Source organism: uncultured Bifidobacterium sp., assembly GCF_945269915.1.
Taxonomy (GTDB): Bacteria; Actinomycetota; Actinomycetes; order Actinomycetales; family Bifidobacteriaceae; genus Bombiscardovia; species Bombiscardovia indica.
The window spans coordinates 1-48,886 of the sequence record NZ_CALYOY010000015.1 but is presented as its reverse complement, the minus strand read 5'-3'; the positions used below and the strand labels follow the sequence as shown (position 1 = coordinate 48,886).

30 protein-coding genes are annotated in these 48,886 nt (G+C 61.2%); 17 read left to right on the top strand and 13 right to left on the bottom strand.

The window, feature by feature from the left end:
- The 9 genes from Q0K62_RS07995 to gndA form a co-directional block, all read left to right on the top strand.
- The coding region (locus Q0K62_RS07995; protein ID WP_366515883.1) for a glycosyl hydrolase family 65 protein at positions 1 to 146 on the top strand (146 nt) is incomplete at its 5' end.
- Between the two features lie 69 nt (positions 147 to 215).
- A complete protein-coding gene (locus Q0K62_RS04210) occupies positions 216 to 1,256 on the top strand; it encodes a LacI family DNA-binding transcriptional regulator (protein ID WP_297316732.1) in 1,041 nt (346 codons plus the stop codon).
- Positions 1,257 to 1,502: 246 nt separating this feature from the next.
- Positions 1,503 to 3,575, top strand: coding sequence for a TIM-barrel domain-containing protein (locus Q0K62_RS04205; RefSeq protein WP_297316731.1), 2,073 nt, complete (start codon positions 1,503 to 1,505; stop codon positions 3,573 to 3,575).
- Between the two features lie 93 nt (positions 3,576 to 3,668).
- Positions 3,669 to 4,523 (top strand): sugar ABC transporter permease, encoded by an 855-nt coding sequence (locus Q0K62_RS04200; RefSeq protein ID WP_297316730.1) that lies wholly within the window; start codon positions 3,669 to 3,671, stop codon positions 4,521 to 4,523.
- Positions 4,520 to 5,359, top strand: a complete 840-nt coding sequence (locus tag Q0K62_RS04195) for a carbohydrate ABC transporter permease (protein ID WP_297316729.1) — start codon at positions 4,520 to 4,522, stop codon at positions 5,357 to 5,359. The genes Q0K62_RS04200 and Q0K62_RS04195 overlap by 4 nt, the downstream gene beginning before the upstream one ends.
- 90 nt (positions 5,360 to 5,449) lie before the next feature.
- Complete coding sequence (locus Q0K62_RS04190; protein WP_297316728.1) at positions 5,450 to 6,796, top strand: ABC transporter substrate-binding protein; 1,347 nt, start codon at positions 5,450 to 5,452, stop codon at positions 6,794 to 6,796.
- A 252-nt stretch (positions 6,797 to 7,048) separates the two neighbouring features.
- On the top strand, positions 7,049 to 8,005 hold the full coding sequence (locus Q0K62_RS04185) for a TatD family hydrolase (protein ID WP_297316727.1): 957 nt from the start codon (positions 7,049 to 7,051) through the stop codon (positions 8,003 to 8,005).
- Positions 8,006 to 8,296: 291 nt separating this feature from the next.
- Positions 8,297 to 10,735, top strand: coding sequence for a KUP/HAK/KT family potassium transporter (locus tag Q0K62_RS04180; RefSeq protein ID WP_297316726.1), 2,439 nt, complete (start codon positions 8,297 to 8,299; stop codon positions 10,733 to 10,735).
- Between the two features lie 246 nt (positions 10,736 to 10,981).
- On the top strand, positions 10,982 to 12,448 hold the full coding sequence (gene gndA, locus Q0K62_RS04175) for an NADP-dependent phosphogluconate dehydrogenase (protein ID WP_297316725.1): 1,467 nt from the start codon (positions 10,982 to 10,984) through the stop codon (positions 12,446 to 12,448).
- Between the two features lie 169 nt (positions 12,449 to 12,617).
- Here the strand turns inward: gndA and gnd are convergent, their stop codons facing one another.
- From gnd to Q0K62_RS04160, 3 genes are all read right to left on the bottom strand, one after another.
- Complete coding sequence (gene gnd, locus Q0K62_RS04170; RefSeq protein ID WP_297316724.1) at positions 12,618 to 13,496, bottom strand: phosphogluconate dehydrogenase (NAD(+)-dependent, decarboxylating); 879 nt, start codon at positions 13,494 to 13,496, stop codon at positions 12,618 to 12,620.
- A 104-nt stretch (positions 13,497 to 13,600) separates the two neighbouring features.
- Positions 13,601 to 14,275, bottom strand: a complete 675-nt coding sequence (locus Q0K62_RS04165) for a gluconokinase (RefSeq protein WP_297316723.1) — start codon at positions 14,273 to 14,275, stop codon at positions 13,601 to 13,603.
- Between the two features lie 36 nt (positions 14,276 to 14,311).
- Positions 14,312 to 15,757: a gluconate:H+ symporter gene (locus tag Q0K62_RS04160; protein ID WP_297316722.1), complete on the bottom strand. Its 1,446-nt coding sequence runs from the start codon at positions 15,755 to 15,757 to the stop codon at positions 14,312 to 14,314.
- A 271-nt stretch (positions 15,758 to 16,028) separates the two neighbouring features.
- Between Q0K62_RS04160 and Q0K62_RS04155 the strand changes: the two genes are divergently transcribed.
- Complete coding sequence (locus Q0K62_RS04155) at positions 16,029 to 16,685, top strand: FCD domain-containing protein (RefSeq protein ID WP_297316721.1); 657 nt, start codon at positions 16,029 to 16,031, stop codon at positions 16,683 to 16,685.
- Between the two features lie 488 nt (positions 16,686 to 17,173).
- On the opposite strand, the gene Q0K62_RS04150 is transcribed toward Q0K62_RS04155, so the two are convergent.
- The 4 genes from Q0K62_RS04150 to zwf form a co-directional block, all read right to left on the bottom strand.
- Complete coding sequence (locus Q0K62_RS04150; protein ID WP_297316720.1) at positions 17,174 to 24,067, bottom strand: InlB B-repeat-containing protein; 6,894 nt, start codon at positions 24,065 to 24,067, stop codon at positions 17,174 to 17,176.
- A 540-nt stretch (positions 24,068 to 24,607) separates the two neighbouring features.
- Complete coding sequence (pgl, locus tag Q0K62_RS04145; protein WP_297316719.1) at positions 24,608 to 25,399, bottom strand: 6-phosphogluconolactonase; 792 nt, start codon at positions 25,397 to 25,399, stop codon at positions 24,608 to 24,610.
- 78 nt (positions 25,400 to 25,477) lie between these two features.
- Positions 25,478 to 26,527: a glucose-6-phosphate dehydrogenase assembly protein OpcA gene (locus Q0K62_RS04140; protein WP_297316718.1), complete on the bottom strand. Its 1,050-nt coding sequence runs from the start codon at positions 26,525 to 26,527 to the stop codon at positions 25,478 to 25,480.
- Entirely contained in the window at positions 26,524 to 28,116 is a 1,593-nt protein-coding gene (zwf, locus tag Q0K62_RS04135; protein ID WP_297316717.1) for a glucose-6-phosphate dehydrogenase, read from the bottom strand. The genes Q0K62_RS04140 and zwf overlap by 4 nt, the downstream gene beginning before the upstream one ends.
- 130 nt (positions 28,117 to 28,246) lie before the next feature.
- On the opposite strand from zwf, the gene Q0K62_RS04130 reads away from it, so the two are divergent.
- Positions 28,247 to 28,939 (top strand): HD domain-containing protein, encoded by a 693-nt coding sequence (locus Q0K62_RS04130; RefSeq protein WP_297316716.1) that lies wholly within the window; start codon positions 28,247 to 28,249, stop codon positions 28,937 to 28,939.
- A gap of 130 nt (positions 28,940 to 29,069) precedes the next feature.
- On the opposite strand, the gene Q0K62_RS04125 is transcribed toward Q0K62_RS04130, so the two are convergent.
- The 5 genes from Q0K62_RS04125 to Q0K62_RS04105 form a co-directional block, all read right to left on the bottom strand.
- The gene (locus Q0K62_RS04125) at positions 29,070 to 30,110 is read right to left on the bottom strand and encodes an ATP-grasp domain-containing protein (RefSeq protein ID WP_297316715.1); all 1,041 of its coding nucleotides are present in this window, start codon (positions 30,108 to 30,110) and stop codon (positions 29,070 to 29,072) included.
- 4 nt (positions 30,111 to 30,114) lie between these two features.
- Positions 30,115 to 31,083: an ATP-binding cassette domain-containing protein gene (locus tag Q0K62_RS04120; RefSeq protein WP_297316714.1), complete on the bottom strand. Its 969-nt coding sequence runs from the start codon at positions 31,081 to 31,083 to the stop codon at positions 30,115 to 30,117.
- Positions 31,080 to 32,318: an ABC transporter permease gene (locus Q0K62_RS04115; protein ID WP_297316713.1), complete on the bottom strand. Its 1,239-nt coding sequence runs from the start codon at positions 32,316 to 32,318 to the stop codon at positions 31,080 to 31,082. The genes Q0K62_RS04120 and Q0K62_RS04115 overlap by 4 nt, the downstream gene beginning before the upstream one ends.
- A gap of 254 nt (positions 32,319 to 32,572) precedes the next feature.
- Positions 32,573 to 34,000 (bottom strand): DHA2 family efflux MFS transporter permease subunit, encoded by a 1,428-nt coding sequence (locus Q0K62_RS04110; RefSeq protein WP_297316712.1) that lies wholly within the window; start codon positions 33,998 to 34,000, stop codon positions 32,573 to 32,575.
- A 185-nt stretch (positions 34,001 to 34,185) separates the two neighbouring features.
- On the bottom strand, positions 34,186 to 36,558 hold the full coding sequence (locus tag Q0K62_RS04105) for a leucine-rich repeat protein (protein WP_297316711.1): 2,373 nt from the start codon (positions 36,556 to 36,558) through the stop codon (positions 34,186 to 34,188).
- A 557-nt stretch (positions 36,559 to 37,115) separates the two neighbouring features.
- Between Q0K62_RS04105 and Q0K62_RS04100 the strand changes: the two genes are divergently transcribed.
- From Q0K62_RS04100 to Q0K62_RS04075, 6 genes are all read left to right on the top strand, one after another.
- Positions 37,116 to 40,865: an SNF2-related protein gene (locus Q0K62_RS04100; RefSeq protein WP_297316710.1), complete on the top strand. Its 3,750-nt coding sequence runs from the start codon at positions 37,116 to 37,118 to the stop codon at positions 40,863 to 40,865.
- A gap of 166 nt (positions 40,866 to 41,031) precedes the next feature.
- Positions 41,032 to 42,897, top strand: coding sequence for a sialate O-acetylesterase (locus Q0K62_RS04095; protein WP_297316709.1), 1,866 nt, complete (start codon positions 41,032 to 41,034; stop codon positions 42,895 to 42,897).
- Between the two features lie 553 nt (positions 42,898 to 43,450).
- Positions 43,451 to 44,383, top strand: a complete 933-nt coding sequence (locus Q0K62_RS04090) for a sugar ABC transporter permease (protein ID WP_297316708.1) — start codon at positions 43,451 to 43,453, stop codon at positions 44,381 to 44,383.
- A gap of 13 nt (positions 44,384 to 44,396) precedes the next feature.
- A complete protein-coding gene (locus Q0K62_RS04085; RefSeq protein WP_297316707.1) occupies positions 44,397 to 45,287 on the top strand; it encodes a carbohydrate ABC transporter permease in 891 nt (296 codons plus the stop codon).
- A 57-nt stretch (positions 45,288 to 45,344) separates the two neighbouring features.
- Entirely contained in the window at positions 45,345 to 46,034 is a 690-nt protein-coding gene (locus Q0K62_RS04080; protein WP_297316706.1) for a hypothetical protein, read from the top strand.
- Between the two features lie 152 nt (positions 46,035 to 46,186).
- Complete coding sequence (locus Q0K62_RS04075) at positions 46,187 to 47,542, top strand: extracellular solute-binding protein (RefSeq protein WP_297316705.1); 1,356 nt, start codon at positions 46,187 to 46,189, stop codon at positions 47,540 to 47,542.
- Between the two features lie 59 nt (positions 47,543 to 47,601).
- Here Q0K62_RS04075 and Q0K62_RS04070 read toward each other — a convergent pair whose 3' ends face one another.
- A complete protein-coding gene (locus tag Q0K62_RS04070) occupies positions 47,602 to 48,615 on the bottom strand; it encodes a LacI family DNA-binding transcriptional regulator (RefSeq protein WP_297316704.1) in 1,014 nt (337 codons plus the stop codon).
- Positions 48,616 to 48,886 lie beyond the last annotated feature (271 nt).

Genomic DNA, 48,886 nt, shown 5'->3' with positions numbered 1-48,886 from the left:
CCAAGGAGTGGGATTCCCTGTCTTACCAGCTGACCGTGGGTGAGACCCGGTTCAGGGTGATGGTGACCCCCGATGCGGTCGGTACCGAGCATCTGGCCGGTCCGGAGATCACGGTCAAGGTCCAGGGGCATCCGCGACAGGTGTGAGGCCGGGATTACCGTCATGCCGGTGCTTGCGCTGGCTGTGGAGTGACTCGGACTCGGCTTCTGGTAGCAGTGGTTTTGCCCGGAAGTGTTGTATTTGGAGTGTATATGGTCAACATCCTTGATGTAGCCCGCGAGGCCGGTGTGTCGAAGACAACCGTTTCCTATGTGATATCCGGGAATCCGAAAATAACCAAGAAAACAGCCGACAAGGTCCATAAGGCCATGCAGAAACTTGGTTATACGGTGAATCATTCGGCCCGTGCCTTATCGACCTCCAGGACCATGACACTGGGTGTTGCCACTTCGGATATAGAGGACATCGCTTCGTCTCCCCTCCTGAAAGGGATTTACTTTTCGGGATTGTCCGATTATGCCCGCAAACGCGGATATGACATTCTCCTCATGGTTGATGAGGACGGGACTCGAGAAATCGAGGATGCTGCGCGAGCTCGGAAAATCGATGGATTGATTTTGATGGATATCGACAGTCATGATCCCAGGGTCGGTGTTGCCGTCGATTCAGGTGTGCCGACCGTCCTGTTCGGAATGCCCGAGAAGACCCAGGGCCTTGATGTCGTCGACACCAATTTTGAACAGGCCGCCCATAACCTGGTGAATCGATTCGCCCAAGGGGGTCATAAGGAGATTATTCTGGCGTCCAAGTGCAGCCGCTCCGATTCCAACCCGCTGAACTATACGCTCAGATTCATCAGAGCCGCCGAAGACGAGGCGGCACGCTGCAGTATACGGATTGAGCAGGAGTGCATCGATGCGGATGCGACAGAATGGTCCCTGCACGAAGCCCTGTCGCGGCACCCAAATGCGACCGGTGTCATAGTCGAGGACCAGGATACTGCCGTCAGTGCTCGTCTGGAGCTGGAACAGGCCCACGTGGCCGTTCCCGGTAACATATCATTGGCCGTATTGCTGGCGGATATTGTTTATGAACGGATGAGGATGCCCCCGACCTCCGCCTGCATCGATACTCGTACCATCACTTCTTCAGTGGTGGATGCCTTGCTGCGGCGAATCGACAATCCTGGTGCCGGGCCGGGGAAGAAACTGATTGACACTTCATGGCATGACGAAGGAACCATCTCGGTTGTTTGACTTGCTCCCCGCTGGTTTGCAACCGGACGGGAAAGTGATACCATCGACTTAGTTGAACCGGTTCACTAAGTGAAGTGCCGCCGTGGCCGTTCGGTAGGACGGTGCCGCGAGGTGCTTCGCTATAGAGTCTCCGCTGTGGAAGGCTTGCAGTCGAATACGACAACCCGATATGGAGACGGCCTGATATGTGAAGCTGCATGTACAGGTTGGGTCTCACAGAAATAGTGCGCAAAGAAAGGCGATGGGATGCTTTCAGCATTTTCGGTGATTGATGGTGTCATCAGATGGAAGGGAGACGGGGAGTGTCTGCAGGTCGAACCCTGGGGAAAAGACAGCGTCCGTGTTCGTGCTTCGAAGAATCGTCGGATGAGCGACTCGGATGGGGGACTGCTTCCCCGGCGGCAGCCAAGTGAGGATTCCGGGGCCACGATCAGCTTGCATGAGGACGGATCAGTGGCTGAACTCATCAACGGGCGGCTGACGGTTCGGTTGACCATCAGAGAAATTTTCAATGCCGGTGCAGGCGGTCTGGAAAGTAGGTGCTCTCTCGCCTTCATCAACGCCGATGGGAAGACCTTGTTTGAAGAGCTGTCCTCCGGGGGCTCTTTGAACAGGAAAGCCCGGAAATACACCCCCTTGGGAGGAGGGGCCATGTCGGTCACCGCCTCTTTCCTGGCCCCAAGGGATGAGCATCTTTATGGCATGGGCGAGTATCAGCAGGACTTCATGGATCTCAAAGGATGCAGCTTTGAATTGGCCCACCGCAATTCCCAGGCGTCCATCCCCTTCGTCGTATCCAGCGCCGGATATGGTTTCCTGTGGAACAATCCGTCTATAGGCTCTGCAACCTTTTCGTTGAACCGCACTGAGTGGTTTGCGCAATCGACCCCACAGATTGATTACTGGGTGACCGCGGGCGGTTCCCCCGCGGATATCATGCATAACTACGCAGATGCCACCGGTCATGCTCCTGTGATGCCTGACTGGGGTCTGGGATTCTGGCAGTGCAAGTTACGTTACTGGAATCAGCAGCAGGTTTTGGATGTGGCCCGTGAGTTCAAGCGTAGGGGCATCCCTCTGGACGTTATCGTGATTGATTTCTTCCATTGGCCACACATGGGGGATTTCCGTTTCGAGGACGAGTTCTGGCCCGATCCCAAGGCCATGTGCGACGAGTTGCATGCCATGGGAATCAAGGTCATGGTCTCTGTCTGGCCGCAGGTTTCTCTGAAGTCCGAGAATTACGCATATATGCATGCGAATAACCTTCTCGTTAATGCCGAATCGGGAATCGATGTCGGCATGATGTTCCTTGAGCCCAACCAGTTCTATGACGCGACCAATCCGGAAGCCCGTCGGTTCGTATGGGAGAAATGCAAGCACAATTACGTGGATAAGGGTGTTGACGCCTTCTGGCTGGACGAGGCGGAGCCTGAATACGGGACCTACGACTTCTCGAATTATCGTTATTATGCCGGCCCCAATCAGGAGATAGGCAACATTTATCCCCGCGACTACAACAAAGGGTTCTTCGAAGGGCAAATCAAGGACGGCCGGCAGGATCAGATCGTCAACCTGACGCGTTGCGCCTGGGTGGGGTCCCAGAGATATGCCTCCCTGGTCTGGTCGGGTGATGTGGGGTCCACATTCGAAGATTTGCGTGCGCAGATCACCTGCGCGATTCACATGGGCATGGCCGGTATCCCTTGGTTTACGACTGATATGGGCGGTTTCCATGATGGGCGGATTGATTCGCCTGAATTCAAGGAGCTCCTCATGCGCTGGTGTGCCTTCTCCTGCTTTTCTCCCGTTATGCGCAACCACGGTGACAGGAGTCTTGAGCGTCAGGAGGGAAGTTTCAAGGAGTCCATTTACGCAGCGGACGGCAGCCCCAGGCTTCCTTCCGGTGCAGAGAATGAGCCGTGGAGCTATGGAGACCAGGTCGAGGCGGTATTCAAGAAGTTCATTTCGGTCCGTGAGGCGCTCAGGCCATATCTGCATGAGCTGTTCCAAACCGCTCACGAGTCCGGCGATCCCGTTGTTCGCGGGCTGTTCTATGAATTCAACGAGGACGAGAAGAGTTACAACATCTCCGACGAGTATATGCTAGGGCCGGATTTGCTCGTCGCCCCGGTGACTGCAGCAGGAGCCAGGGAGCGCCAAGTGTATCTGCCCGGCGATTCCAGCGTCCATTGGACCTTCGTAAAGTCCGGTGCCTCCTATGAGGGGGGGACCCGCATCACCGTGGAGGCCCCCATCGACGAGATCCCGGTTTTTGCAGTGGAAGGCCGGGACCATGGATTAATCGGTCTGATGTAGACCCTCTGCAAGCCATCCCCATGCCTGCTGCATGGCTTGGGGAGACCTGAGTTTCAAAGGTGAACCGGTTCAATTATCGAAAGAAGGACAATCGTGATATCGATGATCGGTAAATCCATACGCCGATGGTGGGCGGTTTTCTTGCTTCCCACCTTGGTGGCTTTTCTTATCGGGTTCCTGATCCCATTCGTCATGGGCATATACCTGAGTTTTACCAGATTCACTACGGTGACCGATGCCCATTGGGTCGGTCTGAGCAACTACAGCGGGTTGCTTGCAGACAGGGAGTTCCAGCATTCACTGGTCTTCACCGTACTGTTCACCATAGTGACGACCCTGGTGGTCAATGTCGCCGGCTTCTTTGTGGCCTATATGTTTACCAAGGCGATGAAAGGAGCCAACCTCTTCAGGGCGGTTTTCTTCATGCCCAACCTAATCGGCGGCATTATCCTGGGCTACGTTTGGCAGTTGCTGCTCAATGGTGTCTTCGGACACTGGGGTCGGTCGTTGACCTACTCAGGCACATACGGCTTCTGGGGTCTTGTTATTCTCATGTGCTGGCAGCAAATCGGCTACATGATGGTCATCTACATAGCGGGCATGCAGTCCTTGCCTGACGATGTCATGGAAGCGGCATCGGTCGATGGTGCCTCACCCAGGCAGATTCTGTTCAGGATCACCATACCGTTGATGATGCCAAGCATCACTGTCTGCACATTCCTGACGGTCACGAACGGATTCAAGCTCTTCGATCAGAACCTGGCCTTGACCAATGGCGCCCCGTCCAATACCTCGGAAATGCTGGCGCTGAATATATACCGAACCTTCTATGGCCGGACCGGTTATGAGGGGGTCGGGCAGGCCAAGGCGGTCATCTTCTTCCTCATCGTGGCCGTCGTGGCACTTATCCAGAACAAACTCACAACCAGCAAGGAGGTGGCGGCGTGAAAAGGGAACAACTGCGACATGGATGGTTGTGGACCGCCATATTCTCTGCCTTGTCACTACTCTGGATATTCCCCATCGTTCTTGTTGTCATCAATTCGTTCAAGAACAAGATCTATATTTCGCAGAGTACATTCTCCCTGCCGAACTCAACAACCTTCGTCGGTTTCCAGAACTACGCCAGAGGTATCCGCAGGACCAACCTCCTCGCCAGTTTTGGCTGGACCGTGGTTGTCACTGTCGGGGCGGTGGCTTTGATTCTGGTCTGCACCTCCATGTGTGCATGGTGGATTGTCAGGGTCCGTAACCTGCCTTCGAGAATTGCATACCTCCTGTTTCTGTTCAGCATGATCGTCCCCTTCCAGATGGTCATGTTCCCCCTTTCAAAAATCGCGGACATGCTTGGTCTCAATACCCCTTGGGGACTGTGGATCCTGTATCTGGGATTCGGCTGTGGCATGTGTGTCTTCATGTTCACGGGCGTCATCAAGTCCCTTCCCATGGATATTGAAGAGGCGGCAATGATAGATGGCGCAAGCGTGCCCCGAACCTTCTTCACGATTGTGGTCCCCATGATGAAGCCGAGCCTGGTCTCGGTGGCGATTCTGGAGACCATGTGGATATGGAATGACTTCCTGCTGCCGTATCTGACCTTGGATATGCGGCGCTATAAGACGGCGAGCATCGCCATCCAGTATCTCAAGGGTGGGTATGGCGCTGTGGATATGGGAGCCATGATGGGCTGCCTTGTGCTGACGATCATCCCCATTGTCGTTTTTTACCTGTTCTGCCAAAAGTACATCATCGCCGGTGTGACGGCCGGAGCGGTAAAGGGGTGATCATTTCGTTCAACGAAGACTGAGTGCGCAGGAACGGATTCGCTCAGCATCAAGTACGTGATGAGGTATACACACACGAAAGGAAATGCCATGCAAGGAAGCATAAAGAAGGTAAGTGCAACAGTGGCGGTGCTCGCCCTGGGCGTAGCCGGGCTGTCTGGTTGTGGAGGCGGCGGCAAGGCCGATGATGCGCCAAAGGCATCGGGCGGGAAGGTCTATTACATGAACTTCAAGCCGGAGGTTGCCACGCAGTGGGAGGACCTGGCGAAGAAGTACACCGATGAGACCGGCACCAAGGTCAATGTGCAGACTGCCGCTTCGGGCACATATGATCAGGCCCTCAAGTCCGAGATGTCCAAAGCCGAAGCCCCCACGCTCTTTCAGGTCACCGGACCTGTTGGGTTGAAAACCTGGAAGGACTATGTTTCCGATGTCTCTGACACGGAACCGTATAGGCAGCTCACCGACAAGTCAACGGCGCTCAAGGACGATTCCGGCAAGGTCGTTGCCATCCCCTTCGTAACCGAGTCCATCGGTATCATCTATAACAAGGACATATTGAAGAAGTACTGCCAACTTCCGGATGCTGCCGTGAAGTCAGCCTCCCAGATCAAGTCCTTCAAGCAGCTCAAGGCGGTGGCGGATGGCTTGCAGAAGCATAGGGACGAGTTGGGAATCAAGGGAGCTTTCACCTCAGCGGGAATGGATTCCTCCTCTAACTGGCGATTCGGACAACAGCTGGCCGCCGTTCCCCTGTACTACGAATTCAAGGATGAGAACACGGTGCAGAAGCAGCCTGCGACCATCAAAGGTACGTATCTTCCCGAGTTCAGGCAGATGTGGGACCTGTACCTGAAGGATTCGACCACGGAACCGTCCAAGTTGGGCTCAGTCACCCTTGATGACGCGAATTCCGAGTTCGCGACAGGCAGTGCGGCCCTGTACCAGAATGGAACCTGGTCATGGACCGATTTGCGTGATGCCGGTTTCCAGGCCGACAATGTGGGCATGATCCCCATGTATATCGGCGTGAAGGGTGAACAGAACCAGGGATTGACCACAGGCACCATGAACTATTGGTGCATCAATAAGAAGATCTCCAAGAAGGATCGGCAGGCGACCGAGGACTTCCTCAAGTGGGTCATCACATCGGATGACGGTAAGAAGGCCATGAGCGAGGATATGGGCTTCACCACGCCATTCAAGAGTTTTGCCGACGTCAAGACGGAGAACCCACTGGTCGAAATAGCCCAGAAGGACTCCAAGTCCAAGACGGAGAAGATACCCTGGGTCCACACCATGCAGCCTTCCGCAACCTGGCAGAACAATGTATACGATGCCATGCTCGAGTATGCACAGGGCACGGGCAACTGGGATATGGTCGTTCATAGGTTCGTGGATGGGTGGGCGACTGAAGTCCAGGCCACCAAGGACTGATCGTGATTTGTGCTTGTGAAACACATGAGTTGAGAATTTCGCTTATTTCCGCCTTGGTTCAAGACTTGGGGCTATAGCGGCATCACCGCAATAGCATTTGGCTCTTCACCCCTGTGAGGTTTCAGGGGGTGAGGGGCCATTTGCCATACACCCGCCTGCTTTGATTGTCCCCTTATTGGGAGCTGCCCTCCCCCCCCCCCCCCATGCCAAGAGGTGAAGGCCCTGGCCGCACTGCTTCCTAGACTGGAGGGCATGAGCAGGCATCATCGCAATCGCAGTTGGGCCCCTGCCCCCGAGGCCCTGCCCCAGGGGGTGGAGGTCATCGACGACCATACCCATATGGCCTCGGTGGTCCCCTTCGCCCGGGAGATGGACCGGCAGGCCAGGGAACGTGGGCAGGAGCCGGTTCCGGTCTACAGCGTGGACCAGCAGCTGGACCAGGCCCGGGCCGTGGGGGTGGTTGGCGCCATCGACGTGGGGTGCGAGCTGCCCAACCTCCAGACCGCCGTCGACCTGGCCCTGTCCCATCCCGGGGTGGTTCACGCCGCCTTGGCCATTCACCCCAACGAGGCCGTTCTGCATGGCCATCGGGGGGTGCCGGGTCCGGACGGGTTGCCGATCACCTACCGGCCCTGGCACGATACCCCTTTCGAGGAGGCCCTGGGGGAGGTCCGGCGGTTGGCACTGGCCTACCCCGACCAGGTGGTGGCCATCGGGGAGACCGGGATGGACCTGTTCAGAACGGGCCGGGAGGCCGCGGGCATCCAGCGCCAGGCCCTGCGCGACCATATGGCCCTGGCCAAGGAATTGGACCTGCCTTTGCAGATCCACGACAGGGACGCTCACCAGGAGGTCATCGACACCCTCCTGGCGGACGGTGCACCGGAGCGGACCGTCTTCCACTCCTATTCGGGCGATGCGGACATGGCCCGGGTCGCAGCCGAGCACGGCTGGTATCTGAGCTTCTCGGGAACCGTCTCCTACAAGGGGAACGAGGGGATTCGCCAGGCCCTCCCCATCGTGGGGCCGGACCACATCATGGTCGAGACCGACGCCCCCTACCTGACTCCCATGCCCTATCGTGGCCGGACGAACGCCCCCTATATGATTCCCTACACCCTCCGGGCCATGGCCGACGCCCTGGATAAGCCCATTGAGGAGGTGGCCAGGGCCACCAGGGAAACCACCAGGAGGGTCTACGGAATCTGACGACCCGGTCCAGCCGGCCCAGGGGTGAGTGCTGGAGGGCGGCGGGTCGGATGCCATCGCACATCCTCAGAGGACTCGGACAGGGGTGAGCGCCTGCGGCCGGACACGGGGCCTTGCGTTCGGGCATCGGGATCAGGCCCTGAGGAAAACCTGCAGGAAACGGATTAAAACCGTCGTTGCGGTTGTACCAGAAGGGGCAAAAGGTGCTACGGTAGTCGTCGCGGTATACGCGGGAAGCTCGGTGCTGCCTGCGTGCATTAGAGGAGAAGGCTTTGGCCTATGGAGGGCTGTATGGCTAGTGAGCGGCATGAAATGTCGACCGAGGATGGAGCCGAGGGGGTTGAAGAGACCCCCATCTTATCCGAGTCGTCCGAGTCCGACGGTCGGTCGGAGCGGACGATAAGGAGGGAGGAGTCCGGGGATTCGACATCCCGCAGGCCTTCCAAGGTCGTCAAGAAGGTCAGGGCGACCAAGGCATCCAAGACCGGCAAGGCCGTCAGGACCGGCGGCAGCCGACAGGCGGTCGAACAGGAATCCATCCTTCCGCCCGAGAGCTTTACCCGGGCCCCCAGGATTTCGGCCAAGGCCCGCACCCGCGAGGAGGAGAACGAACTCAAACGCGCCCGCCGCGAGGCCCAGCGTGCAGCCGTACGCCAGCGGAACCCGCCGCGAGGCCCCCTGGGTCGCTGGTGGCGCAAGATCCAGTCCTCCCCGGACAGGATCAGCCTGGGCATGTGCATCGTGGCCCTGGGCGTGGTCTACGGCGATATAGGAACCTCCCCCCTCTACACCTTCCAGACCTTCGTGTCCGGGCAGGGCGGCATCGGCAAGGTGGACCGCCCCGCCGTCCTGGGCATGCTCTCCCTGGTCTTCTGGTCCATCACCCTGATCACCACGGTCAAGTACGTCCTGGTGGCCATGCGGATCGACAACAAGGGTGAGGGCGGCATCTTCGCCCTCTACACCCTGGTGCGGCGCTACGGCAAGTGGCTGGCCATCCCCGCCATGCTGGGCGGCGCCGCCTTCCTGGCCGATTCGGTCCTGACCCCGGCGGTCTCCATATCGTCGGCAGTCGAAGGTCTGAAGACCATACCCGTCCTGGAACCCGTCTTCAAGGAGAACGGGAACCTGACCATGGTCATCACCTTCGTGATCATCCTTATCCTCTTCGCCGTCCAGTCCCGCGGAACGGAACGGATCGGTAAGGTCTTCGGCAGCGTGGTCATGGTCTGGTTCGCCTTCCTGGCCGTGATCGGCATCTACTGCATCGGTGGGGACTGGTCCATCTTCGAGGCCCTGAACCCGGTCTATGGCATCCGCTTCCTCTTCAGCCCCCGGAACCCGGTGGGCCTGACCATCATGGGCACGGTCTTCCTCTCGACCACGGGAGCCGAGGCCCTCTACTCCGACATGGGCCATGTGGGCCGTGGCAACATCTACGCCACCTGGCCTTTCATCAACATCGCCCTGGTCTTCAACTACTTCGGACAGGGCGCCTGGCTACTGCGCAACACGACCAACCCGGCCCTGCAGGGGGTCACCGGGCTCAACCCCTTCTTCCAGATGATGCCCACCACGGTGCGTTACGTGGCCGTCATCCTCTCGGTCACCGCCGGTGTCATCGCCTCCCAGGCCCTGATAACCGGGGCCTTCACGATGGTCTCCGAGGCCACAGGTCTGAACTGGATGCCCCACCTCCAGGTGCGTTACCCGGCCCGGACCCGCGGACAGCTCTACATCCCGACCGTCAACTGGGTGCTTTGCGCAGCCACTCTGACCGTCCTGGTCCTCTTCAAGGATTCCGAGCACATCTCAGCCGCCTACGGCCTGGCCCTGACCGTGACCATGATCACGACGACCGTCCTCCTGGCCGACTACCTCTGGCACGACCGGAAGCGGATCGGTTCCATCGTCTTCGCCGTGGTCTTCCTGGCCATCCAGATCCTCTTCTTCCTGGCCTCCATGGCCAAGTTCATGCACGGCGGCTGGTTCACCATGCTCCTGACCGCAGCCATCCTCTACATCATGTACACCTGGGACCAGGGAACCAAGGTGGAGCGCTCGCAGCGACGGCACATGGCCGCCAAGGAGTGCCTGCCCGCCCTGGAGATGCTCCACAACGACTTCCGCATCCCCTACTTCGCCGACAACCTGGTCTACCTGACCTCGGATGCCGAGATGCGCCGCCTGGATACGGACATCTTCTTCTCGATCTTCGCCAACCATCCCAAGCGTGCCCGGGCCTGGTGGGCGGTGTCGGTCCAGACCACCGACGCCCCCTACACCCGTAAGTATTCAGTCGAGAACTTCGGGACCAATTACCTCTTCCGGGTGAGGATGAAGCTGGGTTTCAAGGTGGATCAGAACGTGGCCACCTACCTGCACCAGATCATGCACGAACTGATCGATAGTGGGGAACTGCCCAAGCAGCCCTCGATCTATCCCAAGGTGGACGAGGATCCGCAGATCGGTACGATCACCTACGTTCTGGTTCACAAGGCCCTGATGCCCGAGTCCAAGATCGACTCCCGTGGCGCCCTCTCCCTCAAGGTCAAGTACGCCATCAGGAAGCTGGCCGGATCGCCCATCAAGTGGTTTGGTCTGGCCCCCTACAACCCGATCGTCGAGGTTCAGCCCCTCTTCGTCTCGACGCGTTCGGTACCCAAGCTGACCAGGGTCATGCTGCCTCCGCGCAAGGTCAAGCCTCCGAAGCATCCCAAAGCCCAGTAGCACGGGGAGTGAGCACAGGCACGGCCAGGTCCGGCCAGGCGCTGACCACCATGCCGGGGAGGCCTTGCCGGCTCGGGAATGGTGGCCTTTGGCGGCCTGGTACGACTTGCGGGTGGGCGATTGGACCCCCGACACGGCTGCCCCGGTATGGAAGCAAGCCCACCCAAATCGGCATTGAGCCATAGAATTGGCCTGGTGAAAACCTAGACCCGGTCATGCCCGGGCGGTCGTTCGAAAGGTGAAGTGATGACAGAAGCTCAAGCCAATATCGGAGTCGTGGGCCTGGCCGCCATGGGTGCCAGCCTGTCCAGGAACCTGGCCCGGCACGGCAACACCGTGGCCGTCTACAACCGGCACTACTCCCGTACAGAGACCCTGATCCAGGAGCACGGGGATGAGGGGAGGTTCGTTCCCGCCAGGACCCTGCAGGAGTTCGTCGGTTCCCTGACCAGGCCCCGCACGGCCATCATCATGGTCAAGGCCGGCGACCCGACCGACCAGATGATCAATGACCTGGCCGATCTGATGGAGCCTGGCGATATCATCGTCGATGCCGGCAATGCCTACTTCAAGGACACCATCCGCCGCGAGAAGGCCATCAGGGCCCGGGGTCTGCACTTCGTGGGCTGCGGCGTTTCCGGCGGCGAGGAGGGCGCCCTTCTGGGACCCTCCATGATGCCTGGTGGAACCGATGAATCCTGGCGGACCCTGGGGCCGATCCTCAAGTCCATAGCGGCCCAGGCCGAGGGGGAGCCCTGTGTGACCCATATCGGCACCGACGGCGCAGGCCACTTCGTCAAGATGGTCCATAACGGCATCGAGTACTCCGACATGCAGGTCATCGCCGAGTCCTACGACCTTATGCGCCGCGGCCTGGGCATGGAACCCGAGCAGATCGCCGACGTCTTCGAGGAGTGGAACCAGGGCGACCTGAACTCCTACCTGGTGCAGATCACGGCCGAGGTGCTGCACCACACCGACTCCGCCACCGGCAGGCCCTTCATCGACATCGTGACCGACCAGGCCGGTATGAAGGGCACCGGCACCTGGACCGTGCAGACAGCCTTGGACCTGGCTGTGCCGGTCACCGGCATAGGCGAGGCCGTCTTCGCCCGGGGGCTCTCCTCCTCCGCCGACCTGCGCCGGGAGGCCGCCCGGAAGGGTCTGAACGGCCCCGAACCACAGGCCATCCTGAGTGATTTGGCCGCCGATCCCGACCAGCGCAAGGCCTTCATCGAGGACGTGCGCCAGGCCCTCTACGCCTCCAAGATCGTGGCCTATGCCCAGGGCTTCAATGAGATGCAGGAAGGTGCCAACGTCTACGGATGGAAACTCGACATGGGTGCCATCGCCCGCATCTGGCGCGGCGGTTGCATCATCCGGGCCAAGTTCCTGAACAGGATCTCCGATGCCTACGGTTCCGGCGAGGAATTCGGCTCCCTCCTCTTCGACCCCTTCTTCAAGCAGGCCGTCGAGGGTGCCCAGGATTCCTGGCGCCGCGTGGTGGTCCGCGCCACCCAGGCCGGCATTCCCATCCCGGTCTTCGCCAGCTCCCTCTCCTACTATGACGGCCTGCGTTCGAGGCGCCTGCCTGCAGCCCTGATCCAGGGCCAGCGCGACCTCTTCGGTGCCCACACCTATGGGCGCGTGGACCAGCCCGGTGTCTTCCACACCCTCTGGGCCGGAGACAAGTCCGAGATCAAGCAGGACTGATTCCCCACCCCTGCCACAACGAAGGCCTGCCCGCAGAGACGCGGACACACTCCGTCGATGGGTTGACAGCGCTGGTGCCCCGAACCGACCCGGTCCGGGGCACCAGCATTATTGGTCTGATCTGTGGGCTACGCATGGGACCCATCCGGTACACGGTAATTGTCGGAGGCTACTCCTTGACGATGGGGTGGCCGCCGAAGGCGCTGCGCAGGGCCGAGACCACCTTCATGGTCATGGGGTCCTGAATCTGCGAGGACTGGCGGGCGTAGAGGGCCGAGGTGATGGCCGGGGTCGGTACCCCCAGTTCCAGGGCATCCCCGATCATCCACCTGGCTTCCCCGGTTTCCTCGGCTGTGCCGGCGATGTGGGTCAGGTGGGGGTCCTGCTGGAGGGACTCGGCCAGGAGGTCCAGGAGCCAGGACTGGATGACCGACCCCTTCCGCCAGGACTGGACCACCTCACCGGGTTCCTCGATCAGATCGGAGGCCTCCAGGACGGCGTACCCCTCGGCCATGGACTGCATCATGCCGTACTCGATGCCGTTATGGACCATCTTGGCATAGTGGCCGGCACCGGTGCCGCCGGCGTGGACCAGGCCGAACTCGCCTTCGGGCTTGAGGGTGTCGAGAACGGGCTGGATTCGGGCCACGTCCTCATCGGACCCGCCCACCATCAGGGCGTAGCCGTTCTCCTTGCCCCAGATGCCGTTGGAGGTGCCCACGTCGACCAGGCCGATTCCCTTGGCCCCCAAAGCCTTGGCATGCTCTTGGTCCTGGGCGAAGCGGGTGTTTCCCCCGTCGATCACCAGGTCGCCGCTGTCCATCAGATCGCCCAGCTGGTTCAGTGTGGACTCGACGGGCTTGCCCGCCGGTACCATGACCCAGATGGCACGTGGGGCCTCCAGGGCGTCGATCAGGGCCTTGAGACTGTCCACGTCTCTGCCTGAATCCGGGGAGATGTCGTATCCGACGACCTGGTGGCCACCCGCGCGCAGGCGGTCGGCCATGTTCCTGCCCATGCGGCCCAGGCCGATCATTCCGATTTTCATAATGCTGTTCCTTTCTGCTGATTGGCAAGGGACGTCTACTCGCCGGTATCGACGCGGTTGCTCTGCCGTATGGACGGTCTCCCCTGGTTTCTTGAGATCGCTGCTCATCGCTGCCGGGATTTCCGAGCCGCCTGGCGGGCGCGCTCGGCCCTGACCTGCTCCGTGTGGGTCTCGACGTCGCATTGCAGTCCCAGGGTGTCGATGACCTCCTCGGCCTCGATTTCGGGGGCCATGCGCAGCCCCACGTCGATGGTCAGGTGGATCTCGTCCCTGCCCAGAGGTTCCAGGGTCTCGAACTGCGACTTGAGCATCTGGGGCTTCATGAAGTGCCCCTGGCGGTGTGAGAGCCGTTCCATGATGGAGTCGTAGTCCCCGCTCAGATGGATGAAGACCACGCCCGGCATCCGGATCCTGTCACGATAGGACCGCTTCAGGGCGGAGCAGGTGACGGTGCCGGGCACCTTCCTCTCCATGTGGTCCTGGATCCAAGCGTGGATCTTGTCGAGCCAGGGCCAGCGATCATCGTCGTTCAGTGGAATCCCATGGGCCATCTTGTCGATATTGGCCCGGGGATGGAAGTCATCGGCCTCGGCCATGTCCCAGCCCAGTTTCTCGCTCAGGTGGGTGTTCATCGTGGTCTTGCCGCAACCGGAAACCCCCATGATGACAAGGATCGGCGTGTGGTCCTTGAAATAATCCGGGGGAACCGTGTTTTCCACGGCCGAGGGGATCGAGTGCTCGTCGAACCCCTCGGCGTTCGTTGAGAGTGTGTCTACCATATGTGTCCTTTCAATGGTTGGGTGAGGGGCTGGAGCTCAGCCGGCGATGGGGATGAAGATGCTGGCGATCATGACCAGGACCAGGACCACCACCGAGAGGAGGCACTCCAGAACCGACCAGGTCTTCAGGGTCTCACCCACGCTCAGACCGAAGTATTCCTTGATAAGCCAGAAGCCGGCGTCGTTCAGGTGGGAGAGGAATATGGACCCGGCACCGATGGCGATCACCAGGAGGGTGGTGGCCATCGGGGTGGCATGCATCATGGTCATGGCGTTGCTGAGTATGCCGGCCGTGGTCAGGATGGAGACGGTGGCCGAGCCGGTGGCGACACGGACGAAGACCGCGATCAGCCAGCCCAACAGGAAGATGGAGATGCTTGAGGTCTCCACGAAGTTGCCGATGATCTTGCCGATGCCCGTGGCGACCAGGACTCCTTTGAAGCCCCCACCTGCGCCGACGATCAGGAGGATGCCGGCCACTGCGGGTAGGGATGCGCCCAGGGAATCGTTGACGGTCTTCCAGGAAATACCGGAGGCGGCCTTGAGTACCAGCATGGAAACGATCAGGGCGATGGCCAGGGCCATGACGGGGTTGCCGATGAAGTTGATGGTCTGGGCGAATCCGTCTGTGCGGTCCTTGAAACCGGGCAGGGCGATTTCGAAGATCGAGGTGAGGAGCATGAGGACGGCGGGAAGAAGGATGCAGCAGAGGGAAATGCCGAATGAGGGAAGCTTGGTCTCCTCCTTGCCGGCCTCATCGCTTTTGGCTACAAAGTCCGCAGGTGCCTGGACCGGAACCCACCGGGCGGCCACCCTGGAGAAGAGGGGGCCGACCAGGACCAGGGTGATCAGGGCGAAGGGGATGCCGAACATCATGGTCAACCCCACATTGCCGGTTTCCTTGAACTGGCTCAGGGCGGCCAGCGGGCCGGGATGGGGTGGTACGCAGGCGTGCATGATCGACAGGCCCGCCAGGGTGGGAATCGCAACGCGCATCAGCGGCAGTTTGGTGCGTTGGGCCACCAGGATGATGACCGGCACCAGGATGACCAGGCCTACCTCGAAGAACATGGGGAGGCCGATCAGCGCTCCTATCAGGGCCATGATCCAGGGTATGGAGGCTGCGGAGGATTTGGATACCAGGGTGTTGACCACCTGGTCGGTGGCGCCGGTATCCATGAGCACCTTGCCGATCATGGCACCCAGGCCTATCAGGATGCCCACTGATCCCATGGTGTTGCCGAACTCGCCGGTGAAACTGGTCAGCGTTGCCATGGGTCCATAGCCTGACCCGATGCCTACCACCAGTCCGGCCGCCAGGAGGGATACGAAGGGATGGAGTTTGACGACGGTCACCAGGAATATGAGCACCACCAGGCTGAAGATCAGACTGATGCCCAATTGTGTGGTGTTGAGCTTGGCGGTCTCGCCGGCGGCGACCAGGACCCGCTCGGTGGTTGCCAGGTGCAACATGGTTTGCATTGCTGCCTCTTCTCTGAGGAATCGGGCGAATCCGGTCTCCCGGATTCGTTTTTTTATTTTGCATGACATAATATCGACCGAATGACATTATGTATGTTTTAACTGCTACAAGTGTACACACCCTGTGGACGGCGACGCCGCCGCCACGATTTCATTATGGCAGGTTTCACCTGTATTTCCAGTCTGAGACACCTCGCCGGGAATGATTGGTAGAGTGAGTTTCATGGGAACGGAACCGTCGTTGCATGACAGGCTGCTGGATCAATGGGGTATGGATATCATCAGCGGCGATATAGCCGAGGGGGAGCGTCTGCCCGCCCCCGCCCCGGGTCGGGAGCTTCCCTCCCGAACGGTTACCAGAGAAGTGACCCGTGTCCTCGAATCCATGCGACTGGTCACTGTAAAACGTAAGGTGGGAGCCGTCGTCAACCCGGTCAGGGTCTGGAACATCTACGACCCCATGGTCATCGAATGGAGACTGCGCGGTCCGGACCGGGAGGGCACGCTCCACGAACTCTCGGAGCTACGGGGAAGTGTGGAGCCCACAGCGGCCCGACTCGCGGCCGCCAGGGCCAAGCCGGAACAATGGGCCGCCCTGACCCAGGCCGCCATTGACATGGTGGCCCACGCCAACCAGGCGAATGAGTCCGACTACCTCCAAGCTGACGAGTGTTTTCATAGGACCCTTCTGGAATCATCCGGCAACGCCATGTTCGCTGCTCTTGGTGATGTGGTGGCCTCTGTCCTGGCCGGACGTACCCGTCATGAACTCATGCCACGCCGGGCCAATGAGCAGGCGCTGAGACTCCACGGCGACGTGGCGGCCCTGATACGCCAGGGTGACGGTGATGGCGCGCGCAGGGCCATGGAGCGTATCGTCGACGAATCCGACCAGGCCATTCATGTCATGACTCGCTCGCAGGAGTAAGTCGTCGGCAGGGAAGGATGGCATGGTCGCCGATCCGTAACGATTGGTATGGTGCCAGGACCGCCAACCGCCCATATGCGTCTCTGAGCATGCGCCCAGATGGCTTCGACACGGCTTTGACCGGCCGTGGGGGAAGGAGGGTTGCCGCAACAGGGTGCGCAGGGCCATTCCGACCGCTGTTCGGCACCTGGTTTTCCGATTGATTCTGCATCCGCGCGCCAGATAAGGAGACCGTTTGGGTGCATGCTTTCAAGGCGGTAGGGCTCTCCCCCGATTGAAGGATAAGAAAGAAGGCAGCCCGCCAAGGGGAAAATTACTGGCGGAGCTGCCTCCCGGCCGGGAAGCGGGGGAGCTTCCCTTCTCATGGCCGCTTACTCGAGAGAAATCCTGAATAACAGGATGAATTCGTGGAACCGCGGATTCGCGGTGACGCCGTGCTGCTGATACGGCACATCGCCCTTCCTCACCACATATCCATCCTGATCACCTCATGCCTCCGGCTGCGTTCGATGTTTGCGTTGGGCGGCGATGGCCGCCATGGTCAGAAGACCGATCAGCAGGAGGAGTATGATTCCCCCTCTACCGGCATTCGGCAGTATCCCGTAACGCTCGAAGGTATAGACGTTGCCGGTGTCCGTGGTCTGTGGCTCCCCGGCCAGTGTCCATTCGATGCCGACGGGAACCTGGCCGACTTCGTGGCTGGGGGTGATTGCCTGCCAGGTCCCGTCCGGTTGCCGGCCATTAATCGTTCCGTCGCTATCACCGAAGGTAAGTCGGGTGGGAATGCCCATGGGCGGGATGGCGATACGGGTGGCCAGCACCAGATCGGTGTTGTCGGAACCGGTTCCGTTCTGCCGGGTGTTGTTCCAGCCGAATCCATAGGCTATTCCATCCGAGCCGATGGCCAGGCTGTGGTTGTCGCCGGCGCTGATGCTCCCGGCCTTGAGCCCCTGACTGGCATCGTTGGGGTCCCTGGCCGTCGCAGGCTGCCCGGTGGAGCGTCCATCACCGAGCTGGCCGTGGGAGTCGTCCCCCCAGCCGTAAACCACCTGGTCGTTGCCGATGGCCAGGCTGTGGTTGTCGCCGGCCGCCACCCGCTTGTAGGCGAAGCTGCCGGATGCACCCCGTGGGAGGGCGACTTGAACGGGTACGGGCTCGTCGTCCCCGTCGGATTTGACCTGGCCGCTCCCGTTCGATCCCCAGGCCCAGGCCCTTCCATCCTGGTCCAGGGCCAGGGAGTGGGACGATCCGGCGCTGATCTGGATGTATACGGGGCTTTTGCTCATGCCTGATGGCACTGCCAGCGGTTTCGGTACCTTGCTTTCGCTGCTTCCGTCACCAAGACCGAGTCTCCCGTTGGCATCGGATCCCCAAGCGTATACCTTCCGGTCGTTGCCGATGGCCAGATTGTGCTCGCTTCCAGCGCTGATCTGGACATAGGAGAAACCGGATGGGGCTTCACCGGGCTTGGCTACCCGGATCGGAGTCGGGGAACTGTATGTCCTTCCATCACCCAGTCCGCCCGTGACGGATCCCCAGGCATAGACATTCCCGTCGTTGCCCAGAGCCAGGGTATGCCTACCGCCCACGGCCACCTGAGTGAATCTGAAGTCTGGGTTTACATCTGATGGAAGAACCACCTTGACGGGGTTTGCCGAGGTGTCGGATGTACCGTCGCCCAGGCCTGTGGTGTTGGTGCCCCAGGCATAGACCATCCCATCGGATCCCAGGCCCATGCTCATCGTGGTGCCTGCGGCGGCCTGCAGCCAGGTGAACCCGGGTGCGGACCCTCTCGGAGTTGAGATTGCAACGGGTTCGTTTCGATTGGTTCGCGTGCCGTCCCCAAGTTGGCCGGAGCTGTTGTCGCCCCAACCGTAGGCTTTCCCGTCACTGCCGATAGCGAGTGAATATCCGGCACCGGCGCTGACCTGTGCCAGACGCATGTTGCCGGTTGATGGTGGGGTGAGGGTCACGGTGTCGCCGCCGGTATAGATGCCATGTGTGGGGGTGAGGGTCCATTTGGCGTTTGCGGGGCTCCACCTGGCTTTCAGGGTGAGGCTTTCCTGGATGGGTTGGTTGAAGTCATAGGCGGCGCTACCGTTGAACCATCCGTCGAATCGTTGACCTGGTCTGGTGGGGTCGGCAGGCCGGATGACGGTGGTGTCCTCGTCCGCGGTCTGCGATGGCGGCGTAGGCGAACCCCCGTCGGCATCGTAGGTGATGGTGTAGCGGTTAGGGGTATAGGTGAAGTCGAGAGCGGCGTCGGGTTGGGTGAGACCGTTCCGATTCCAGTGGATGATGAGGGGGACCATGCCGGGCCGATGCCGTCTGGGTGGCGCGATGACGGTCCAGGTGCCGTCGGCCTGTCGGGAGGGATCGGCTCCCGGTGTTCCGTCGAAATCGACGGAGATGATTTGCAGGTCGGGGTAGTCGATGGTGACAGGTGTGGTGCTGCCGGCGGTGGTGTCATCGCCGAGTTGGCCGTGGGCGTTGTCACCCCAGGCATGCGGGGTGCCGTGAATGTCGATGGCGAGGGTATGCCCGGTGCCATCGGCGGTACGGACCCAGGTGGCATCGGGGGCGGGTGGATCGACGATGACTGGCGTGGTCGTGTCGGCGTGGCTGCCGAGTTGACCGTGGGTGTTGTCGCCCCAGGCGTACATGCGGCCGTTGTCGGCGATGGCGTGGGATACGTGGCCGCCGGCGGAGATCGTGGTGATGGTGATTGCTGTGGGCAGTTCGGGTTTGATGGGTCTGCCGGTGTCGGTACCGCTGCCGTCGCCGAGTTGGCCGTGCTGGTCGGAGCCGAACGTATAGGGAGTGTCGGTGTCGGTGTCGGAGCCGATGACGAGGGTGTGGTCGGTGCCGGCCGTGACATACAGCCAGGTGAAGGCGGGGGATGTGCCGGTCGGGGCCTGCACCTGGGTTGGGGTGCCGGTGGCGCCGCCGGTGTTTCCGTCGCCGAGTTGGCCATGGGTGTTGTCGCCCCAGGCGTACATGTGGCCGTTGTTGGCGATGGCGAGGGTGTGGCTGCCGCCGGCCCGGACCTGTGTGTAGACCATCCATGAAGGGGTGGCTGGCGGCATGGCCCGTACGGTTGGGGTGCCGGTGGCGCCGCCGGTGTTTCCGTCGCCGAGTTGGCCATGGGTGTCGTCCCCCCAGGTCCATGCCCTGCCCTGGGTGTCAAGGGCGATCATATGGGCGGTGCCTGCGCTGATCTGGGTGAACCTGCTGTCGCCCGTGTCTACCTGTCGGGGTGTGGGGTCGTCGCCGCCGGTGTTTCCGTGGCCGAGTTGGCCGTGCCCGTTGTCGCCCCAGGTCCAGATGTGACCGTCGGTGTCGAGGGCGGCGGAGTATCCGTCGCCGGCGGTGGATTGGGTGAATCGGACACCATCAGGGGTGGGAACGCTGGTGGGGGTGGAGTGTTTAGCCCGGGTGGGGTCGCCGAGTTGGCCGTGGGTGTTGTCACCCCATGCATACAGAAGACCGTCACTGGATACGGCCAGAGAGTGGGTGTCTCCGGCGCTGATGCCGGCCAGGCGAGTGTTGGTCGCGTCGTCGGGTGCGGTCAGGGTCAGACTTGTGCCTCCGGATGTGAGACCAGAGGCCGGAGAACGGGTCCAGGAACCCGGTCGGCTCCATCTGGCAGTGATGGTCGTGTCGCTGGTGACGGGCTGGGTGAAGTCATAGGCCGCGTTGCCCTGGAACCAACCGTCGAACCTGTAACCGGCGCGTTGCGGGTCGGCTGCCGGCCGGATCGCCTGCCCCCAGTCATCCACGTCATGGCTGGTGACCGGGTCGCCGTTGGCCGGGTCGAACCGGACCCGGTGGCTGACTGTGAGATACGTGTAGGGAAGGGTAACCGTGCCGGAGTCCAGGTCCCGTCGGGACCAGGAGACTTTTACATCCACCGGGCCCGGCGTGTGCGCCGGCGGGCGCACCTTCCAGGAGCCGTCAGGGTTCCTGACCGGCACGATCATCGAAGGCGTTCCGTCGAAGGTGACTGAGGACACCGTCAAGGGCCATGGGAACCATACGCTTTCCGGTTTCGGATTTGCGGGTGGTGTCTCTGTGTTGTTGGCGTTGACGCTGTTGTTGCCGAGCTGGCCACGGTCATTTCGGCCAAAACCGTAGACGTTGCCGTCCGATCCGATGACCAGCATGTGCCAGTGGTTGCTGCCGATGGTGAGACCGATGTAGGTGAAGTCGCTCGGTGTCCCGTCAGGTTTGGGTATGCGTGTGGGTGTGGCTACGCCCGTGCTGCTACCGTTGGTGGTGGTGGTGCCGAGTTGACCGTATAGGTTGTTTCCCCACGCCCAGGCTCCCGTGTCCGTGATGGCGGTGGAAAAGTCCCAGCTTGCATTGATGTCGACGACGCCGGACAGGCCTGGTACCCGTCCTGGGCGGGCACGTTCTCCGCTGCGTCCGAGCTCCTTGTAATTATTGCCTCCCCATGTATAGACGTTGCCGTCGGTGGCTATGCCCATGGACACGTACGCTCCGGCACTGATCGTGGTGAACTTCAGGTCGGTGCTGACCGGGCCTGGCTTGTTGACAGGGTAGGCGTCGCTGGGGTCCCGCCCCAATATGCCGTAGTAGTCACTGAGGGTGTTGGTTTCATAGCGGCCCCAGGTCCAGGCGGTGCCGTCGGCGGCCAGGGCCATGGAATCCCGGTCGCCTGCACTTATCGCGGTGAAGGTGGTTCCAGCGGGCATGTCAACTTTCCTGGGGGTGATGTCATTCATGCCCGGACGACCGAGCTGGCTGTCCTTGTTCCATCCCCAGGTCCAGACGTTGCCGTCGCGGTCCAGGGCCATGGAATGGATGTTGCCGGCGCTGATGGCGATGAACTGAACACCAGGAGGAGTGGAGGCAAGACCCGGTGTCGGATAGTATCCATCCATAGAGCCGCGTCCCAGACGTCCGGCTTCGTTGTTGCCCCAGGTCCAGATTCTGCCGTCGCGGTCCAGGGCCATGGAATACCACCCGCCGTTGGAGACATGGGTGAACTTCACGCCATTGGGCATCCTGACCATCACCGGGGTGGCTCGATCCGCCGAGGTGTCCCCTTTGGATTGTCCTTTTTCGCCGTTTCCCAGCTGGCCGCAATCGTTTCTTCCCCATGCGTAGGCGTTTCCGTCGCTGCCTAATGCCAAGGAATGAAACTGTCCTGAGGACACCTGGGAAAAGGCAATGCGGCTCGGGGGATCGATGCGCACATCGTTGCCACCGGTCCGCGGACCCGACGTGGGATGGATCGACCACTGGTTTTTGTATGTCCACCTAGCGGTCAGTGTGGTGGGCCCATTGATGGGCTTGCTGAAGTCGTAGGCGACATTTCCCTTGAACCAGCCGTCGAATGTCCAATCCGTCTCGCTCGGATCGTCTGGGCGCTGGATGGTGTCTCCTACGGCGACCTGCTGGCTGGGGATGGGGGTGCCATGCTCCGATTGGAAAGTGACGGCGGCCGCGGCACCGGTGTAGGTGAACCTCTGGCTGTTGTCCTCGGATTGGCTTGCACCGGCGGTGTCGGTGGACTGGATGGTGAGGGTGACGGTGCCCAGATGGTGCCTAGGGGAGACCACGTGCCATCCGTCGGCTTGCTTGTTGATGTCGCCGATGTTATGGCTGTCGCCGAAAAGGACGGAGGTTATCCGCCGGTCGGTCGACCGCCAGACCATGCCTGGCTTCGGATTGGCTGCCGCGGATCCGCCTGTTGCGGTGTTGGTGGTATTGGTGCCTAGTTGTCCATAGTCGTTGCGGCCCATGCTGTAGGCGTTCCCGTCAGACCCGATGACCAGCATGTGCAGGCTGGTGTTGCCCCTGGTGAGACCGGTGTAGGTGAAGGTGGCGGGTGTTCCATCAGGGTTCGGCACGCGGGTGGGGATGGACGTGTCGGTGGTGGTGCCCAGCTGGCCGTAGTCGTTGCTCCCCCAAGCCCAGGTACCGGTGTCGGTGATGGCGGTGGAGTAGTTCCAGCCGGCGTTGATGTCGGCTGCACCGGTCAGTCCGGGTACCTGCCCTGGTCGGGTCGTGTCGCCGGTGCGTCCCAGTTGTTTGGATCCGTTGCCGCCCCAGGTGAATATGGCGTGGTCGTTCGTGATGGCCATGGAATGGGTGTATCCGGCGGTGATCGTGGTGAATTTTCGGTCGGTGTCGACCTGGCCGGGCCTGTTGGCGGGGGTGGCATCGGTAGGCGTGCGGCCCAGTACGCCGTAGAAATCATCTCTTGTGCCGCCGTTGTCTCCCCAGGTCCAGGCGGTGCCGTCGGCTGCCAGGGCCATGGAATGGTAAACACCGGCGCTGATTGCCGTGAAGACGGTTCCTTCCGGTGCGGTCACTTTCGCCGGCGTGTTGTCGCTTGCCTTGCTGCCGTATGGAGGACGGCCGAGCTGACCGTTAAAGTTGATGCCCCAGGTCCAGATGTTGCCGTTGGTGTCAAGGGCCATGGAATGCAGATTTCCGGCGCTGATAGCCTTGAAGGCCGTGCCTGATGGGATGTCAGCCAGGCCGGGTGTGGTGTAGGAGGTGTTGATGGAGCCGCGGCCCAGTCGTCCGCCATCGTTGAATCCCCAGGTCCATATCCTGCCGTCGCGGTCCAGGGCCATGGAATACCAACCACCTGCGGACACCCGGGTGAATTTCACGCCCGCGGGCATGGACACCGGTACTGGAGTCGTTCTGCTCGTTGTGGTCCCATCGCCCAGTTGGCCGCATTCGTTCATTCCCCATGCATAGGCGTTCCCGTCACTGCCCAATGCCAGGGAATGGTACTGGCCCGTGGTTACCTGAGCAAGTCGAACCGGATCCCTGGGCGAATTCACCGTTACGTCAGTGCCGCCCTGCCATGGTCCGTTCGTGGGGCTGGTCGCCCACTGCCCCCATCTGGCCTTCAGCGTTATATCGTTGGTGACGGGCTTGGAGAAGTCGTAGGCGACATCACCCTGGAACCAGCCGTCGAACGTCCAGCCGGGGCGCGATGGGTCGTCGTGCGGCCAGGAGGCTATCCCGCCGTCGGCCACGGTTTGCGGGGCGGGCATGCCCGTGGTGCCCTCATCCGATATGAATTGGACGGCGTGGGTACCTACGGCCTTCGGCGACGGGCCAGAAGGCTGTGCCGAAGTGGGCTGCCGAGTGGTGGCCAGAGGATTCGGCGTCGCCAGGGGTGAAGGATGGTTCCCTGCTTCCGGCCGGGGGTTCGCAGGCTGACGAGATGGAGTCGATTTGGTGGCTTGTGGGGATGGATGCTCGAATGGTGTTGTGGTGGGGGAGGGCGAGGAATCGCTATCTAGTTCGAGGTCTGACGACCTTAAAGCTGGAGTTCCCCCCCCCCCCCCTGCTTTGAGACCCCATCGATGTATCGGTGTCTGGTTGCCCGGCACTGGCGGTATGTGCTTCTGTCATGAGGCCCAGGCCCATGGCCGCGAGCACGGCGAGGACGCTGATAATGGGACGTGCGATACGTCTAGATACAACATGCATGAAAGATGCCTCCCCAACAGGCTGCCCTTCCGAAACCTCTTCGGACCTGATTTTTTCATCCCCATGAACAATCAGGAGTGGACAGTACTTTCGATATAGTATTCGGTACTATAACACATCCTTCCTGTCTCGTTGGATATTTCCGGCGGAAGGGGGTTCCTGTATCCACGGTCTGAAGAAGAGCGGAACTGATATCTGGGAGTCGAGTGAGACGGGTCGCTTCAGGGGGAACGGAATTTGGCGGCCATCCCGAAGCCGGTATCGATCGGGCCTGCCAAATCCGCGTAGCGTAACGGGGGCGTCACTTTCATCCAGTGCCGCAGACGTGTATACGGTCGGCCGAATCATGGCCGGTGTTCAGGATGGCCTTACAGGCGGATACCGAAGCTGATGAGTCACCAGGACAGCATGCCGACGATTGCTCTTCGCTGGTTGGAATTTCAGCCAAGCAGGCCTGCGGCATCCTCGTCAAGCAGCCATAAGGTCTGTTCGGTACCCCTGGCGAATGAGGAGGGGACGTGGGGGTTGTCCACTCCCCCCAGTGCCTCCTTCACGGCCTCGGCCTTTTCACGGGTGGAGGTGAAGAGCCAGACCTTGGGGGTACGGCGAATGAACGGGGTGGTCATGGTCACTCGCAACGGGGGAAGCTTGGGCGAATGGTCGATGCCTGCAACCAGCTTGGTTTCGTCGTTGATCAGCACCTCGGGGCGGTCGGGGAAGAGTGATGCGTAGTGCCCATCCGGCCCTACGCCGAAAACCGCCAGGTCCATGTGGCCATTGGGGCCGATCCCTCGAATGATCTCATCCTGGTAGGTCCGTGCAGCCTGGGCCAGTGCTTGTGCGTCATCGGCTTCGTTCGCCGTTGCAATCTGCTCGGGGGTACGAATATCGGCCGGCATTTCATGAACATGGTCCGCAGGGAGCTCACCATCGTCAACGAGCCTGCCGAACCATGCATCCCGGGCTTGCTTGGCGTTGCGCTCAGGGTCGTCCGGGCTCACGAATCTCTCGTCACTCCACCACAGATGGACTCGTTTCCAGTCGAGGCCGGCGGCAAGATCACTGGTATCCATGAGTGCATAGATATCCGCCGCATCCATCCCACCGGTCAGAGCCAGATCCGCCCGCTCCTGACGTGCCAGGATGTCCCCCAACTCGATCAGTATCCGTGCGGCGGTGGTCTTGTTGAGCAGGCTGGTAGTGGCATAGCGGATGATTGTACGCTCGGTCATGGCGTCTCCTTCGTGGCGGTGGTGTCTATCATACTTGCACTCCTGCGTCTCCGTTCACTCCCGGCACCGAACCGGCCGTCACCTGGTGCACCGGTTATGGACCATCGGCCAGCCCCTGCTGATGACATCCTGATAGACCTCATCAGGATCAAGGCGTCCCATTTCCTCGCTCATACAGTCGACGGCCGTTCGCAAAGGCATGGAGATGGTCTGACTGGCCTGGCCAGGCTGGTTTATTCTGGCCTGATCGGCCCTGTGGCGTTCCATGCTCATGGTTCCGTCACCACGTGTGAAGTACACCCCGGTGATGGCCTGGGCCCGTGGATCACGCTCGACCGTGACCGGCACCTCAAGCTTCAGAGCCAGCCAGGAAGCCAGAAGCTCCAAGGGCAGGAAGTGTGCCTGGCCGGTCACCCGCACCGAGGTTACGGGCAGATGCGGCGGTTGGTCGATGATGGAGGCGAGTAAGGCCCGCCAGATTGTGGTTCTTGTCCAGGAAAGGTCCACGTCGGCAGCGCCCGAATGCTCCAGGAGGGAGGCGAAAGCGATTTCCGGGTCATCGGCTTCCATGGCATCGGTGATCCGGCTGGTGGCCATGGCGCCGATCAGGTCCTTGGATGGGGCCTTGGGTGCGTTGGCTGGCCACCAGACCACTAGGGGGGCATCCGGCACCAGTAGCGGGATGACCAGGGCATCGGAATGGTCCAGGAGGGCCGGAACCGGTCTCAGCACTATTACCTCGCCGGCTCCCGCATCCGATCCGAAACGGATTTCGGCATCCAGAGTGTGATCCCCGCCAGGTCTGGCGGTCTTATAGGAGATGCAGCGATTGTCGGGGTCGAGCGTTCGGTCTGATTCGGCAGGGGTGCTTCCTGAGGTTCCGGGTCTGTCGGATTTCTCGTCGGTGTTCGTATGCTTATCGGCGTCGGTCACTATGGCGATGACCCGGCAGGGGTGCTCCCTGCTGGCGGCGTTGATGGTCTCCAGGGCTCCCTCCAGGTGGGCGTCCCCGGTGATGATGACCAGGGTCAACACACGACCCTGGGCCGCCTCCCCTCGCTCCACATGCAGTTCGTCGATCTCACGGGCGATGGCGGAGGTGGTGGTGTTGTTCAACCTGACGATCATGGCATCCTCCAATGGTGTCCGTCACGGGCAAGCATTCGGTCGGCCTCTTCGGGCCCCCAGGTGCCGGCCCGGTATGGTTGAGGTCGGCCTTGTTCCGTCCAGAACTCCTCTATCGGGTCCAGGATCCTCCACGAGAGATTGACCTCCTCCGTGGTCGGGAAGAGGGGTGGGTCCCCCAGAAGGACATCGAGGATCAACCGCTCGTAGGCTTCGGGTGAGGCCTCAGTGAAGGAGCGCCCATATGAGAAGTCCATGTTCACATCGCGAACCTCCATGGCCGAGCCTGGTGTCTTGGCCCCGAAGCGTAGGGTCACGCCCTCGTCGGGCTGGACGCGAATCACGATCGCGTTGGCACCCAACTCCCGGGTGGCTGTGGCCTCGAAGGGGAGGTGGGGGGCTCGCTTGAACACGACGGCGATTTCGCTCACACGTTTACCCAGACGCTTGCCGGTGCGCAGATAGAAGGGAACGCCCGCCCAGCGCCGTGTGTCCACATCGAGGCGGATGGCCGCGTAGGTCTCGGTGGTGGAATCAGGACTGATGCCGTCCTCGTCCAGGTAGCCCACCACATGTTGGGAGCCCTGCCAGCCGGCGGCGTACTGGCCCCGGGCCGTGTGGGCGGCCAGATCCTTGGGCAGCCGGATGGCCGAAAGCACCTTGGTCTTCTCGGCCGTCAGGTCGCTGGCCGCGAAGGAGACGGGCTCCTCCATGGCGGTCAGGGCCATCAGCTGCAGGAGGTGGTTCTGAATCACGTCGCGGGCGGCGCCGATCCCGTCGTAGTAGCCGGCCCTGCCGCCGATGCCCATGTCCTCGGCCATGGTGATCTGCACGTGTGATACGTAGTTGGAGTTCCAGACCGGCTCGAACATCATGTTGGCGAAGCGCAGGGCCAACAGGTTCTGTACGGTCTCCTTGCCCAGGTAGTGGTCGATTCGGAAGACGGAGTCCGGCTCGAAGACCTCCGAGACCACCCGGTCCAGCTCCTTGGCCGAGGCCAGGTCGCGGCCGAAGGGCTTTTCGATGATGACCCTGCGCCAGGCCCCCTCGGTGGAATGGGAGAGACCGGACTCGGCCAGCTGGCGGGCCACAATGGGGAAGTCCCTGGGCGGAACCGACATGTAGAAGGCATGGTTGCCGCGGGTACCCCTGACCCGGTCCAGTTCGGAGACCGTTGCCGAGAGGCGCCGGAAGGCCTCGGCGTCATCGAAGGTGCCCTTGACGAACCGCATGCCCTGGCTGAGATGCCGCCAGGTGGACTCGTTGAAGGGGGTGCGGCAGTGGGCCCTGACGTTCTCCTCGGCGAAGGAGGCGAAGGCCTGGTCATCCCAGTCGCGCCGGCCGAACCCGATCAGGCCGAAGCTGGCGGGCAGGAGCCCCCTGTTGGCCAGGTCGTAGACGGCCGGCAGGAGCTTCTTCTTGGCCAGGTCGCCGGTGACTCCGAAGATGACCAGCGAACTGGGGCCGGCGATACGGGGCATGCGCAGATCGCGCGGATCCAGCAGGGGATTATGCCAGGGGCCCTGTTCGGCCGGCCTTGCATCGGTGGATTCGGGACCGTCCGCGGGGCGCCGGTTGGGTGTTGTAGCCATAGTGCTCCTCATGAAATATGTAGTCACCAGTCTAGTATTTGCCCCTCCGAGAATAAGGACATGTCCGTGAATGCGGCACAAGAGTCGGTAATGTCACATTTCCCGACCGGCCTCTCCCTACAATGGTCCTATGATTCCGAATGTCGAAACGGCGGAGGCCCTGCATCGCAAGGTCGCCCCCTCCCAGGCCGCCTATGATCTGATCCATACCCATTGCGTCATAATCTCCACCATCGCGGTGGGGATCGTAGACCGGGTGAACGCTCTCTTCCTCCGGCAATGCACCCTGCCCCAGGACGCCCCGGAGCGTGATCCCTCGCATGGTGGGGGCAGCATTCCGCCACGCCTCCTCAACCGTGATTTGGTCCGGGTCGGAGCCCTCCTGCATGACATCGGCACCTATCTGATCCTCAAGGATGACGGTGCCCAGGGCCGCCCCCTGACCTTCCAGGGCGAGCGCTACATCCGGCATGGCCTGGAGGGGTACCGTCTCCTCCTGGACGAGGGGGTCGACGAGTCCGTGGCCCAGTTCGCCCGGAACCACACCGGGGTGGGGCTGACCCGCCAGCAGGTGGAGGAGGAGCACCTGAACCTCCCGCCCGATGACTATGTCCCGGTCAACCTGGAGCAGGAGGTGGTCATGTATGCGGACAAGTTCCACAGCAAGCGCCAGCCCCCGATCTTCGTCTCCGAGGCCACGGCGGCCAGGCGCACGGCCAGGTACGGCCCGGCCAACCTCAAGCGCTGGCAGGACCTGGTCGCCAGGTACGGGGTGCCCGACCTCCAACCCCTGGCAGACCACTACGGCATGGAGATCGTCTGAGGCTGGCCGACTGTTGGCCGTGACGCCCCAGGGCAGAACCCCTCACCCAGGTCTTCGGGACCGGGGTGAGGGGTTCCCTGCTTTCCGAGGATGGGTGAAGGGTCGTGATGCCGTCCATGCCTGCCTTGGTTCACCTGTGGTTCCAGTAGGTCCGGTAACGGTTGCGGAATTGGCTGACCATCCAGGAATCAGGGCGGTAAGGGGTCATACGGGAGTCGGGCCCAGGAGGCTCCATCCGCCCGTCGGATGCCGAGGGTGCCTGCATGGATGGTGCAACCCCGTTCAGTCCGGGTGCCCGACCTCTCGCGATGGCAGCCAGGAACCCCTCCATGCCGTCCTGGCCATAGTCATAGGGGGAGCAGCACCAGGCGGGGTTGGCTTCGAGGACGATCGGGTGCATTCGTCCATGGATTGCGCCTGGCGCCGTCGGATTCAGGAAGGCCAGATCCAGGCAGACGGCGTCGATGCCACCCCGGTCGGCGGCGATCACCGCGGTCCGTTCGGCCGACGTCCGCAGGCTCTGATCGAAGGTGGCCCCGTCGAAGACCGTGATGATGTCACGGCCCTCCGGCCCTGCGTGGCGGCAGTACCCGCTGGAGGCCACGGCCCGGCCGTCCAGCACCACCACCCGCCACTCCTGGTCGATGCCGTCTACATGTCGGCTGATCTGAATCAAGGAATCGTCGGGAGCCGGGGCCAGGTCGCCCTGGAGCTGATCCAGACTGCGCCGGGCTGCCCGGAACTCCGGCACCCGGCCACCGGCCACCTGGGACCAGGGGTCGATACCCAGGCTGTCAGGCGGTTCCCGCCACAGACGAATCTCCCCGACCCTGGCCACCATGACGTCCCGGCCCAGGAGGTCCTTGTCCAGGAGGGTCAGCCAGTCGGCCGGCGGGGCCATAAGCTCCAGGGGAGGGTGCCCCAGGGATTCCAGCCAGGCGTTCCGGGCTATCAGCAGCCCGGGGTCGATCCAGAGTGCATCGCCCTGGTCCAGGTCGGGCGTGGGTGCCAGGCCGTCATGCCAGACCAGGTTCCAGGTGGTGTCGGAGGGGAGGGCCTGGAGCATGGTCTGGGCGATCCACCGGTCGTGCGATACGACATGGCAGGTGGCGGTCCCGCCGCCGCGCGGACCGGAGGCAGGGCGCACTGGGGGTGAGCCGGGTCCCGCCATGGGCTCAGTCGACGATGAAGCGGTCGTCGTAGGTGCCCTCATCGGCCGTGTCCAGACTGTCGGAGGTGATGAGGATCACCGCGCAGTCGTTCCGGCGTGAGACCTTCCTCAGGGTGGCCAGGAGGGTGTCCCAGTCGCCGGGCTCCAGGCCGTCGGTCGGCTCGTCGGCGATGAGCACGTCGCACTCGCAGCACAGGGCCCGGGCCACGGAGGCCAGGCGGTAGTTCAGTCCGTCCAGCTCCTTGGCGGGCTTGGCCTGGAGCCTGTCGGGGAAACCGACCCTGTCGAGCATGCGCCGGGCCAGGTTGTCCTTGGGGCCCAGGAAGGTCCTTCCGCTGGCATCCATGGTGTAGACCAGGTTCTCCACGGCGGTCAGGTCGTTGCGCAGGGCATCGGTGCCGAAGATGGCGCCGATCTGGTGGCCGCGGTAGTCCGCGGCCTCAAGCTGGCGCAGGTCGGTGCCACGGAAGAGCACCGACCCCTCGGTGGGGGCTCGCAGACCGGTCATCAGGGCCATCAGGGCGGCCTGCCTGGCGGGTGACTTGGTCACGACCGAGTAGAGTCGGCGCAGCTGGAAGTCAATGTTCACGTCGTCCAGGATCAGCTCGGTCTGTCCCTTGACCTTCCGCGAGAATTCCACGTGCTTCAGGGAGAGCACCGGGTAGCCGCCAGGCACCAGGACGGACTCGTCCACCTGGCCCAGGAGGGTGTCCTCGGGCTCGTCTCCCTCTTCGTCCTCGTCCGGGGTCTCCTGCTCGATGACCACATCGAAGGTCATCTCCTCCTCAACCTCGTCGGAGTCCTTGGGCCCGCCGTCCTCCTCTTGGGACTGCTCGGCGGCATCCGCGTCCGGGGAGACCTTGGTGTCGGTATCAGTGTTGGTGTCGGCGTTCTGCCCGGTGTTCGACTCCTTCTGGTGTCCGGCCTCGTGCTCCTCGTCCGGATCGTCATGGTCATGCTTCTGGTCGCTCATGCCTGTTCCTCCAGATCGTTGGTGTACAGCTGCGAGGTTCTGAATACAGCCACCCGAATGGCTGCGGCCAGGGCCATGACCGCGCAGACGGCCAGGCCGATCAGGGCCATTCGCCAGACCAGGCTGATGTCGGACGAGACGGCCAGCTTGCCCAGGTCGAAGCGGGCCCGGATCAGGGGCCTGCTGATCAGGGTTCCCAGACCCAGGCCCAGCACCATGCCCGGCAGGGAGAGCAGGAGGGTCTCCAGGGCGAACTGCCAGCCCAGGCGGACCTTGTGGATGCCGATGGTCATGGCCATCCCGATCTCGTTGCCGCGTGGCTTCAGCATCAGGGCCAGACAGGCCAGGAGGACCAGGCCGCCCAGAACGGAAACAAGGATGATGGCCATCCGGGCCTGATCGGCGGCCTGGTGCACGGGCTGCATCTTCTGCTCGTAGCGGGCCAGACTGGGCGAGGAGATGTCGTACTTGGACTCCTTCAGCCCGTTCTTCCGCATGGACATGGTGAATTTCCGGTAGTCCGAAGGGGAGGAGAGCACGAAGGCCACATTGAGCTCATGCCCCTTGGATCCGGGCTTGCTGGCCGTATCCAGCTCCAGGTTGGCGAAGACCGGGTAGCCGGTATATATGGTGTCGTAGGCGGTTGCGGGTTGGGACTGCCGGGTGTAACTGTAGATGCCGCCCACCTTGACCTGGGTGGTCATGTCGGTCTTGAAGGGGTTGACCAGGGTCACCCTGTCGCCCACCTTGACCGTGTTGGCCTGGGCGGTCTTCTCGGATATGAGGACCGACTGGACCCCGGAGGAGTCCTGTGAGTTGTAGTCGATCCCCTTGCCCTTGTCCACCGTGAAGGTGCCGTAGGGCAGGCTGGGTTCGGCGTCCTTGCTCGAGATTCCCTGAAGGGAGAAGTCTCCATTGGTGGTGAGCCCCTGCACGTTTATCTGCGAGGTCTCGGTGAAATAGGCCTTGTACTGCAGGCCGGTGGTCTGGAGCTGCTGGGCGTACTTGGAGTATTCCTCCCAGCCCAGGGGCTTGGCCTTGGACTCCTTTCTGGGGGTGATGACAGCATCGGCCGTCTGGGCCTCGTAGCCGCTGGTCCGGGCCGTGCGGTCGATCTTGACCACAGTGGCTCCGACCAGGGTCAGGGCCGTCACGACCAGGCAGGCCAGGAAAAAGACGAGGCTGCGGGCCAGATGCCGCCTGATGGTGAGCCAGGCGTTCTTGAGAACGAACATTGCACCCTTCCTGATTAGCATCCCGGGCGCGGTCGGGTCGACCGCCCTGGTTCCGAATCGGCCCACAGGTCGGGGCGGCCAGAAGTCCGATTCACCATGATCCAGTCTAGCGAAAGACGGTGCCAAGAGTAGGTGGTCAATCATGGAGGAAACTGGACGTCGACTGAATGAAGTCGGGCGCCCGGCCCCTGACCGGGAATTGTTTCCCGCAGGAACCGGGCGCCCGAGAGACGGACGGAGATCAGGCCCGGATGTCAGGCCTCCTGCTCGTCGGCGTGCGAGAACCTGCGCACCTTCAGGGAGATGACCAGGGCGATGACGATCAGGACGATCGTGAACCAGATGCCGAAGTGGGTCCCGTTGGTGAAGGCCGCGGCCTTGTCATCGGTTCCGGCCTGGGCCTCGCCGATGGCCAGTAGAGAGGTGGCCACTGCGGTCGCCACCGCACCGACGATCTGCTGCATGGTGTTGATGATGGTGCTGCCGTCGCCGGACTGGGCCCCGGTCAGTGAGTTCAGGGCGTAGGTCTGGGCGGGCGACATGGCCAGGGGGCAGCCGATCATCAGGATGATGTGGGCCGCCACCACGAAGATGGCCGGGGTGTGCTGGGTGGCGAAGAGGAGCATGACCCCGCCGATCAGGGCCACGATGAAGCCGGTCCTGACTGGGATCCTCGCCCCGAACCCGTCATAGAGCCTGCCGGCGAAGGCCGAGACCAGGGCGTTGATGGCGCCGCCGGGCAGCATCAGGATGCCGGTCATGGCCACGGGCAGGAGGAGTCCGCGCTGGAGGAACTGGGGCAGGATGTACATGGACGAAAGAATGACCGCGAAGTCCAGCATGACCAGGGCGGCGCCGTACCGGAAGGCCGGGATGGAGAAGATCCGCAGGTTCAGTACGGGGTGCTCAAGTCCCAGCTGACGGCGGACATAGAGGACCAGGGCGATGACCGCCACGACCAGGATCGCCAGGGTGATCGGGGAACCCCAACCATACTTGCTGGCCAGGCTGACGCCCGCGACCAGGCCGCCGAAGCCGATGATCGACTCCAGGATGGAGAGGATGTCGGGCTTCTGCCGGGTGATGGTCCCGACATTCTTCAGGAAGAAGATGGCGAAGACCAGGGCGATGACCAGGAATGGGGTGAAGAGCCAGAAGATCCAGTGCCAGGTGAACCTGCCCAGGATCAGACCGGTCAGGGTAGGGCCGATGGCCGGTGCGAACATGATGACCAGGGCGCACATGCCCATGACCGTGCCCAGCTTGGCCGGAGGGAAGATCAGCATGGCCACGGTGAACATGAGCGGCAGGATCAGACCCGTGCCGACCCCCTGGATCAGTCTGCCGGTCAGGAGGACGGCGAAGTCGGGGGCCATGGCCGAGATGACCGAGCCGACCAGGAAGGCGGCAAGGCCGAAGATGACGGTCTGGCGGGTGGTGAACCACTTGGAGATCAGGCTGGAGAAGGGCAGGACGATGCCGATGACCAACATATAGCCGGTGACCAGCCACTGGACCGTGGCTCCGGGTATCTTCAGGCTCTCCATCAGGTTGGGTAGGGCGATGTTGAGGGAGGTTTCACTCAACATGCCCACGAAAGCGCCGATCATCAGTGCTGCGATGGCGGGCCAGGGGTGGTCGACCTGGACCCTGGATCGTGTCGGGGCTGCAGGTTTGGACATCTCTTCCAAAATACTCTTCTCCTTCTCGAGACAAACAGAGTGACATGTTAGAGATTGAAACGAGTTTTCGTAAGTCGGCATGTCTACCGGAGTTCCAGGCATCCCCGTATGAGCGCATAAGGCCAGGCGTCCGAAGACCCCGTCTTTGGTCGGTGTCGGGAACCTCGGAGGGTGGGGTGATCCCTTCAACCGTCGCAGTGGTGCAGGAGGCGGTTGACCAGGAGGATGGAGGCCCCGGAAAGGGATATGCCGATCAGGAGGGTCCCGATTATGGCGCGAATCGGTATCGCGCCCGCCAGGGGCAGTTGAAAGTCGATCGTCTTGATGATGAAGGTGGCATCGCCCAGGCTGTAGTCGACGTCATACCATCTGGTGCCCAGGTGGTTCGCATCAAGCAGGTTGACGATCCGGGCCTTCCCCTGTTCGGTCAGCCTGACCTGGTAGGTCCCCACCGCGCTGGCCCCATCCCCCTGAACGGTTCCATCCGCATTCATGAGTTGCAGGTCTCCGGGTTCCAGGGTGAATGTGCCCGGATGAACGGTGGTCCCGTCCGATTCGAACATGGTCAGGGTGTACTTCGCCGGTTCGGGTTTCTGGACCTCCCCGTTTGCGACCGCCGTTGTGCTGCCCGAGAGCTTGCCCTTGAGATGGCGGGTGACGTTGACATAGGCATCCGCGATGGAGGAGGGGTTCGTACTTCCCCGCGGGTACCGGAACTGTACATGCCAGAGGCCCTCGCTGGACAGGTTGTATTCAAGGGTGTCGGACCCGCCCTGACTGTTGGTGAGCCGCACCACCCCCATGGGGTCAGTCAGAATCACATCCAAGCTGGAAACGGTGATGGCGTTGCCGCCCGCATCCCTGGCTGAGATGAAGTTATCGAGCGGCGTCCATCTGGCCTGATAATCGCTGAAGGAGTCACGAACCCGTATCCTGTCCTCGTTCAGATAGACCTGATAGTAGCCGTTGAAGACGGATTTCCCGTCCTGTGCCATGTTCCAGGCGAAACGGAAGCTGGTCGTACCCGCCGGGACGGTGAACGTGCCGCCTCCTGCCGATGAGTAGGAGACACCAGTGGAACTCCATACGTTGCCTGGGTCGATGTCGATATGGTCCAGCCCCAGACCGGCCAGGTCGGTGTCGCCGAAGAGTTCGCCCAGGCTGATGAGACGCTTGTTGGGAGCGAAGTAGATGGCCGGGTTCTCGATATTGGCCGGTGATGCGCCGTTCAGCTGGGCCGAGGGGAGACTCAGCTCGGATATGTTGTTGTAGTCGAAGGCGTGGTCGCCGATGCTGACCGAACTGTCGGCATGGACCCCGGTCAACAGGTTGCCCACGAAGGCGAGCGTTCCGATACTGGTCAAGGTGTCGGGGAATGTGAGGTCGCTCGAATTCGATTCCCCCATGATGCGGTTGTAGGCGAAAGCGGAATCGCTGATGGTCTCCAGGACCGAGTCGGGCGGTATCGTCATCGTCCCGATGAGGTTGCCGAAGAAGGCCCTGTCGCCGATGTGCTCCAGGGTGGCGGGCAGGGTCAGGTCGTCCTGGATTTTGTCGTAGATGAAGGCCTCCGCTCCGATGTCGGTCAGGGAGTCGGCCCCTGTCAGGTCCAGCCGGGTCAGTGTCGCCATGTTCGAAAAGGCGTTCTCGCCGATGGTCTTCACCCTGTCCGGGATGGTGACGGATGACAGGAGGGTGTTGCGGAAGGCGGAGTTTCCGATACCGGTCAGGGAGGTTGCCTGGCTGAGATCCAGGTTGGACAGCCTGTTCGGATGGTTCGTGTCGTTGATGAAGGCCGACTCGCCGATGGTCTCCACCTTGTCGGGAATGCCGATCGACGGGATATCGCTATATGCAAAGGCCTGGTATCCGATGGTCTTCAGGTTCGAGGGCAGATGAATCTCATCGATGTGCGTGCCGAAGAAGGCCTGGGATTTGATGGTCTCTACACTGTCGGGTATGCAGAGGTGGCGGATGGCGTTGCCGCTGCCCGGCTGGTAGACCATGGCCTGCTCGCCGATGGAAGTGACCGTATAGGTGTTCCCGTCCTTGGTGAAGGTGCCGGGCAGCTGGACCTCGCTCCCGTCCGGCAGCCATCCCAGGCTGGGGGTGAATTTTTCCAGTTCGGCGGTTCTGCCGGTCTCGCTGGTGATGGTCCAGTTCCACCTTTCAGGTTCGGCCTCGACGGTGCATCCGCCACCCCCGGAGCTTGGGGTGGAAGGGGTGTCCCTGCTGTTGATCTGAGGACTCTTCGCCTGTGGGGCCTGTGCCGGTTGGGCTTGGCCAGTCCGGCCCGGTGTTTGCTGGTTCCCAGCCGGTTCACCCGGGGTCTGTTCCTGTCCAAGCGGTTGTGTCGGGCGTGTTCCGGCGGCTTTCGCCCGTTCGCCCGGTTCGGAGATTTCGTCGGCTGCGGCGAATTGTGGCATACCCAGGAGGGCGCAGGTGCCGAGCAGCCCCACCAGCACCAGAATCGTTATGAAAATCGTGGCGAAGGAAGCGAAACTGCCTGAACGCAGGGAGCTCAGATCTGCTCTTTTCTCTCCTAACCTGTATGCCATAAATCCTCGTCTCGTCACCCCGGCACCCTGCTCCTGGATTCGCACCCGCAGAGCAATCGAGAACTTTTCCACTATATTATAGATAAAAACAGGGAAAGCGGGATGGATAAGAGGTTTCTGGAGATTCAATATGAAATTCTGGTTTCCCCATTCGATTACGGTGCGGCCACCGTTCCCATGTGTTCCGTGGCATCATTGATTCGGGGCCCTCCGCCCACCCTGCTGTTCGCCTGGGGCCCTGATGTGGGGTGACGGGAATTTCTCGCTACTCATCGATATGGAACCGGTGCCATTTATTGCTGTACTGATCCTGTTTTTTTTTTCACAGTAATGGACAACACTTCTTCAGGCCTCCACTCCATCCACCTTTCCGTCCTCGCTTCCCTGCGGAGGGCGCTTTTGCGCAATCCGACACCGGCCGACGTTTTTATTCCTATCGATGGGCTCGGAGGGCGGTGCGACTGACTTGGTAGACTCAGGGCGTTGTTGGTGGGCTCTTGGAGAGAAGACGAGTCTTGCCCCTCTCCGTTCAAGTACGATGGTTTTCAGAGGAGGTCGTGGGTTTGGATTGGCATGCGGCGGTCTATGGTGGAAGGTCCGGCGGGGGGAGTGACCTGGGCTTTTTCGATGCCGGTGACGATGATGATTCAACCACCTACGAGGGCCTGGACGTCATATCTGATGCCAAGCTGCGCCGCCTGGGGGGCAGGGCCTACTTCCGCGCTCATGAGCTCCTCGACGCACACCGCATGACCGGCATGAAGGTCCGGGAAGAGGGCGACCTCCTGACTCTCTCGACCCGGGTTCGTTCCACCTATGACCTGACCGACGACTACGTGGTGCAGACCCGACTGGACCAGTCAGAAGGCCAGGTGATCGGTTCCTCCTGCACCTGCCAGGCTTTCGGGCGACAGGGTTCCGTCTGCAAGCATGTCATAGCCCTGATCATGGCCTACAACGAGGATCCGGACGGGTTCGACCGGGTGACCGTCCCCGGCGGCCGCAGATCCGGGGCCCGCAGGACCTCCCGCTCCCTGGGCGCCTACATGCTCCGGGAGGAGAGGAACATCCGGCGTTCCTATCAGGACAGGCAGCTCAAGCTCCTCAGGGAGGTCGATGACCGTGCAGGGGATCAGGCCGGCCCCGTAACCGACCGTAACCGGCACATGCCCATAGGCTCGGTTGGGCTCAGGCCCGACCTGGCCGATCTGACCGGCGGTTGGCAGATCCGGTTCCACATCACCAGTGTCTCCAAGGGCGTCTCCTACCTGGTCAAGGACATCCCCGCCCTCCTGCGGGCTGTGGATCAGTCCGAATTCGTCTCCTATGGCCGCCACTTGGCCTTCGTCCATTCCAGGGACACCTTCGACCAGCGGTCCCTTTCCCTGCTCGGCCTGGTGGAGAGGGCCGCCGTCATCCGTCGAAATCTGGCCGCCCAGCAGGAACCCTCCGGCCGTCACGTTACCCGGTCCTCCCTGGGGCAGATGACCCTGACCGACGACGAGGTGGCCCAGCTCCTCGACCTCTATGTGGACTCGGGCCTGACCCTGGACTATACGCCCCACGAGCGTTATCTGCGCCAGACCATGCCCGCCCGGGTGGTTGATGGGGACCCGGACCTGGGAATCAGCATCAGTCCCGACCGGTCCGGTGGGGCCGGCTCCGGCGGGTACCTGATCGGGCATGAGGTGTCGGTGGAACGGTTCATTCCGGGCCAGGCCACCTCCTTTGTGGTGGTGCGCCCAGTCACCTCCGGCGGGATCCAGGATGCCGACCCGGTCATTCACCGGTGTTCCCCGGGGTTCATCAAGGATCGGGAACTGATTGAAACCCTCTGCGGTGACCAGGAGGAATCCGGGCTCTATCTGGACCGGGACGACCTGGGCCTCTTCACTCGGACAGTCCTGCCTGAGTTGGACGGTTCCGGTGCTGATTCGGCCCGGGGGCGGGGTCGGGAGCAAGGTCGCGGTCTGGAAGGGGATCAAAATCGCGGCCAGGGTCTCGCCCCGGGTCATGGTCAGAACGGGAAGGGGTTGCGGACTCCCGCCCTGGTCGCCAGTCTTCCTCCTGAGCTCTCGGAATTGCGCCGCCCCCCCTGTCAGATCGAGTTCTATCTGGATCGTGACCAGGAGGGAATCATCTGCGATCCTGAAGCCAGGTATGCAGAGCTAAGCTATCCTATTTTCCAGGATCTTCCCACAGCCGGTGATGCCATCCGTGACCTGGATAGCGAGCGTCTGGCCAAGGAGGCGGTCCGCCAGTACTTCCCCGCCCCCCGGGAGGGTCTGGTCCGGATTCCCGAATCGGACGAAAAGGGCATCTACGCCTTCCTGACCCAGGGCCTGCCCCTCCTGCGGGGCCTTGGTCAGGTCTTCTCCACCCCGGCCTTCGACGGCCTGACCGTGAGCAGCCATACCCAGATCAGGGTGGGGGTCAGCCTCAAGTCGGGACTGGTCGAGATATCTCCCATCGCCAAGGAGATCGACCCGGACGAGGTGGCCGAGCTCCTGGCCCAGTACCGCAAGCGTCGGCGCTTCCACAGGCTGCGCAACGGGGCCTTCGTGGACCTGGCCACCCTGGATACCAGCAAGATCGATGCCGTGGCCTCGGACCTGGGCATCCCCCTGGCCACCTTGGATGCCGGCCAGGTGCCGGTGCCCGCCTACCAGGCCTACTACCTGGATGTCCAGGTTGGTCAGGAGGACCGGGACCAGGGTTTCCGCTCCTATCTGGACGGGCTCAGGACCGTGGATCCCCGGGCCTATCAGGTGCCGGAGAACCTTCATGGCCGGTTGCGGCCCTACCAGGTCGAGGGGTACCGGTGGCTGAACACGGTGAGCGATCGGGGCTTCGGCGGCATCCTGGCCGACGAGATGGGCCTGGGCAAGACCGTGCAGATGCTGGCCTATCTGCTTTACCGTCACAATCAGACCGCCGGGGAATCCGGCCAGTCCAACATGGGAGACCAGGCGGGCAATACACCCGGCCAGGCTGGTTATCAGGGCCGGTCCGCTGATGAACCAGGTCTGCCCTCCCTGATCGTCTGCCCGGCCTCCCTGGTCTACAACTGGGCTGCCGAAGCCCGGCATTTCGCCCCCGAATTGAAGGTCGGGATCCTGGCCGGGCGCAAGGCCGACAGGAGGTCCATGCTCGAGGCCTGCGGATCCTACGATCTTCTGGTCACCTCCTATGACCTGCTTCGACGCGACATCGAGGACTACCGGGGTCGCTCGTTCGACACCCTGGTCCTGGACGAGGCCCAGTACATCAAGAACCATGCCACCAAGGCCTCCCGGGCCGTGCGGACCGTGGACTCGCGCCATCGATTCGCCCTGACCGGTACCCCCATCGAGAACCGGCTGTCCGAGCTCTGGAGCATCTTCGACTTCCTCATGCCCGGTATCCTGGGCCCGTATGCCCACTTCCGCGACCGTTTCGAGATGCCCATCCTGAGCGGTGACCAGGATGCCCAGGCCAGGCTCCAGGCCCTGGTCGGCCCCTTCATCCTTCGTAGGATCAAGTCCCAGGTCCTGACCGACCTTCCCGAGAAGATCGAGAATGTCATCACCGTCCCCCTGGAAGGCCGCCAGCGCAAGCTGTACGCCGCCCTGGAGCAGGAGCTCAGGGGCACCCTGAACCGCGAGCATGACCGGGAGTACGAGGTCGGCAAGATCCAGGTCCTGGCACAGTTGACCAGGCTGCGGCAGGTCTGCTGCGACCCCCGACTGGTCTATGACGACCCGCAGGATGGCGAAGCTCGCTCCGAGGTGGACCGCCCCGGCCGGTCGGCCAAGCTGGACGCCATCGAGGACCTGGTCATTTCCTGTCAGGATGCCGGTCGCAAGATGCTGATCTTCTCCCAGTTCACCTCCTACCTGGACCTGATCGCCCAGCGGCTGCGTGGGCTCGGGGTGGGCTACGACATGATCACCGGCGCCACATCCAAGAAGCGCCGCCTGGACCTGGTCGAGCAGTTCAACAGCGACAGGACACCGGTCTTCCTGATCTCCCTGAAGGCGGGCAACACCGGTCTGAACCTGACCGGTGCCTGCGTGGTGGTCCACGCCGACCCCTGGTGGAACGCAGCCGCCCAGGAGCAGGCCAACGACCGGGCCCACCGGATCGGCCAGACCCAGGACGTGAACGTCTATCAGATCGTGGCCAAGGATACGATCGAGGAGCGCATCCTCAACCTGCAGCGATCCAAGAGCGACCTGGTTTCCCGCTTCGTGGACTCCGCGGCGGTCACCGGTGCCTCCGACATCGGCCGTCTGAGCCGCAAGGACCTCTTGGCTCTTCTGGGCTGATCCGGTCCTTCCCGGGCGGCTGGGCCGATGGACGGTTCCCTGCATCCGGCCGATTTGTCGATGATACGGTCATCACATAATCTGGTGCTTGGGCAGGAACGATCGCTTCCTGACGATGAGGTGGTTCCCTATGCGTTTGTCGCCTGTGTTCAGTGCGGGAATGGTGTTGCAGCGAGATGCGCCCGGTCGGGTCTGGGGGCATGGCGACCCCGGTTCCCTGGTTCGGGTGACCCTGGATCATGCCTCCGGAACCGCCGAGGTGGATGCCTCCGGCCATTGGCGGCTCGACCTGCCTGCTCACGCAGCCGGTGGCCCCTATGTCCTTCGTGCCACCTCCACCGATCGGTCCGGGGCCGAGGGTGAGGAGATCCTGGTTGAAGATGTCCTTTTCGGCGATGTATGGATATTGGCCGGTCAGTCGAATATGCAACTCGGGATGGGGCGGTTGAAGGACCGCTACCAGGATGAGGTCGACCATGTCGACGATGACCGGATACGTTTCTTCCGCGTTCCGGAATCGGTCTCCTTCAGGGGGCCTCTTGATGATGTGCAAGGAGGGTTCTGGGAGGTTGTGGGCAGGGATGGCCTGACCGATGTGTCCGGTGTCGGGTTCTTTTTCGCACGGGCGATCAGGCGGGATCAGGATGTGCCCCTGGGGTTGATCCAGGTGGCCATCGGCGGCACTCCCATAGAGACCTGGATGAGCGGTCCGCGCCTGGAAGGTCTCGGGTATCTCGGGGCAGGGGCGGCGGATCGCCCCGCCCCGGAGGACATTGCCGCTTTTCGGCGGTCCGAGGATGAAGCCGACGAGGCGTACCGGAGGGACGTTGACCGGGCCGATCGTGGCCTGGCCGGCGATTGGTTTGCCCCGGACTACGACGATTCCGGCTGGGATGGTCTGGACCTCGACCGGGCCTGGCGGGTGCATGATGCCCTGGCCGACCCGGGGGTCGTCTGGATGCGGTGCCGGGTCGATATTCCGGCTCCCTATCAGGGGCATCCGGCCAGGCTGAACCTGGGCACCCTGGTCGATGCGGACGAATGCTATGTGGACGGACGCCTGGTCGGATCGACCGGATACCGCTACCCGCCCCGGTCCTATCCGATTGACCGCCTGGGTGCCCAGGTGCAGATAACCGTGCGTCTGCATATCGATACTGACCTAGGTGGCGGGTGGACCCCGGGCAAGCACCGCTCCCTGGCCATCACCGACATGGATCGTGCCGAAGTGGATCTGGATACCAAGGGGCTCTGGTCCTACCGGAGGGGTGTCTGTGCGCCACCGGCTCCGGTCAGGCACTTCCCGTCCCGGCTTCCATCCTCCTGTTTCAACGCCATGGTGGCGCCCTTGGGCGGGATGCCGATATGTGGAGTCCTCTGGTACCAGGGTGAGTCCAATGCCTCGCGTACCGCCGTAGGATATGCCCGGAAATTCATGGGTCTCATTCAGGATTGGCGGACCCTGTTCGGCAGGCCTGACCTTCCGTTCATCTATGTCCAGTTGCCCAACCTGTGTATCGAGGGCCAGCAATGGCCACGTCTGCGTGATGAGCAGCGCAAGGCCCTGGTCCTGGACCAGACCGCCATGGTGGTTGCCTGTGACCTCGGGGAAGACAACGACCTGCACCCCCTGGACAAAAAGCACGTGGGGGAACGTCTGGCCTACGCCGCCCAGGCCATGGTCTACGGGGCCGACCACCAGGCGATGGGTCCCGATATCAGCCATGCCGAACGTAGGGAGGAGGGAATCATCCTCCACTTCACCGGGGCCGGCTCAGGTCTGGTGGCTCAGGGGCCCCTGACCTTCGACCTGGTCGATGCCGGGTCCGGTCACGGCCCACAGACCGTGCAAGGGGCCATCGCTTCCCCCGACACGGTCCTTATCCCCGTGGACTCGGATCGGGTTCTGGGAGACCCTGTCTTCGTAAGGTATGCCTGGGCTCACTCGCCTCGTGTCCCCCTTGCCAATGTGGAGGGTCTCCTGGTTTCGCCCTTCGAGATTCCGCTTGACCAGGCGGTGCACGCCGCCTGATTCGCGGTGCGCTGTCCTGGTTGGTTACGCGTTGCCGTTGGGAACGGGGTTGAAAATAGCTGGAATAGTTAGTGACGAAACTGTCGATTCTTAAATCGAAAAAGATGATGACGATTATGCTGATATACCCAAAGAGACTCGGATGCTGATAGAGAAGGTTGTACTTTGGGTAGAGGCGACAAGCACAAAGTAAAGAAGTGGAAGCAAGTGTCTGTCCGGGTTCTTGCTGTCGCTGGTCGGATCTGTCAGTCAGTAGTAGGTAAAAGCAGGAGAATGACTTTTCGCTCAGGTCTCAGCCTTATTCAGTACATATATAAAGTTTCGATATAAAACTTGAAAAGTTTTGGTATTTCTCGTAAACAATGATACGATATCGCTGATTGTAGAGACGAAGAGGAATCTGACGGAGACGTCGCGTGGCCAGGGTTGGTCATTGTTCGGTTCCCACCGTTCCCGGAAAGGTAGGCAGAAATGAAGACAGACTGCAGTCTTCTGGAAGTAAACCAGGCAGCATTCGACTGTCCCAGCGCTCGTTGAAAGGGGATGAGCACCTGTGAGTTACGCCGTTGAATTCGCTTCTCTGGTGAAGAACCGGGGGAAAGCGAAGCAGAAACATCCCGATAACAAGGCGGCATGTGGGTTCATGGCCCCCTGGGCCCTGGGGGCGGTATTTTTGTCGCTGATTCCGATGGTCGCCTCGGTTGTTCTCTCGTTCACCAAGTACAACATGCTGACCAGCCCGAGGTTTGTGGGGTTACAGAACTTCGCCGCCCTCTTCAAGGATGTAAGGTTCCGGCATTCGCTGCGGGTTACCTTCACCTACGTCATAGCGTCGGTGCCTCTGCAGCTGTTGGCTGCACTTGCCCTGGCGGTGATACTCGACCGGGGAATGCGAGGTCTGGCCTTTTATCGGTCAGCCTTCTACCTGCCCTCCATGCTGGGCGGTTCCGTCGCCATTGCGGTCTTGTGGAAGATGGTCTTCGGCTCCGATGGTCTCTTCAACAACTTCCTGAACATGTTTGGTCTCCACCTGAGTCAGTCCTGGATAGGCAATCCAGCCACAGCCAATTGGACCCTGGTGGCCCTGCATGTCTGGCAGTTTGGTTCGGCCATGGTGATCTTCCTGGCTGGTCTCCGGCAGATTCCCCGGGAGCTTTATGAGGCAGCCAGCGTGGATGGTGCCGGAAAGTGGAGGCAATTCAGGTCCATCACGATCCCCATGCTTTCTCCCATCATCTTCTTCAACCTGGTCATGAGCATCATCAACAGCTTCCAGACCTTCACCCAGGCCTTCGTTGTCTCGGGCGGCACCGGAGGCCCGTCCGACTCCACGCTCTTCTACACGCTGTATCTCTATCAGCAGGGTTTCGGTCAGCTGAAGATGGGGTATGCGTCCGCCATGGCCTGGATTCTGGTGCTCATTGTGGCCGTGTTTACCCTGATCAATTTCGCACTGTCCAAGTATTGGGTGTATTACGATGACTGACTCACAGAACATTATGAAAACCGATGTGTTGCAAGCCGCCGCCACTGCTCACGGCAAGAAAAGCGGGACAGGATTCAAGCAGATTGCCTGGCAGGTGGCCAAGCAGGTCCTTCTCCTGGTCTTCGCAGTCATCATGCTCTATCCGATCCTGTGGATGATCGCCTCCAGCCTCCGTGGTCAGAACGACATCTTCAAGAACATGGGACTCCTGGTGACCCAACCCGTCTGGTCGAACTATGCCAAGGGCTGGCATGCCTTGAGCTACCCCTTCAGCCGGTACTTCATCAATTCCTTCGTCATCGTAATCCTCGCCATCATTGGCAATATCCTGACATGCTCTCTGACGGCCTACGCTTTTGCTCGCCTGAATTTCAGCTTCAGGAACTTGATGTTCGGCTTCATGCTGCTCATGCTGATGGTCCCCATCCATGTCATCGTCATCCCCCAGTACATCATCTGGAATTCCCTGGGCATGATCAACACGATTGTTCCCTTGGTCCTGCCCAAGTTCCTGGCCATGGACGGGTTCTTCGTCTTCCTCTTCTACCAGTTCATTCGGGGCATACCCCGTGATCTGGATGAGGCCGCGAAGATCGATGGTGCCGGACACCTGCGAATCTTCTTTCAGGTGCTGCTGCCGCTGATGAAGCCGGCCATCGGTACCACCGCCGTTTTCACCTTCATGTGGACCTGGAATGATTTTTTCAGTCAGCTGATCTACCTGACCAAGCCACAGTATTACACGGTGCCTATCGCTCTGCGCACCTTCATCGATGCCCAGTCGCAATCGTCATACGGCCCCATGTTCGCCATGAGTGTCCTATCGATCATTCCGCTCTTCCTGGTCTTCTGCTTCGGCCAAAGATATCTGGTGGAGGGCATCGCTACGACTGGCGGAAAGTGATCCGTCTCGCTGGCATGGGGGCTACAGGACAGCATCCGGTGAGTCAAGGAGGTAAACATGGCCTTGTTGCGGTATCACGATGGTCAGCGACACGGGTATGTCGAACAGTCTGATGTCCAGCCTTTAACCGGGATCAGGCAGTTGGGACACGTGCTGGTGACCAGGCCCTGGCAACTTATCCAGGTGAGTGTGCTTTTCAGCCTGGCCTGTCTGCCCGTGGTCACCATACCCATGGCCTGGTCGGCGCTGTGCCGGATTTGCGGCTTACTTCTGGAACGCCGGATGTGCAGTCCCATCCACGATTTTCCGAATGCCATGATGGCTGACTGGAAACGTGTCCTGGGTGGTGGATGGACCCTCCTGGGTTTTCAGGCGGTCTCCGTCATCGGCATTGTTTTCTATGCCCATGCCGGGGGGGCCGTCGGTACTGTGGTCATGGCCGCGGTTGTCCTGGTCCTGGCCCTGCTCTGCATGGCCGCCGCATACACTTTTCCGCTCATCTGGGCTACCGACTTCAAGTACCGGGATCTGATTCGTGATTCCCTGCTTCTGGCCGTGGTCAGGCTCCCCCGGAACCTGTCGGTGCTCATGGTTGGTCTGCTTCTTGTGGGTGCTGTGGTGCTCCTCATGCCTTATTCGGTTTTCGTTCTGCCCTTGTTCGGTTGGGCCGTCTTGGCCCTGATTGCCACTTGGAATGCCAAGGATGGCATCAGGCGGTACGTGGTCGTCGATCGACAATCTGCGTGAGAGGGGGATGGGAAGTCGTGATGTGCGATGTCGTTTGAACCGTGAGTTTACGGGTTCGGATCCGGGTGACGGCATCGTTCGGTAGTAGCGCTGTGAAAGTAATTCCGTGGGGTCGGGGCATGTCCCCGCTCGTCTTTCAAGGAGGAACAATAATGAAATCCAAGAATAAAGTGATTGCGGCCATTGCCGCCACATCGGCCATGGCCATGGCCCTGTCGGGTTGCGGCGGCTCGGCCACCGAGGGCAGCGGCAGTGATGCGCCGGCTCTGGCCCCCAAGGGAGAAAAGGTGTCCATCACCCTGAATTGGTGGGGTTCAGATGCCCGGGTCAAACTGACCGAGTCCGCGGTAAAGCGGTTTGAGGCTGCTAATCCCAACATTCATGTTGATATGCAGTACTCGGATTGGGGCGGATACTGGGACAAGTTGGCGACCTCGGTGGCTGGCGACAATGCCCCCGATGTGATGCAGATGGATGAAAGCTACTTCTCCTCGTATGCCTCGCAGGGTTCGCTCTACGACCTGTCCAAGGTGTCGAAGTTCCTCGATTTTGGGAACATGTCCGTGGACAACAAGAAGGCAGGCCAGATTGAAGGAAAGCAGTATGCCGCCGAGACGAGCGTGACCTTGGATGGTGTCATCGTCAACATGGATATTCTCGAGAAGCTGGGCATCACGCTTCCCGATACCTCGGCCTGGACCTGGAAGCAGTATGAGGACGTCTGCCAGCAGGTGGTCGATAAGTCCAACGGGGAGTATGTGGGTACCCAGCCCACCTTCGGCGGGTATGACTTCCAGCTCTGGCAGCGTCAGCACGGCAAACGGTCGATGTTCACCGGCAACAAGGTCAGCATCGACAAGAAGCTGATGGCCGACTACATGCAGAAGGCCTATGACTGGACACATGGCAAGAACCCGATCGCCGGGAGCCCGGACAAGTGGAGCGAGCAGTTCTCCGCGGTCAACGGCACCCTGCAGGATACCGATATGGCCAAGGGCAAGCAGGCCCTGTCCTTCGGATCCGGTGGCCTTTCCTCACAGCTGGCACAGTATGCCAAGGCCCTGGGCACCGAGAACTTCAAGATTGTTCCCATGCCTGCCGACAGGTCGGCCAGCAAGAAGTACTACTACATGAAGCCGGGTATGTACTGGTCCATTTCGGCCAAGTCCAAGCACCCTGCCGAGTCCGCCAAGCTTATTGATTTCCTGATCAACGATGACCAGACCGGCAAGGAGTTCGGGACCGATCGCGGCATCCCGACCAATAAGAAGGTCCGTAAGGAGCTGGCTGCAACCGCCAATCCGCTTGACAAGCAGCTCTTTGACTTCGTGGATCAGATGAGTAGGATTTCCGGCGATAATCCCGACCCGACGCCGAATGGCGCCAGCGGATTCACGAATGCCTTCCTGCGTAAGCTCCAGGATGTCGTCTTCGACAAGTCCAAGCCCGACAAGGCTGCTGAAGAGTTGGTGAGCGAGATTCAGAACTCGGTGGATACGGCATCCTGATGATTCCTTCGAAGTTCAGGAGGTGAAGCCGCAGCTATCGGCCATGCCGATTCGTTGCTTCACCCCCTGGTCTGGTGCAGGAGTTCAGTGCTGTTCCGGACGATGAGCCTGGTGGGGAAGACTGTTTCTTTTTGCACTTTCCGGCCATCCCTCATCTGCAGGATGAGCTCGACGGCGTGACGGGCCATTTCTGAGATTGGCTGTTCGACGGTTGTCAGGGCGGGGCCGAGATATTCGGAGGTTCGGATGTTGTCGAACCCGACCACTGACAGGTCGCCGGGAATGCTGATGCCCAGCTGTCTGGCCGCTTCATAGACCCCCATGGCCTGAAGGTCGTCTCCGGCAAAGATTGCCGTGGGGCGGTGGTCCGTGGTCAATAAGGACAGCGCCTGGGTGCGGCCGTCGTCTTCGGTGAACTTGCCGGACCGTTTCAGAGCCGGATCCACTGGAATCCCGGCCTCGGACATGGCTGAGCAGTGGCCATCGTAGCGTGCACGGGAACAGGTCATGTTCTTGGGGCCTGTGATGATCCCAATGTGGGTGTGGCCCAGGGAGATCAGATGTCTGGTCCCGAGGAGCCCGCCGGTCCAGTTGTCGGCTCTCAAGGTCACCGAATCGCCGGCGGCCTCGCCGCGGGAGTCTACGGTCACGAAGGGGATGTTGCGGGATGTGAGCAGGTGTTTCTCTTTCTCCTTGCCTTCGAGGAGGACGAAGATGACCCCGATGGGACGTCGCTCCAGGGTTCCGTAGATCCAGGACTGATTCCTGTCCTCATTGTCGGAACCCGTCATGGTAAGAGTGACGCTCAGGCCGTTTTCCTGGGCCATCTCGCTCACCCCCTGCAGGATTTCCAGGGACCAGACGCTATCGATGCGTTCGAGGATGACCTCGATGGAGTTCCTCTTGGATGTGTTGATCAGAGACTTCTGGTATCCGGCCGAATCAAGCAGCTTTTCAACACGGCTTCGGGTAGCTTTGGCCACATCGGGTCTGCCGTTGATGACTTTCGAAACGGTCGCGATTGAAACCCCTGCCTCTTTGGCGATGTCAGCGAGTTTCACATCTTTCCTCATGATTGGGTCACCTTTCCCGAATTGTACCGGAATGAGTCTATCGAAACTTTCTGAGTATGCAACAGGATACTGCTGATTTATGACCAAACAAGCGCTATTGGTCTTCAAGTTTTTGGTTTTGCCCGTCCGGACATGAGTCAATATTGAGTATTTGTCTAGTGTAAAAATTACGCTAAGAAAAGCGAAAATTACGTAACTACTATGGTCTTGTCTTCAAAAGAAAGAAAAGAGCATGTTTGAGCCCATGTGGTTGTCCGATGAGGTTGTCCGC

Coding starts and splice junctions, on each gene's coding strand:
- Q0K62_RS04205 (WP_297316731.1), top strand. CDS start 1,503: ATGCTTTCAGCATTTTCGGTGATTGATGGTGTCATCAGATGGAAGGGA.
- Q0K62_RS04190 (WP_297316728.1), top strand. CDS start 5,450: ATGCAAGGAAGCATAAAGAAGGTAAGTGCAACAGTGGCGGTGCTCGCC.
- Q0K62_RS04185 (WP_297316727.1), top strand. CDS start 7,049: ATGAGCAGGCATCATCGCAATCGCAGTTGGGCCCCTGCCCCCGAGGCC.
- Q0K62_RS04180 (WP_297316726.1), top strand. CDS start 8,297: ATGGCTAGTGAGCGGCATGAAATGTCGACCGAGGATGGAGCCGAGGGG.
- gndA (WP_297316725.1), top strand. CDS start 10,982: ATGACAGAAGCTCAAGCCAATATCGGAGTCGTGGGCCTGGCCGCCATG.
- gnd (WP_297316724.1), bottom strand. CDS start 13,496: ATGAAAATCGGAATGATCGGCCTGGGCCGCATGGGCAGGAACATGGCC.
- Q0K62_RS04165 (WP_297316723.1), bottom strand. CDS start 14,275: ATGGTAGACACACTCTCAACGAACGCCGAGGGGTTCGACGAGCACTCG.
- Q0K62_RS04160 (WP_297316722.1), bottom strand. CDS start 15,757: ATGCAAACCATGTTGCACCTGGCAACCACCGAGCGGGTCCTGGTCGCC.
- Q0K62_RS04155 (WP_297316721.1), top strand. CDS start 16,029: ATGGATATCATCAGCGGCGATATAGCCGAGGGGGAGCGTCTGCCCGCC.
- pgl (WP_297316719.1), bottom strand. CDS start 25,399: ATGACCGAGCGTACAATCATCCGCTATGCCACTACCAGCCTGCTCAAC.
- Q0K62_RS04140 (WP_297316718.1), bottom strand. CDS start 26,527: ATGATCGTCAGGTTGAACAACACCACCACCTCCGCCATCGCCCGTGAG.
- zwf (WP_297316717.1), bottom strand. CDS start 28,116: ATGGCTACAACACCCAACCGGCGCCCCGCGGACGGTCCCGAATCCACC.
- Q0K62_RS04130 (WP_297316716.1), top strand. CDS start 28,247: ATGATTCCGAATGTCGAAACGGCGGAGGCCCTGCATCGCAAGGTCGCC.
- Q0K62_RS04125 (WP_297316715.1), bottom strand. CDS start 30,110: ATGGCGGGACCCGGCTCACCCCCAGTGCGCCCTGCCTCCGGTCCGCGC.
- Q0K62_RS04120 (WP_297316714.1), bottom strand. CDS start 31,083: ATGAGCGACCAGAAGCATGACCATGACGATCCGGACGAGGAGCACGAG.
- Q0K62_RS04115 (WP_297316713.1), bottom strand. CDS start 32,318: ATGTTCGTTCTCAAGAACGCCTGGCTCACCATCAGGCGGCATCTGGCC.
- Q0K62_RS04110 (WP_297316712.1), bottom strand. CDS start 34,000: ATGTCCAAACCTGCAGCCCCGACACGATCCAGGGTCCAGGTCGACCAC.
- Q0K62_RS04105 (WP_297316711.1), bottom strand. CDS start 36,558: ATGGCATACAGGTTAGGAGAGAAAAGAGCAGATCTGAGCTCCCTGCGT.
- Q0K62_RS04085 (WP_297316707.1), top strand. CDS start 44,397: ATGAAAACCGATGTGTTGCAAGCCGCCGCCACTGCTCACGGCAAGAAA.
- Q0K62_RS04080 (WP_297316706.1), top strand. CDS start 45,345: ATGGCCTTGTTGCGGTATCACGATGGTCAGCGACACGGGTATGTCGAA.
- Q0K62_RS04075 (WP_297316705.1), top strand. CDS start 46,187: ATGAAATCCAAGAATAAAGTGATTGCGGCCATTGCCGCCACATCGGCC.
- Q0K62_RS04070 (WP_297316704.1), bottom strand. CDS start 48,615: ATGAGGAAAGATGTGAAACTCGCTGACATCGCCAAAGAGGCAGGGGTT.